Raw genomic sequence first — 57,671 nt, forward strand, 5'->3', positions numbered from 1 at the left:
TTTGATGCCAATTCAGCAATAATTGCAGCACCTGTTGGTGTCACTAATTCCGTATCAATATCTATTTGACGAGAAATAACATGACTTGCTGCAAAGATTTCACTCGTTGCTGGAACAGGTACAGCAATTGTTCCATGTGCACATTCGATAAAACCATAACCATCATTAACAATACTACTATAAATCACATCAGGTTTAATTTTTTCTATTAAGATCACAGTTCCTATAATATCAACAATTGAATCAATGGCTCCCACTTCATGAAAATGAACATTTTCTAATGGTTCATTATGGACTTTACTTTCAGCTAAAGCTACTCTTCTAAAGATTCTTTTTGCTAAGTCTTTTGCATTGACATCAATAGCACTCTTATCAATAATTTTCTCAATATCATACAGATTACGATGTTCATGATGGTGATGATGCTGGTGCTCATGATCATGATGATGTTCATGGTGATGATGTTCTTCTAAAACCACATTGACATGGGTTGCTGTTATGCCGTTCTTAACTTGGGTTGATACATCAATATGATAACCATCAACATGAAGTTTATTTAATTCATCAATCAATTCTTCTTTGTTATCTACTAATTCAAGTAATGCTCCTAAAGTCATATTTCCACTAATACCACTGTTGCAATCAAAATATAATGCTTTCATTTATCTTTTTCCTCCTAAACAATTTATTGAATGAGCCATATATCCAGCTCCAAATCCATTATCAATATTCACGACACTCACACCACTTGCACAGCTATTCAACATGGCAAGTAATGCTGATAGTCCTTTAAAATTGGCTCCATATCCTATGGATGTTGGAACAGCAATGACTGGTTTATCTGTTAATCCACCCACAACCGAAGCCAATGCTCCTTCCATTCCAGCACAGACAACAACAACATTCGCTGCCTGAATAGTCTCTAATTGCAAAAACAAACGATGAATACCTGCAACACCAACATCACTAATTAACTCGACTTCGTTTCCTAAAAACTGTGCTGTCACATAAGCTTCTTTAGCAACAGGTAAATCTGATGTTCCTGCACAGACAATCACAATCTTTCCTTTATTTTGAATTTGTGGATGTTGATTGTACAGAAATGTTTGAGCCATTTCATCATATTCAAAATTAGGATAGAGATGATGAAGATACTGATATTTATCAAAAGCAATTCTTGTAGCAAGGATCATATCTGTTTCATGATCTAACATATTTTGGATAATACCTGCAATCTGCTCCTTTGTTTTACCAGCACCATAAATCACTTCACCCACTCCAGTTCTTTTTTGTCTATCAAAATCAATGTTAGCATAATCTATAGGATGATCTATCAATTCACTTGCTTCTTCAATAGACATCTCATGATTTTTAACTGCTGTTAGTATTTCTTTAACTTTCACGATCAAATCCTCCACTCTTTATTCCCTCTAAATCTAAAGTCACATAACGAAATCCCAAATCCTTTATTTTCTGAATAATATTATGATGTTTAAGAATCACTTCATATTGAGATGGCTCCATCTCAATACGTGCCAGTTGATCTTGAACACGGACTCTCACATGTTTGATCCCTATTTCATGTAAAAGTTTTTCTGCCTGATCCACTTGATTTAATTTGTCTTCTATAAGAAGCGTATCATAATCAAATCGTGAGGCTAAGCAAGCATTGGCTGGTTTATCAAAGGTTGGCAACTGTAAATCCTGAGAATAATTTCTGATTTCTTGTTTTGTCATTTGACACATAGATAATGGTGATAAGATTCTTAATTCCTGACATGCCTGAATACCAGGACGATATACTTTTTGATCATCAGCATTTTGTCCATCTAAGACATATTGAAAGCCCTGAAGTTTTGCGGTTTCTATGACTTTTGACATAATCGTTTTTTTACAAAAATAACATCGTTTCTTATCATTTTCTCTAAACTCTTTGATACTCAATACATCGACTTCAATCTCTTTATAATGAACATCTTTTAATAATTGATGAGCTGATAGCCAATCTTCTTTTGACATCATGACTCCATGACATATAATAGCCAAAACATTGTTTTTACCTAATACACGCAAAGCCATTGATAATAGAAAATGAGAATCACAACCACCACTATATGCAATAGCAACCTTTTGATATCCTTTTAATATATCTTCTAATTGTTTTATTTTATTCATAGCTACCTCCCTAGAATAAATCCGGATAGAAACCTTTGGCTAATGTTTCTACAGCATAAGCCATACGATCTCCTGGTAGTACACTTTCTAATGCAATAGATACAATATGATTATTTTTCACACAGTCTAATTGAGATAAAGCTGGATCATTTTTAATTTCATTAATTTTTTCTTGTAAAGATGGACTATCATAATCATGGACAACAATCACATCAGGTTGTCTTGACAAGACTTCTTCACTGCTGACAGTTACCCATTGTGCATCTTTTAAGTCATCAAAGATATTTTGTCCACCTGACTGTTGAATTAATAATGATTCAAAATTCGTTCCACTACATGTAAAAACACCATTTCCTCCACTATCATAAACCAAAACTTTGACTGGTTTATGTTTTGAGACAATCTCTTGGACATTTTGAATACGTGTTTTTTGATTTTGGATGAATGTTTCGGCTTTTTCTTCAATATGAAATATTTTTCCAAGGTCTTTGATTTCCTGGTAGATTTCTTCTAATGTCGTTGCACTATTAATATATGTTTTGATACCAAACTGTTCTAATTCATCAAGACTTAAAGCCTCTTCTCCAAATTCCCAATCAATGCCATAAATAAAATCTGCCCCACTTGTCATAACCGCTTCTCTTGTAGCAGAAGAATAGTTTAATTCAGGAATCTTGTTATAAGCTTCCTTATATTCCTCTAAGGGACCTCGGCTATGATTATCTAATGAATTTCCAATGATATAATTTTCTAAACCTAAAGCACAAAATAGTTCACTGCAATTAGGTCCTAATGTTAAAACTTTTTGAGGTATATCATTGATTTCAACAGTTCTGCCATAGTTTTGTATAATTAATGCATCCTGTTTGGATTGATTGGCTTGTGACTGTTGACAACCTGTTAATGTAATCATTAACATTGTAACTAATAATAATTTTATTGTTTTCATAATCTTCTCCTTTATATGCTAGGTAAAAATATAATATGTGGTTTTTGTGTTATAGGATGAATGCTGACTTCCGCATTCACATGAAAGACCTCTTGAATCATTTTTGAAGTCATTAATTCTTTTGGTGTTCCATGATCATATATTTTCCCATTCTGTAATATATAAATATAATCACAATATTGACTGGCTATATTTAAATCATGGACTGCTGATAAAATAGTTAAATCTAAACTTTTGACAAGTTCAAATAACTGTAACTGATAATAGATATCTAAATGATTTGTTGGTTCATCGAGAATAAGAAATTCTGCTTCCTGACATAATGCTCTGGCTAATAAAACCCTCTGTTTTTCACCACCAGATAATTCTGTATAATTCTTTTGACGATAATCTTCAAGACCAACTTGTTTTAATGCATGTATGAGTGCCTCCTCATCTTTTTGATTATCTAATTCAAAAATTTTTTTATATGGTGTTCTTCCCATCTTGACAATATCTTCTACTTTAAAATCAAATGAGACTTCATTTTCCTGTCCAACAACTGACATCATCTGTGAAGATTTCTTATAGTTCATAGACAGTATGCTCTCTTCATTAAAAAGAATTGTTCCACTTTTTGGTTTTAAAGCACGATAAATATTCTTTAATAAGGTTGACTTACCACTACCATTAGGGCCAATGACTCCAACAAAACTTTTAGGATGAACTTGTAGAGTGACATGATCTAAAGCATGGTCTTGTTCATATTGAAAATATAAATCTTTAACATCTAGTTTCATCATATCACTCCTATCTTAATTGTTTCTTTCTTAATAATATAATAAAGATGGGTCCACCAATAATAGCTGTCAAAATACCAATAGGCAATTCTTCTGGTGCCAATATCATACGTGCAGCCACATCTGTCCAAATGACCAAGATAGCACCTAAAATAGCACTTAATGGTAAAACTTTTTTATGATCACTTCCAACTAATAATCTGGCAAAATGAGGACACATTAATCCAACAAACCCAATTGATCCACTGACTGCAATGGTGACACCTGCTAATAATGATGAAATCAAGATTAACAATTTCTGCATACGTTCTACATGCACACCTAAAGTACCTGCTGTTTGATCTCCTAACAGCAATACATTCAATGTACGGTAATTCGCGATTAATACACCCATACAAATGATCATTGTCACTAATGGAAGTGTCAAATAATCCCATTTTGCTCCTGCAAGACTTCCTGACATCCAAAACTCTGCATTATGCAACCCTAAAGCATTAGGTGCGCTTAATGTGATCATTTTGGTTATCCCATCCATAATCATTGATATGGCTACACCCGATAACAGTAACTGTGTCATGTTAATCTTTCCTTTTATTCTAGATAACATATAAACCAAAATAATAGTCATAGCCGCTCCAATAAAGGCACTCAATGATAAACGATAAGCTCCTAAAAAAGCAAATGTTCCAAACAACATATCCAAAGTCGCAAAAGCAGAAGCTCCTGATGACACTCCCAAAATAAATGGATCAGCCAATTGATTTCTCACCAGTGCTTGCATCGCAACACCGCAAATAGCCAGTGATGCTCCTACAATGGCTCCTAATAAAACTCTTGGCAAACGTAAAAGTAAGACTGTATTTTGTTCTATCAATGTCCAATCTGATGCCATCACAGATTCTCCAAACAGTTGCACTATGATAATTTTCAATGCTTTGATCATTGGAATCCTCACTGGTCCCAAAGTTGTTGCGATGACAATCGACAATAATAAAATCATTAATAAAAAGATAATCACCTTAGAAAACGATAATTTCTTTAACATTCTCTTCCTCCTTTCCCATAAAAAAACGTATACATCAATAACGATTACAGTTTCTACTGTTTCATCGTTACTTCATGTATACGATATTTTAAATATTTAACATGTTTATTAATTCATCAATATATTGAGGTATTGAAGATGTTTTGACTCCTACAATATGAGCACTACACTTACTAATAGGTATCAAGTATTTCTCTGCTTCACTCTCGCTAACAGCTTGTGCAATACGGGGTGATATTTCTCCATACATTGAATTGGCAAAAGCAATACCAATAGGTCCTATGACAATACTGGCATGTAAGACATTATAGACAACTGCATTCTCTCCAGTTGCGATAATATCCGCACCACCTTTTTTTAAATTCGTTGTCGCAATACTATTGGTTCCTACACCAATAATTGTAATATCTTTATTTTTTTCTTTTATAGCCGTGATGACACTTTTTCCAATACCGCCACCTTGACCATCTACAACAACAATTTCCATGTCTACCTCCATCTCTCATCATGTTATCTATAAACTTCATGTTTATAACGCCTTTGCTATAACAATCATAAGATATTTATAGTGTATCACCTAGAGTACACTCTAAGTCAATAGAAATTTCAACTTTTTTATTTCATTTTCATTAAATCGTACAAAACAATAAGAAAACAGAAGAATGACTTCTGTCTTCACCGATTATTTTTCAAAATGATTAGCTACATCCTGTAAGTATTCAATAATTGGTAAATGTTGTGGACAGACTCTCTCACATTGACCGCAACCAATACATTCACTTGCCTTTCCAAATGTCTTTGTTAAATTGGCATAATACTCACCTTGTGGTGTCCAGCCTTTTTCTTCAATTTCTTGTAAATCTGCATTATATAATGAAAAATATTTTGGAATCGCAATTCTCATTGGACAACCATCTACACAATACGCACAACCTGTACATGGAACAGTAATTGTAGAATTGATGATATCAACAGCTTTATAAATCAATTGATATTCTTTTTCATTTAATGGTTCAAAATTCATCATATAACCTGTATTATCCAATAACTGATCCATATCACTCATACCACTTAAAACCATCATGACATTATCTAAACTCGCAGCAAAACGAATCGCCCATGATGGAATAGACATCTCTAGTGCACATTCTTTAAACATCTTTTCAACATCTTCAGGAACTTTTGCAAGCGTTCCACCCTTGACTGGTTCCATCACAATAACTGGTTTTCCATGCTTTGTTGCCACTTCATAACATTGACGAGATTGAACACCTGCACTATCCCAATCTAGATAATTGATTTGTAATTGAACAAATTCAAATTCTGGATGTTCAGTTAAGACTTTATCTAATAATTCTGGTCCGTCATGATAAGAAAAACCAATTTTTTTCACTAATCCCTGATTCTTTTTTTCTTGAATCCAATGAAAACAATCTAACTTATTATAAACTTCAATACTATGTGTATTGATATCATGTAATAAATAATAATCAAAATATTCTACACCTGTTTTATTTAATTGTTCATTAAAAATAAGATCTCTATCTTCTTTTGTTTGAATAAAACCAGAATGAAGTTTTGTTGCTAAAGTATATTGATCTCTTGGATATCTTTTCACTAATACTTCTTTTGTCGCATTTTCACTATTGAAACCACAATACATCCATGCAGTATCAAAATAAGTAAATCCTCTTTCAATAAAAGTATCAACCATTTTCTTTGTTTCTTCTAAATCAATTTGAGATGGATCATTATCATCTAATGATGGTAACCTCATTAATCCAAAACCTAATTTTTTTGTATTCATTTTTTCTTCCTCCCTCTGCCATTATTATACTTCTTGGAGTTCACTCCATGTCAATGTTTTTCAAAATATTAAAAAAAGAACTGAATGTTCAGTCTTGAATACTACACTGAATTCAGTTCTCTCTTATTTTTCTTATTCGACTCCAACAATAAATGAATAAACTGGTTGTTTTCCATTGACACATTCTAATTCAGCATCAAAGTTTTCTTCTACATATTCTTCAATCTCAGAAACTTCATCATCAGTCACATCTTCACCATAAATCAATGTAATGATTTCAGCATCTTCATCAACTAATCCCTTTAATGTTTCCTTTAAAGCATCTAACTTATTTGGTACACATGCAGTAATACTCTTACCACATAATGCCATATACTGATTTGCTTTAATATCAACACCATCAATATTTGTATCTTTAATTGCAAATGTGACTTCACCAGTCTTAACATTAGCAATAGCTTCACTCATTTCTTCGATGTTCTCATCCAATGAAACTTCTGGATTATACATGATACAAGCAGATAATCCTTGTGGAATTGTCTTAGATGGAATAACTTTGACATCAACTTCATCTTCTAAAATAACAGCAGCCTGCTGTGCAGTCATCACAATGTTAGAGTTATTTGGCAAAATAATAACATGTTTAGCATTCACATCACGAATAGCCTGAACGATGTCTTCAGTAGAAGGATTCATTGTTTGTCCTCCACTGACAACATAATCACAATGAAGTTCTAAGAACATATCTTTAATACCTTCACCAGCAGCCACACTAATAATAGCAACTTCTTTTGCTTCTCTTTGAGGAATAACAGGCGTTGCTTGGGCAGTAGGTGTAGCATTCGCTTCTAAAATTGTATTATGCTGTTCTTGCATATTTTCAATCTTTAATTTAATAAATTCACCATATCTTTGTGCAACATTTAAAGCATTTCCTGGTTTTAATGTATGCACATGAACTTTCACAATATCTTCATCCTGTACAACAACAATACTATTTCCTGGAAGTCTTTCTAATTCATTTCTCAAACTTTCTTCTTTGAAGGCTTTGATTTTACCTGGATCTAATCTAAAGATAAACTCTGTACAATAACCATATCCTTCTTCACTATCAGTTTCTACATCAACTAAAGCTTCTTTTGTAGAATCACCTTTAATTTCTACTTTTTCAATTTCTTCACCTGCTAAAGCAGCCATAAAACCAGTAAACACTAAAAGTAATCCAGCACCACCACTATCAACAACACCAACTTCTTTTAATACTGGTAAAAGTTCTGGTGTTCTTTCTAATGATAATTCTGCTTCTTTAACAAAATATGAAAAGACATCTTCAATTTCCATATCATCTTTTGCATACTTAACAACAGCATCACTTGCTTCTCTGATAACAGTTAAAATCGTTCCTTCTACAGGACGCATAACTGCCTTATAAGCAACCTTAGCTCCATTTTTAAATGCAGCTGCTAATTCTACAGCATTGACTTCTTTTTTACCCTCAAATGCCATAGAAACACCTCTAAAAATCTGAGATAAGATAACACCTGAGTTTCCTCTTGCTCCCATCAATAAACCTTTAGATAATTTTTTAGCAACTTCATAAATATCTGCCGATTCAATTTTTTCAATTTCACTTGCTCCAGCATTGAATGTCAATGACATATTTGTTCCTGTATCTCCATCAGGTACTGGGAAAACATTTAATGCATCAATTTCCGGATGATTATTGTGAAGCACAATTGCTCCAGTAACAACCATCTCTCTAAACAGATTACCGTCTATAACCTTCATGTTCAACCTCCATTAATCCGTAACACGAATGCTTTGTACAAAGACATTCACAGCTTCAATATCTACATCCAAAGTTGTTTCCAATACATACTTTACTTTCTTTTGGACTTCATAAACAACTTCAGAAATCTTAACTCCATACCCTACAATAATATATACGTTAAGAATAATCCCAGTTTCTCCATCTTCCACAACAATCCCTTTAGAATAATTGTCTTTTCCTAACAAATCATAAAAACCATCTTTCATAATTTTTTGACTTGCCATTCCAACAACACCATAACATTCAGTGGCAGCACCACCAGTAATACTTGCGACAACATCTAATGAAAGATTAATATCACCTAAATCAGTTGTTTTTTTGATCATACCTATTCCTCCGATCTTATTAAACTTATATATAGTTATCTATATTATATCTTATTTTTAAATTATTGACAAACATTTCACACATAATGCATACGAATTATACCCCACTTAAAATCACTTGTAAATGAAAATTACAAAAAATGTTGAAATATTCACATATTTTATTTATCATACAAATATAAACTTAATCAATAGACATAAATATCATTTACAAAAAAATTAAAAAAAGGTTTGCAATTTTTAAATATTAATGATATTATACTAAAGTATGTGAAAGACAAGTTGCAAAGGATGGTGAAAATAATGGCTAGAAAATGTGAAGTTAGTGGTAAAGGACCAATGTCTGGTAATACTCGTTCTCACGCATTAAACTCTTCAAGAAGAAAATGGAATGTCAACTTACAAAAAGCTACTATTTTAGTCAATGGTAAACCAAAGAAAGTAAAAATTTCAGCGAGAGAATTAAGAAGTCTTAGAAAAAGCGCTTAATCATAAAGATTGCATCCGATGGATGCTTTTTTTATTATATTCACTCTTTTTTCTTTTATTCCATTTCGCATTTATATGAAGAAAAGCCATAGCGATTATGCTTTGACTTTTCTTCTTTTCTTAGGAACAGGGATAACCTGTTCCAATATTTCAACAACTTCTCTTACATGATCACGATTATCAATATCTAAAATATAGTGTTCTTTACTTCCTTCGTAGGGTATACCAATTGATGCATCATGCATCAATTCATGAAGACATTCTATTTTTTTTATATAAACTGTATTATCACAAACCAAAAGAACTGGTTTATCATTAACATAAACCATATACTCACCAAACATCTTACGATATCTTAATTCACCTATACCATTCAATTGTTCACAAACATACTCTATGTATTCTAATTCAGTCGCCATATTTGTCCTCCTCATTATTCATTATATTAAAGTAAAAGAAAAAGTACAATCATTGTACTTATTTTAATGAAAATTCATGTGCAGATTCATTATACTTTCTACCCATAATAATTTTTGCTGTTAAATCAGTATTATTATAAATAACTGACCATTGCGTTGCACTGTCTTCACCACGATCATTTTTATGCCAATCAGAAGAAGCGGCATTTAATATATCCATACCGTCTTTTTCATCTTCAACAATCCCTTGATTCTGATCTAAAATCGTTTTCATTTTCTCATAACGATCTTGCCCATGTCCAAAATCATAATCACCAGGTGTTAACAAGAAATTAGTAGCCATCTGATATGACTTCTCAGACTTTACAATGCTTATTTCATTATGGATATATTCAACAACTACACTCTTTCCACTTGCATCAGCAATTTGAAAATGGTAAGCACTCTTTGCTGAAGAATGCATATCATATTGTTTTAATAAAGATATAGCTTCTTCTACAGTTGCTGCTTTATCTAAAACAAGTCTAACAGCTGTTGTTGTTGTAATATCAACTTTATCTGTTTGCTGATTTGTTGCATCATCTGGTATCAGCAAAACACCAATTGATAATCCCTTTTCATTTAATCCATCTAATGGTGCATAAGGTGCAGCCAATGTTGTCATTTGTTTCATTAATGAATCAGGCTGTCTTTCTTTATTAAATCCTAAAAATCCTAAATTAACAATAGACATCGATGCATAACCATTATCTGGTTTTGTTTTTACAAATAATGCTGGTGAATAAGTTAAATCAAAATTTCTGCCAAATATTTTATCTCCATCTTTTGTTGAAGCATTAAACGTTGAACAACCCAAATTAGGAATTGAAAATTCAACTGGTAGTCCTTTCAATAACTTCTTCACAACAAAATCAACCAGTTCTCCATCACTGCTTGCCCCTGTTTTTAAAAAATCATCAAAACCATAATCTCCATCGTATTCCATTGTATAAAGTGTATAATCATCCACTTTCTTTAAAGACATCAAAGTCGATATCTCATGTCTAAACATTCCATAAAAAACGCCACCCACAACCAACACAAAAACAATAACACCAATGAATACTCTCTTTAATATTTTCTTCCAATTCATACTTTTCCTCCATTTACACAACGAACTGTATTATAACAGAGAAAACACCAATGTCAATATACTTCAATATATTTAATTAAAATTTTAAAAGTATATAGTAAAAAAAGATAGAAACACTATCGTTTCTATCTCTTAAATCCTTTTTTAAACTGATCAAAAATAGAATCCTTTTTACCAGCTTTTCTTAACTTATTAAATAAATCTTTCTCTTCACGTGATAATTTTGTTGAAATCTTCACATCAATTTTAACAAATTGATCACCATAATTATCACCACGTAAATCTTTCACACCTTTACCTTTTAAACGTAAAGTTGTTCCTGGTTGCGTTCCTTCAGGCACTTTTAATGTCACATCCCCATTAACAGTAGGAACATCAACCTCACATCCTAATGTTGCATCAACTGCTGAAATAGGAATTGTAATATAAATATTCTTTCCATCACGTTGGAAATGCTGATGTGGCTTCACATAGATTTCTACATATAAATCTCCATTAGGTCCACCATTAGCTCCACGATGTCCTTTTCCTTGAACACGTAATTGCTGATGTGTATTAATTCCAGCAGGTATATTTAATTCAACTGTAATATTTTTATTAACATATCCATTACCATGACAATGTGAACATTTTTCTTTAACAACTTTTCCTGTTCCATGACAATCTGGACATGTTGTTTGATTCACAAATGTTCCAAATGGTGAACGTTGTTGTGTACGAATTGTTCCTGTTCCACCACATTTTGAACATGTTTGGAAATCATTAGGCGTTTTCGCACCCGTTCCATGACAATGAGAACATTGTTCATCATAATTAATTTTAATTTCTGTTTTCTTCCCTTTGATAGCATCCATGAAGTCAATCTCTAATTGAACATAACGATCTTCTCCACGCATTGGCCCACTCTTTCTTTGACGCTGTGATCCACCACCAAAGAACGAACCAAAGATATCTCCTAAGTCAACATCCTCAAAACCACCAAAACCTCCAGAGAAGCCACCAGCACCACCAAAGCCACCAGTTTGATCAAAGGCCGCATGACCATAACGATCATATGCAGCTTTCTTATTGTCATCAGACAAAACATCATAAGCTTCTTGAACTTCTTTAAACTTTTCTTCTGCTCCAGGATCTTTATTGACATCAGGGTGATATTTTTTAGCCATCTTACGATATGCACGTTTTATTTCATCAGCGTTAGCACTTTTAGAAACACCAAGCACCTCATAATAATCTCTTTTTTCAGCCATATTCTCACCTCTTGACTAGATAAAACCAAGGCAAAGCCTTGGCTTTATTTTAATTTTTTTCTGTAAAGTCTGCATCAACAACATCGTCATCATTTGAAGCAGTGCTTCCAGCATCTCCTGTAGGATTAGTTCCTTGAGATTGTTGATATTGATATGCTGCCATTTGTTGAGCAACTTGTTCTAATTCTGACATTTTTGCTTCAAGTGTAGCCATATCATTGTTATCTAAAGCCTTTTTCAATTCATCTTTTAAAGCAGTTGCTTGTGTTTTTTGATTTTCATCAATCTTATCACCTTGTTCTGCTAATGCTTTATCAATTTCATTAATCATTTGTTCAGCTTTATTTCTTGTTTCAATATCTTTACGTTTTTGTTCATCATCAGCTTTATGTGCTTCTGCTTCCTTAACCATTCTATCAATTTCTTCATCACTTAAACCAGTTGAGTTTTGAATTGTGATAGATTGTTCTTTTTGAGTTTTCATATCTTTTGCTTTAACATTAACAATACCATTAACATCAATGCTGAATGTCACTTCAATTTGAGGAACTCCTCTAGGAGCTGGTTCAATACCATCTAATTTAAATAAACCTAATTGTTTATTATCTTTAGCCATAGATCTTTCACCTTGTAATACGTTGATATCAACAGCAGGTTGATTATCTGCAGCTGTAGAGAAGATTTGTGATTTTGTTGTTGGAATTGTTGTATTTCTTTCGATTAATACAGTCATAACTCCACCCATTGTTTCAATACCTAATGATAATGGTGTAACATCTAATAAAACGATATCTTTTACATCACCAGAGATAACTCCACCTTGGATAGAAGCTCCCATAGCTACAACTTCATCAGGATTTACAGATTTATTAGGTTCCTTTCCTAATAATCTTTTAACAGATTCTTGAACTGCAGGAATACGAGTAGATCCACCAACCAATAAAACTTGATCAATTTCACTTGCACTCATACCAGCATCACTTAATGCTTGTTTTACAGGTCCTTCAGTACGTAATACTAAATCATGAGTTAATTCATCAAATTTAGCTCTTGTTAATGTTAATTCTAAGTGTAATGGTCCAGCAGCACCAGCAGAGATAAATGGTAATGAAATCTGAGTTTGCATCATACCAGATAGATCCTTCTTAGCTTTTTCAGCAGCTTCTTTTACACGTTGCATTGCCATCTTATCAGCACTTAAATCAACACCTTGATCTTTTTTGAATTCAGCAACAATCCAGTTCATGATCTTTTCATCAAAGTCATCTCCACCTAAATGATTATCACCAGAAGTTGATAATACTTCAAACATACCATCAGCTAAATCCAAGATAGATACGTCAAATGTACCTCCACCTAAATCATAAACCAATACTTTTTGTTCTTTATCTAATTTATCAACACCAAATGCTAACGCTGCAGCAGTTGGTTCGTTAATAATACGTTCAACTTCTAATCCAGCAATTTTACCTGCATCTTTTGTTGCTTGACGTTGAGCATCATTGAAATATGCAGGAACAGTAATAACTGCTTTTGTAACTGTTTCACCTAAGTATGCTTCTGCAGTTGCTTTTAAATTTTGTAAAATCATCGCAGAAATTTCTTGTGGTGTATATTCTTTACCATTTACACTTTCTTTATGACTTGTTCCCATATGTCTTTTAACTGACATAACTGTATCTTTGTTAGTAACAGCTTGACGTTTTGCAGCTTCACCAACAACAATTTCTCCATTTTTGAAAGCAACAACTGAAGCAGTTGTTCTTAAACCTTCAGGATTAGCAATAACTTTTGCTTCACCATTTTCCATAACACTTACACATGAGTTTGTAGTACCTAAATCAATACCAATAATTTTATTTCCCATAATATAAATCCTCCTTATAACTATTCATTAACTTTTACTAAAGATGCACGAATAACGCGATCTTTCAATTTGTAACCTTTTTGAAGTTCTTCAACAACAATATTCGAACCATAGTTTTCATCATTTGCTGTCATAACTGCCTGATGGAAATTAGGATCAAATTCTTTTCCTTGTGCTTCAATCACTTCCACACCATTCTTTTTCAAAATAGCCATCAACTGATCAAAAATCATTTGATATCCCTTTAAGAATGTCTGAATCTCCTCACTTGGATTTTCAACGTTTAAAGAACGTTCAAAATTATCAACAACTGGGAGTAATTCCTCAATAAAAGATTGCATCATAAACTTTAATGAATTTTGATGTTCTTTTTCGAGTCTTCTCTTTAAGTTTTCCATGTCAGCAAAGACTTTATAATAATCTGTCTTCCATGTATTCACTTCTTCCTCTAGTTTAGCCAATTGACTATCAACTGATTCATCCTTTTCTTTTGTTTCTTCCTCTACTGTTTCTACTTCTTTTTCTTCAACAGTATCTTCAGTCACATCTTTTTTCTCTTTCTCTGCCATTCTTTCACCTCTATTCATCATCTTCGTCTTCATCGCTTAAAAGCACTTGTTCTAAGCTTTCTGAAATATACTCAACTAAAGAAACCACCTTTTCATAAGGCATACGCGTCGGCCCAATGACAGATATAGATCCTTTAGACTCAATGCCAGTTTTAAATGATGCAGATATCACCGAAACGTCATTTAAATCTTCAATTGGCGATTCACTTCCAATCCGCACACTGACTCCTTCTTCTAAAGCAATAGGTTGTAAACTTTTCCATGACTGGGAATTTTCAAAAGCACTCACCAGTCGTCTTAATTTATTCACGTCATTGTATTCAGGCTGATACAATAAGTTCTCTTTCCCTGAAAAATAGACGTTACTATTTGCGAATTTCATAAATGCTTCCAAAAAAGCATTAAATAAAATCTCATGTTCTTTAATTCTTGCACTTAAGATAGGTCTAACATCTCTTTCTAATCGGTATGCAACCTGATTAATAGGTGTCCCATCCAAAAGTTCATTCATTACATTCACACAGCTTTTTAAATCTTCCAAATAAGCATTGTTTTTAACATTGAAATTACGATTCTCTACATGTCCCTTATCTGTAACAATAATAGCTGTTACACTATGAGCAGTTAAAGGCACAAGCGTAATATTCTGTAAATGCTCATAACCAGAGTCTGGTCCTAAAGCAACAGTTGTGAGATGTGTTAATTCGCTTAACATCTGACAACTTTCCTGAATGATTTCATTTAATGAACGATGCCGATCACCCAATATTGTTGCAACTTGATTTTTAACTTCATCATCAACATTTGGCTGCATCAACGTATTGACATAAAACCGATATCCTTCAGTCGAAGGGATACGTCCAGAAGATGTATGTGTCTTCTCTAAATATCCATGTTCCTCAAGATAAGACATCTCATTACGAATCGTTGCACTTGAATAAGGCAACTGATACTTTGTCATCAATGCTTTCGATCCAACTGGTTCGGCTGTTTCTACAAACTCTTCAACAATACATTTTAATATAAGTAATTGTCTAGCTGTCAGCATACTCCAACCTCCTTTTAGCACTCTTTTTCCTTTTGTGCTAATTACATTATACTCATCATTTTAGCACTGTCAACCCTTTTGTGCTAAAAAACAAAAATAACTAAACATCGTTTAGTTATAATAATGAAAAATATAAAGATAATACAGCTTGTAATATAAGTACACCTAGAAATAAAGTATTTCTTAATAATCTTTTATACATGCCTTTCTTATGAAGTTCAGTATAGTATTGAACTGATTCATTGGTTAGCATATGAGCGTACATATTTCTTAAAATCAATCCCCCAAAAAACAAGTATACTTAAAGCAATTGAAAAAATCATATCAAATAAATCAATTTTCTCATTAAGTACGATACCTGCTATATTCCAAATGACAAAACCGACCAAAGCATAAATGACATTCATTTCTTCTATTCTCCTGCATTTCAGTTTATCAGCTAACTGCTCCGAGTAAATGACATAAAACACAATAGCATCAACAATTAACATTCCCAACCCAATAACAATAACCCCACATATTTTTTCCTCCAATAATATTTATAGTCTTCCCTGAATTGTCACATGAACAATATCACCAGGCTGCTTATGAATAAGTGACCTTATATCCTTTCTTAATCCAATAATATGATATGGCGTCTTCATTTTGACTAGACTGCCCAAATACTCTACTCCATCAAATGTTGCTTTGACTTTTACACGTCCCTTTTGAAACTCTTCTCTTACATCATAAGGGAAAATAACATATGCTCCATCAATGTCAGGCACCTTTTCAATTGTTGCATCAAATTCATATACTTTTAAATTCATTTTATCTTCCTTTCCATAAACCTACAACATACCAAATATCATATCAAAACACTCTTCAATTCTTCGGCGATGTTCTGGTGAAAACAAGTAAACAATAATGGTAATGAAAACAACATATACCCAACTGCACATTTCAATTATTTCTAGAGCATTATCAGAAATAATTTATGAAAAATTTACAACTCTTAATAACATCGCCATAAAAATAAAAACAAACTCTTTTTCTAGTATTCCTCTTTTTTTCTTAAAGTATTGAAAATTTAAAGATATAGAATTTTTTCATCCATAAGAAGATAAAATTATCTATTCTTTATTTCATCTAACTATCTATTTCATAAACTTATACTCATATTTGATAATGGTCCATCAAATTCATAAGCTTTATTCTGCTGAAAAATCATATCCGATTCTATTTCATCCATATTCTGCTTCTTTCCTTTTATAGAGTTATATAGATAAAAATATCTTAATATTTTCATTGTATCAGGTTTATAGTCATCTATCATATACATATTTACACTCAAATACTTCTTATAATCAGTTGGCCTAATATATTCTTTTTGATCTATAATACTATCTATAATTGCCTCGATAATTAAATCATGATGATAAAAGTATGAATAATGATCTGTAGAATAAATACCTAATGCTGTTTTATATAATTGTTCTTTATTAAAATTTTCTATTTGTGCATGTTTCAATGCAGTTCTCAATATACTCATATGAGAAGATACAGAAGGAGTGATATTGGAAATCCCCGTATATAGACAATCATCTTTTGACAGAATATATTCTGATGTCCCTAATCCTATAAGCGGTATGGCTAAGGCAAATTGATGATACCTAAATAAGATTAAAAATATGATCAATATAATGATAATAGAATACACTCTCACATTATTAAATGGAATTTCATATTTTTCTATATTATAGATGAACTCATCTTCTTTTCCTGTTTTCACATACTGAATATTCGTCAAATCAGAAATTGCCATATCAAACAAATGACCAATATGAATATGCCATGGAGATGTTTCAATAATAAATGGAAATAAAGCAATTGACTGTATTTTACAATGATGTCTTATGCAATATATAACTTTGCAAACAGTGATGATTATACCTATAAAATAATATGAAATAAATCCTATAACTATCAAATAAAAGATCATAAACATGAATTCTATAATCATATTCCCTTGATTCTTGAAAAAAATCAAATTGAACGATATAAGCGACAAGAGTTAATAATCCTGTAATGCTTTGTATAATAGAAGCAATCTTTTTCATCATCTACCGCTTTCTAGATATTTTATAACAATGATTATAGTTTGATTGATTACTTTAACACATTGAATTGTTGACTTACTAAAATTCGTTTTGTAGAAAACACATCAAAATAATAATAAAAATCATGTCTAAAATCTTTCAGCAAATGAACCTTTCCATCTTCTAGTTCATTAACATATCTCCAATACATATTCACAAACCATTTCAATATTGGTTCTTCTCCAAATTCAATTTCAATGACCTGATTTCTCATATCATCAATAATCTCCTGAAAAACTATACGATCACCTTTTAATTGATTGTATACTGCAAAATAGCGCAATACATCCATTGTATTCAGTTTTAAGCCTTGTACAACTGGAATATTGTTATGGCTTAGATAGAGCTTGTAATCATCTTTAGATATATAATCCTTATTATCTATAATACTATCAAATATCATTTCAATAATAACTTCACAATTATATTGCCAATATTTATTATCTTGAAAAAATGTCATATGACTTAATTCATGATATATCTTTTCTTTATCAGCATTATCTTCTGTTCTACAATATGTCAGCATCTGTCTATATAGATTGATCTGATAACCATCATCATTTTTAGAAATGATGGGATTCATAATATCATGATCAGTATCAATAGACATATACATAATCCGATATAATGCCAACCCTAATATCTCTATAAAAATATAATATAATCTATAATATAGAAATATCGTACCTACTAAAACAGTCGTTGCCATCGCTACTTTAACTAAATGAGAAAAGGGAATTAAAAATTGATCATAAACCTCAACAAATTCTTTTTCTTTACACAAATCCTCCAAATAGAAAGTTGTTAAGTTATTTGCAGTTAAGAAATTAGAACTGATCATCAACTTCACTCTAAGAGGTTTCAATTCAATGAATACAAAAGATAAATCAACACTTTTTAACTCAAGTCTATTTCTTTTGCAATAACAGATTTTTACAAATGTTATCAAAATATTTTGAACAATGTATATTAATATTAACATAATGAATAAATTGAATACAATATACATAGTTGCCAATATAAAATGATGAACTGCTACATCAAGTATATTTGTTCCAAACAAATATACTAGCATAGATAGCAATAAGAATATTCCTTGAATAAAATGTGCAATAACTTTCTTATTATTCAAGTATTTGAATAAATGCATATAATTTCCTTTCTGCCATGATGATATATGTACTATTTCATGGAAAATATTTTATACTATAACAAAGAAATATATCAAAACAATAAAAAGCATACAAATTCCCAAGCCCAAAAGACCAAATTTAAAAGCGTTTTGTTGTCCTTTGGTTTTTTGTGAATTCTCAGTTAGAAATATAGAAGTTATTTTTCTTTTATTTAACCAAAAAGCAATCAAAAATAATTCTATAAATTCAATAACAAGTGTGACAATTTCAATTGACTCATCATTTATAAACTCTTTCCCTAATGTTAAATCTGAAAACATAAATATTAAATTTAATATAAGCAAGTATAATATCTTTTTATCATTTTCAATTTTATCTTGATATAAAACATAAAAAATACAAATCATCCAAACTAAATTCGGTAACAATTATCATCCACATAACAACATTCCTCCTGAAACTGTATATATTTATAAAATTATTCTTTATGATAACTCTTTTTGATATTAGAAATTTTCACATCAGTCATTTCTCTGATTTTTTCTAGAAGCAAAATATCATCACATTCATCATTAATAAAACATAGAAGTTCATTTATTTTATCATTATATATTTTTTCAGCCTGATTGCTACTCCATTTATCAATTAATATTAATAAATATTTAGTTATTAACAATGATCCTAAAATAGAAATAAATATAGATATGACAATAAATACTATATTGTATTCTTTAAAAAGAAATGCATAATAAAAATAGAAATATAAATATCAAAACATTTAAAATCTTTTTCATAATAATATCAATCCTTACCCAATATGACTATAATAACTCTCCAATCTTACAATTTAACTTCTTTTTATGCTTTGAATATAATCATTCAACAAATGCCTTTTCTATCTTTATTCTATATTCAAAATCATATCTTATTTCATTAATTTTATGATGCTTAAATGAAATAACTCCATTACACATGTTTTGAAAAGTATCTTCATATTCATAGTAACCTTCCCTTATAATCTGTAATTCAAAAATATTATCAGAAACATCTTCTTCAAATATTTTCTTTAACATAAAATCAACATAATCAATAATTCTTTTTAAATTTTCATTATCATTATTTTTTTGAAACCAATATCCCATTATCATTAATAAATCAAAATTTTCATAAAACACTCTTTTTTCAATATCTCAAGTATTACGAAACTTCTTTTGATATAAATAGCTTTCATTATTATGTTGATTTATTATTTCATCTAATTTATATAGCATACATCTTTTCTTAAAATTTTAAATTTTCTTAATTCATTATGCATAAATCAAAGCCTCCTCATTCACATAATTCAAAATTCCTTGATAATTCTGAAAAGACAACATTTTTCTACTTAAAAAGAACTATTTTAATCTAGCTTATTGATTACTCAGTTTTCATATGATATCTCAGTAATATTTGATAACATCTTATACAATAAGGGAAGAAAAATACTACTGTCATCAATATAATAGGAAGACCTTGTAATATAGTATCAGCAAAATTAATATAAGTTAGCATTCCAATCAATGAAAGAAATGTTTCAACGAAAAACATAAATAATGTCATATTCATAACCCTGTATTTAAAATAACTGATTAATATATAAACCATATTTATTATGATCAATAAACCAATAAATACAGAATTCATTCCAATAAAACTAAGCAAACTTCTTATGACCAAAGGAATAAACATCATTAAAATAAAACTTATCATATTTGCAATAACAACTCCAATATATACATCACTTTGTTTTCTATATTCCCAATTCATTATTAATCTTTTGATATATTCTTCAACCTCTAACTTTGAATATTCTTGAATTCTTTCATATGGAGTTTCAACCCGTTCTTTTAAACATATAAAGTTTAATATACACATACCAATCAAACATATGCATAATATGTAAATTATGACTTCTTTTGAAATATCAAATAAATTTAATGAATAACACAATATATAGACATGAGTAATTATAATGAGTAAAAAATACTGACAAATTTTTAATATAACCCTGATATACCTATTCATAAATATATCAGTCAATAAAATTATGTTGATTATAAGATGTATCCAAATTGTCCAAGACCATAAAGTCATCCATGTATCTAAATTCATGAAGTTCTTGTTTTATTTATTATAATATAAAAGATACTGTTAAGTAAAAATATGACTTGTAAGTAATTGATTTTTTTCATAGTTCCTCCCATCACATAAATAAACAAAGACTTCTATTATTTAGATTCCAAATCACCACTTTAATAATATAATAACAAAATATTTATTTTAACTTTGCATTTTCAATTCTATACTTCCACCTTTCCCAACCTCTTCTGTCTTTAACTCTAGAAATTCTTTATCTTCAATAAAAATATACATATCAGATTTTCTTAAAAACAAAGCATGAAAATTGATACATCCTTCTTCATATTGAAAAAAACAAAATGCTTTTTTCTCCATTTTATCAGAATTTCTCAATAAAATATCTAGGGTGTTTAAAAATTTATCTATATCTGTTTTCTTAACTTCAGAAATACCCATAACTATCAATGGAATAAAGTGACTAGATATTTTTAAATAAATCTCTTTTCTGCATAAATCTTTTTTATAATCAACTTTGATAAAATAAATTAACATTCCCTGTACAAATAGTAAAATGATTAGTACGCCTAAATCCAAAACCTCATTTTCTTTAAAATACATGATTGTTTTCCATAAAATAATACCTTCTACAAAACAGAAATAGATTTTAAGTGCTGTAAAATGAATGACTTTAATGAATGTGTACATAAACAAAAAAGACAACATAACAATTGCACCCACAATAAACTCATTTTCCATCATAGCAAATCATCCTTTCTTTCTAATCAATATAACAAATATAGAACAAAATGCACCAGCCCAAAACGAACTAATCGTCCAAATTTATTATCATTTCTATAATTCTATATACATTAATAAATAACTTAATAATAAAGTAGATATTCAAATTGCATTAACATTTAATAGAATAATTAATCTGACAACCTTTTTTTTATGTTTTCAATTTTTAAATTCTCAGATTGAGAAATTTGACTAGCTATATCATCAAAAACGAAATTCTTCTTAAAAAGAATAATAGATATTTGTAATTCATCATTTTCCATTACTATATATCCAAAATTAGGTGTTCTTGTAGAAAGAACATGATTCAAAAAATTATTTAATTCATTATAAAATATATCTAATTTTTCATTCTGAATCTCTTGCAATCCACACAAGAAAATCGGATTCAAATGACTTCTTGATATCATCTTATAAAGACAAGCAACTCTTTGATCTTCTTTATATAGGTCTCTGATAAATGCTATCAAAAAAAATTCATAAAATAATAATAACACAATAAACATAACATCAATTTCTTCAGCGAGAACACATGATACTATTTCATAAATAAGTATCATTTGAGTAATAAAAATATAAAATTTTGTGAACCAAATATTTATATTTCTTATTAGAAAATATATAATAAAAAAAATTGTTATAATTAAGGCACCACTTATAAACGACTCTATCATATTTTATTTCTTAGCATAATACTTATATATTACACTTCTCCTCTCTTATAATAATAAAGTTGAGTCAAACAATATTATTCCAACATAATATTGTTTGACTACTTGGTTTTAAAATCTTAAAGTTATAGATGAATTTGTTGCATATACAACTCCTATGGCCAAACTACTAGCCAATACGACACCTGCAAATGCACTTGATAGAGTTATTGCCCAAAAGTTTTCTCTACATAAATCTCATTTATATAGCACATCAAAATTGTAGATATTAAATTGATCGATACTACTAACCAAATTTACTTGTGACTATTATCCGATGATTTATTTAAAATATTAAACAACATAATTTCAACAAAGAGAGAGATAATATTAAACATATTTAGATAAATACCATATGTAGATCCAGGAATACCATTAATGAATGATATAACGTTCACTACTAAAACAATACAAATAATTGTAAGAAAAAAAATTAAAAGTTTTATATTTTTCATCTAAAATTGTATTCTTCCATTCGTTCCTGTTCTATCATATCTATCCAATGCATATGCAATAGCACCTCCAGCACTAAAATTAAGTAATGTCATCGCAAAATTTGCTATAGAAGAAGCCATTCCAATATAAATTCCAACTCTAGTTATTGCTCTAGTAATATACTGTTTCATCGTTTTCTTCCCAAAGAAGTTCACTAAAGTTCTATATCCCATCCATAAACTAAAACCACATGTTATTGCACCGATTGCCACATCAATAAATCGAGCAGTTGTCTTTCTACTCCAATCTATACTATAGCCTCCATCTAAATACATCATCTCCTCTTCTTCAATTTCTACATAGTTTCTTGGTAAATTCATTGTCATTTCCATAACTTTTTCCTCCTTCTTTTTACCAAATTTATATAAAATAGAGTTATGTATACTCTACTTTATACCATATTAATTCCTAAAACTCAATAATTCTAATAGCCAATCTAGATATGTTTCTTTCTCATAAACAATCCTTGCAACAACTGGCATTGATTTTATAACATCTATCTTAGCTCCATCTGTTGAATGGAGTTGCTTATTGTCTAAGGAAACAAGACACTTATATAACACAATATTTCCTTGTTCTGTTTCTTGTGTTAGTGTTCCTGAATCTATGGAAACAAGTTTTCCATTCAATGTTCCATACTTTTGTATATTGACTCCATTAATCGCAACCTTCACATCATTGTTAAGTTGTACCTTAGAGATATCAGTTGCCTTTATGTATGCTTCTACAATCATTTGATCATCCTTATTGGTACTGATTTCAGCAACTGTCTGTCCTTTTTGAATAGTAACCCCTTCTTTAATTGTTGAAAGATAATGGACATAACCATTCTGAGATGCTTCTACTGTTGTAAGTGCATCTTGTGACTGATATGCTTTTAACTGTCCTTCTAGTTCAACTAAAGTTGATTGTAAGGTTGTACGGGTATTCCCTGCTTCACTAATTAACTGAATCTTTGTTTGTTCAGCTTGTGAAGAACTTGTTTGATTTAACTGATTGATTTCTTCTTGTAAAGATTCTAATTCAGATTGTTTTGTTTCTAAGGAAGAATTGAGTTCTTCTTTTTTGATTTTATCTTCTTCTGTATCTTTAAGTTTAGAAATCTGATCTTTTAAAGATTGGATTTCTTGTTCTTTCTTTGTTTTCTTTTCTTCTTTTTGTTTGAGTGAGTTTTGGTTATTTTCTTTTGTTTGATTTTCATCATCTAATGATGATAAATAATATCTGACTTTTTCATAATATTCTTGTTCTATGCCTGAATTATACATTTTGTTCTTCTGTTTATTTAATGAATCAATATATTTATTAATTGCAGTAATTTTATCTTTTATATTGGATATTTGTCTCTGCAAGGCACTATATTGGATGCCTTCACTACCCGTAGAAATTTCAAATAAAACATCTCCTTTTTTAACGAAAGTTCCTTCTTTTATTTTCAAATTTGTAAGAACGCCATCAGATAAAGAACTGATATAAATATTATCTGATGTTGTGATTGTTCCACTCGCTTCAACAATATAAGATTTACTCATCCAGGAACTCATCCAAATTGCAAATATAATCATGAAAAGAATAAACACAATAAAGATGGTCAGAAACATAGGTGGCTGTTTATCAAAGAAAATACGTGAATCATTGAGTTCTGATTTTTGATAAAGTTTCATAACTGCATCACCGGTCTAAAGAAATCTGTAATGACATATTCTTCACTATCGTGAATACAGACAGTATAGCTTTCACCAGTGCTTTCTAAATCATTTTCATAAAAATATAGATCTAATTTTGAATTAGCAAAATTGATTTCTAATGGATCACCCTCATAATGAATATAAACACAATGAGGGCATTCTAATTTATCAATAATTTGAAATTCATTTTTATATTGTTTATAATCATGAGCCTGAATAAGTAAGTCATAATCTGTTGTGATATTGCCATCTTCTAAAATATTTGTTCCACAAGATTTGATAACCAATGGACCAAAGACTTGAACTTTAAGTATATCTAGTTTATTTGCGAACTTATTAATTTGCTGATCTATATCTTCAAAAGAAATTCCCCTTAATTCTTTTTTGAGAACATTTTTTAAAACTAATTTTTTATTTTCTAATACTTCTAACTTAGCCATAATTGATTTCCTCCTCATCTACTACTGTTTTATTGACTTTTTGCATTGTCATGTTTTGTAAAGAAATCATCTTTGCATACTGACCATTCATTGCCATCAGTTCATCATGAGTTCCTTGTTCAATGATTTTCCCATTTTCAATAAAACAAATAAGATCACAGTTGATGATTGTTAATAAACGATGAGCAATAATAATTGTTGTTGTATTTCTAATCTTTTTAAACAATAAATCATGTATCTTTCTTTCACTAAATGAATCAAGATTGCTTGTTGCTTCATCAAAGATAAAGATTTGAGATTTAGAAAGAATAGCTCTAGCAATGGCTAATCTTTGTTTTTCACCACCAGATAAATTACTACCACCCTCTTCAATAAACGCTCCATAACGATTAGGTAATCTTTCTATGAAAGAACTCGCTCCTGCCATCTGACATGCTGTCATGATTTCTTCATATTTTGCTTCTGGATTTCCAATTTTTAAGTTATCTATGATTGTCCCTGTAAAGAGTTCTATATTTTGTGGAATATAAGCAATATTTTTTCTTAAATAAGTTTCATCTATATCATGAACATTATAACCATTGATTGTAATCTTTCCTTCATTAACATTCATAAATCTTAATAGAAGTTTTGCAATAGTACTTTTCCCAGCACCACTTTCTCCAACTAATGCGACTCTTTTTCCACTTGGAATTGTAAGATGAAAGTCCTTAATAACTGGTGGTCTTGATCCATAAGCAAAACATACATTTTCAAAACATATATCACCTGATAAATCAATATCCTTGATTAAATCTTCCTGATGTTCATCTTCCCTATCTAATGACATGAGTTCATTGAGTCTTGTCATTGCTATATCTGCTTCCTGAAATGTCAATTGTAAAGAGACTAAACTTTGAATAGGTTCAGTAAAATATTGACTTAATGTCTGAAATACCAATAAATCCCCAATACTCATTTTCCCATCTATAATAAACATTGCTCCAATTGCCATAAATACTAATCCACCTAATGAATCAATAAAATTGGAAATAACACCTTGTACATTTTGTAATGTTCCTTCTTTATATCCTAATTTTAATAATGAAACAAAACGATTTTCTAATTTATAAATCTGTTGTATTTCATCATTTTGTGATTTGACTGTTTCAATATTTTGCATTGATTCAATCAAATGACTATTCATCATAGCATTTGATTCCATTTGTTCATAATTTAATTTCTTATAGGGTTTCTTAAAAACATAAATAAGAATGATATCAACAATAACCATTACAATTAATATAAGAAACAAGCTTGCATTGAGACTAAATAATATAATGGCTGCAATTACTGACAAAACAATATCTAACACTAATGAAACAGATACAGTTGTAAAAATATCTTTAATAGTCAATGCATCTTGAAATCTTGTAATAATATCTCCTACTCTTCTAGACGCAAAAAACACATAAGGTAAATGGATAATATGGTTGTAATATCCCATCAATAATGGGATATCAACCTTTCTTGAGAGAAATAAGATAATCTGTTGTTTAAAAGCTGATAATAAGTTTTGAAATAATATAACAATTCCATAAGCTAGTAAAAATATATAAAGTTTATTTTTAAGTTGATAGGGAATAATTTCATCCATTAAAACCTTAGAAAAAGTACTTGATAATATGCCTATAATACTTAATACAAAGCTGGCAAGAATAATTGTCAATAGTAATTTCTTTTGTGGTAATATCAAAGCACAAAATAAATCCCACATTCCTTTATCTTTATATTTCATACGTTCAAACTCAGATGTTGGAATCATCATAATCAGAACACCTGTGTATAATTCTTGAAACTCATTTCTTTTCAATTTCAAATTTCCTTTTGCAGGATCAGAAATATAAAAAGTTTCATTCTTTACTTTTTGAATCACAACAAAATGATCCAGTCCTTCTTTTGTATGTATTTGTGCAATAGTTGGATATGTCATATCATCTGTTATACCTTTTATCTCTACACGTACTGCTTTCACCTGGAATTTCATTTTTTCTAACCCATCAACAATTCCCTTCACACTTGTTCCATAAAGATCTGTTCCAATAATTTCTCTTATTTTCATTAAAGACATTTCTTGTCTGTAAACAAGCATGACTGTTGATAATGCAGCAGCTGCACAATCTGACGCATCATGCTGCATAGTACATGGATATTTTCTAAACATATATCTTTTCTCCCCTCATTTTCATCCTTTTAATAGTTTCATAATAAGAACCCATAATCTATAATACATATTGATCCCTCCTTGAAAATAAACTTAATTTATATGAGAGATTTTTTGAATATATTTGTTCCGAAGGGTACTGTTTTTGTTCCGAATGACAAAAAAAGAGAAAATTTATTATAAATTTTCTCCACTACTTCATTCAATCATCATATATTATTATTTTACAACATCTTGTAAAATAATAACCATTGTCAATTGTCTTTTATTATATTCATATGTCATTCGACCATGATATTTATTTATGATATTTTGAATATTCTTAAGCCCAATACCATGATCTCTATAATTAGATTTTGTTGTTTTCATCTGTTCTATATTATCAATATTAAATTCTTTTGTAACATGATTTATTATTTCTATTTTTAAGTGATTTTCAAAATTCATAATAGTTATAGATATCTCTCTTGAAAAATCATTAACTTTCATTTCTTCTTCAATTGCATTACTCAGCAAATTATGAAAGAGCGAACAAATATCAATGGACTCAACTTCTATATTTCCATTAACAAAATATTGGATATTTAATTGAATTTGCTTATCTTCAATCGTTTTTTGAAACGAATTGAGTACAGCTGCAATATAAATGTTTGAACACTGAAATATACCATATTCTTGTATTGTATCTTGAAGTTCAATTAAATAATCATGTAATTCATTATAATTTTGTGTTTTTTCTAAATGTAAAAGAGTTCTTAAATGTCCTTTAATATCATGTTTAAATGAACGAATATATTCATAATTTTTAACAGTTTCATCATAGTATTCATTTTGCATCATTAATAGTTCATCTTTAAGTTGACTTTCATCAAAATATTTATTTTTTTCTTGAAAATTCTTTATAAAAAGAATAACAGTAATGGTAGTACATATTAATCCTAAATATGATACAAACATAATCAAATAATATAATCTTCCTAATAGTTCTTTCCCTAGATAATTGATAATCGTTAATGGAAATACACCAGCACATAATCCTAATATAATATTCATATACAAATATGAAGGTATATCATCAAAATGAAAGTCATTCATTTTTCTCATCTTTATAAATTTAATAATCCCCGCAACAATTAAAATGCTAATTCCCATATATGCATTAATAACACCAAATGAATTCATCTGAGAAGTTAAAAATATTTGAGGATTTATGATTAATGAAACAAATTGTTGAATCATTAAAATAAAACTGATTGTCGAAAAAGTAATCCATACTCTTTTTAACAATTTTGCTTGTGTTGCTAAAAACAATATGACAAAAGGCGCAAGTATTAAAATATCTATAGAAATCAATTTTCCAAAGAAACAAAACAATAAGAAAATAATTGCTAAGAATAAATAGTTTTTCACACCTTTTTTCATATCATTTTCAAAAATAGCGAAAGCTAAAATAATATATAGTGAAATATCAACAAACTGATAAAATCCCCACAATAAATATCTAATCATTTACTTCAATCTCCCTATATACTCAAAGAATGCATTTTCTAATAAGTCCTGATATCTTTTCGACACAGGTATAACCACGTTGTTTTTCAAAATCACTTTATTAGTTTCACATTTTTTAATATGTATAACATTGACTATATAAGAACGATGTACCCTTATAAATAAATCTTTATATAATAATTGTTCCATGTCTGACAAACAATTTCTAACAATCTTATTTGTTTGATTACATAGATATACAGTGCAATAAGAACGGCATCCTTTGATATACAATATATCATATTTATCAATTTTTTCTCCTGCTAAAGAAATCATTTGATGTGCATTATACTTTTTCATTATCTTATCTAAATAAGGGTAAATTCCTGTTATATTGTTTTTTTTCACAAAACCACAAACGCATATTCCAAATGCTTTTTCCATTAATTCATCATGATCAGTTAAGAAAATAATTTTTGATGGTACATTATTCCATTCTAAAACCTCACTAACTTCAAGCCCATCTTTTCTTTTCATTTCAATATCTAATATAATAATTTTATAGACCTCTGAATCTTTTAACAATTCTTCCCCATCATTAAATAATTCTATGTGTATTTTTATATGTTTGTTTGAAAAATATTTTTTGATCATATCTTTTACTTGTCTTTGTATCATTTGATCATCATCGCAAATCACAATCTTTAATTCATCCATCTTCCATCATCCCCTTGTGATAATTATAACATATATTTAATCATTGAGTAAGATATCAAAAAGAACAGTATTGAAACTGTTCTCATTAGTCTAAGAAATCCACTAAAATTGTATTTAAGTAATTCATACCTAAGGTTGTTACTCTTAAATGATTATCAACGATTTCTAACATATCAAGTTCTTGATATTTTTGAATAGGAGTTTGGTATTTCGATAAGAAATCAATATCAAATAATGTATTCATTTCAGAAATACTAATACCTTCAGTTAATCTTAATCCCATCATGATTTTTTCGAAGAGTTCATCTTTTTGACTTAATGGGATGATTTCTTTTAAATAGTGATGTTTAAGATATTGTGTTAAACTATTTGTATTTTCAATACGCTGATGATTGAGTAAAGAATGCGCAGATAATCCAATTCCCTGATAATCCTGATATTGCCAATAAGCTAAATTATGAAGCGAGGGTTTTGTACGATAGTAATTACTGACTTCATAATGTGTAAAACTAAGTTTTCCTAATGTATAATTGATTTCTCGATACCAATTAGCATCTTCTTCATCATTTAAAGGATGATAACCTTGAATCTCTAAAGCAGTGTGTTCTTCTAATATTAATGAATAAATAGAAACATGAGATATTGGTAGTTTCTCAAGAATATATAAATCCTTATTAATATCATCTAAGACTTGATTAGGCAGTCCATACATCAAATCAACATTAATATCATCAATGCCTTTTGAATGAATGAGTTTAATAAGTTCATATGCCTGAAGAGATGTATGATGTCTACCAATATATTTCAATAAATGATTACGAAATGTCTGGACGCCAACACTGATACGATTAATATGATATGACACCATTAAATCTAATTTCTCTTCATTCATTGATTCAGGGTTGACTTCAAAACTATATTCTTTTGTATTTTTAGAAAAAGGCTTTAAGATTTCAAATAATTTTGTTAATTGTTTTATTGATAAAGAACTGGGCGTTCCTCCACCAATATAAATTGTATCAAATGATCCTTCTATATGTTTATCTTGAATCTCATAAGCTAAAGCATCTAAATACTGATCAGACCAATCTTCCTTGTAAAAAACTTTACAAAAATCACAATAGAAACAAATATGGTCACAAAAAGGAATATGAACATACAAATATCTCATTATAAGCCAAATTCCTTTGCTAAACCACCAAGTGAAGTTTCTTTATAAGCACTTGATAAGTCTTTTCCTGTTTCTTTCATGACTTTCACAATAGTATCAAATGAAACTTTGTTTTTACGTAAGTAACCGAGCTGTTTTGCCATCATTGCTGCATCTAATGCACGTAATGAACCATATCCATTTCTTTCAATACAAGGTATTTGTACATATCCTCCTACTGGATCACATGTTAAACCTAAATTATGTTCTAGTCCCATTTCAGCCGCGTATTCTATCAATGAATTATTCAACTCATAAATCCAAGCCATAGTTGCAGCTGCCATTGCACATGCTGTTCCAACCTCAGCCTGACATCCTCCATCAGCTCCAGATATTGTTGCATTTGATTTGACAACATTTCCAAATAATCCACCAATAGCTAGAGCCTTAATCAAATCCTTCTTTTCAATATGTAATTGTTTATAACAATAATATAATATTGCTGGCATAATACCACTCGCTCCACATGTTGGTGCCGTGACAATCTGTCCACCATCAGCATTTTCTTCTGCCACTGCATAAGCATAACTGCTTATAAATAATCTTTCACGATCTGCTTCACGTCTCGTATTTTGAGCCTGTTGAAACATTGATTTCGCAACTCTTTTGAGTTTCAATCTGCCATGAATAATCCCTTCTTTTTGTAAACCATTCTCGACACTTAAAAACATGGCTTCTAAAATATCTGAAAGATAGTGATCAAAATTTTCACCTTCATTTAATAAAACATATTCATATAAGGATATACCATGGGTATCGACATACTCTAGTATTTCATCCATATTCTTTTGTAAATAAACTTGTTTTGGTAGTTCTTCCATATCACCTTTAAATAAAATCGAACCTCCACCTACAGAATAAACTTCAATCGCCTTGATTTCACAATCAGACTCATCAAAAACATGAATTATCATCCCATTAGGATGATAAGATAAAGCATCACTCTTAAATGAAAAAGTTACAGGAAGAGGTGCCAATGTTTTTTCAATAATATAATCAGTTAAATGTCCTTTTCCTGTCAACGCAAGTGATCCATGCAAGTCAACATGAAAGCGTGAAGCATTGGGATAAAGTTCTAAAACTCGTTTGGCTGCTCGTTGTGGTCCCATGGTATGTGATGATGATGGTCCAACTCCTATTTTATATAATTCTCTTAATGATTCCATTCATGATTTCCTCCTAAACGCATTAAAAACAACTCTAGACCCCGATATCTATCAATCTTACCAGTCTTGATATCAACATCTAATTGTGATAATTCTTCTATTTTAGTCAGTAATTCTTTAATTTCATAATCTTTCCCATCTTGTCTTATATATTTTAAACGATAGGGATTCAAAGCTAATATTTGTCCTATTTCTCGATCATTATAGCCTTTACGATCTAAAAGTTTCACTTGATATAATAAACGCATAGAATTGGCAATCAAAACAATCAATTTGATTGGTTCTTCATTATTCATAACCAAATCTTTATAGATTTGGACACTTTTCGCTAACTCTTTATTTAAGATAGCTTTTGTAAGTTCAAAAACATTCTCTTCTACTTGTTTAACAACCATCTTGTCAATAACTTCTCTTGTAATATGATGTGAATATAAGCAGAGCTTATTTACTTCCTGTGATATTTCTAATAAATCATTAGGCATCCGAGATAAAAACAATTCTAAAGCATCTTCTTCAATTTCACATCCTCTTTTTTTTATCGCAACTGATGTTGCTTTATATAATTGATGATAATCCATTTTTTCAACATCAATAAACTGGGTACTTTTCCTTAATGCTTTCACAACTTTCTTTCTTTCATCAAAATTTCTTTGATCATGATAAATAATGAAAATTGTTGTTGGATTCTCTCGAGATAAATATTCTAAAAGCATCTTGATATCATCTTCAGATACATCTTTTTGTTTTTGAGTTGTTAAAAAGAGTGGATTTCTCACAACAATCATCTTATATTCAGATAAAAAAGGTGGTGTTAAAGCATCCTCTATAATCGCAGCCATAGGTGTTTCCTGACACCAATATGTCATCATATTCATATTCTCTTCATAAATATCATACTTCTTTTTTAATGCGTTTAACTTCTGTTCCATCAAAAGTTTCTCATCACCATAAATCACACAATTCATCTTTAACACCTCACTTTCTTTATTATACATGAATCACCTCAAAATGTAACGTGATTTTCCATAAAATCGTATATGAAACATCCCATCTTCATCAGTTCTTAAAATTGTTATGTTTTTTCTATTTAATCTATCAATGACTTCATTGGAAGGATGATGATAAAGATTATTCTTTTTAACCCCTATCATAGCAATACTAGGCGAAATAGCATCTAAAAATTGAGGTGACGAAGCTGTTTTGCTGCCATGATGAGAGACTTTAAGAACATCTACATTAAGTTCTTTTAATTGATTTAACAAATCATTTTCAACTTCCGTCGATGCATCACCAGTCAATAAGATATACATGGCTGGTAATTGTACATACATGATTAATGATTGATCATTTGTATTTGTATAGACTTTTTGATTTTCAATCATATCAATTGTAGCACAACCTATTTCTCTATGTTTCTCATAATGCTCAATTATATGATTAATAGGAAAATTCTCTTTTAATGACTCTAATGCTCCACAATGATCATAATCATCATGTGAAATATAAACATAATCTAATTTTTTAATACCAACAGATTTTAAATAAGGAATAATCGTTTGAGTGGCTAAATCATAATCCTTGATACCACCTGTATCAATCAAAATATTCCCTTGATTCATTGGTAAACGAATGAGTGTACAATCACCCTGTCCTACATCTATCATTGTGACTTCACCATATATCTTATATTGACTATAAAATGAAAAAGAGATGAATAAAGCAATCATTATAGAAATATATTTTTGAATAGATTGTTTCAGTTCTAAATGATAAATGATTTGAAAAAACAGTATATAAAACAAAAATATAAAAAGAAGATTTGGTTTAGAAAACACTAAAAAAACATTTAAAACATCGAGAAATGCAATTATACTTTGAAACAATGTCACACATAGAGTCAATAATGGTGTTGTCCAAAGAAATAAAATAGATAAAGCTGACAAACAATAAAAGATTTCTACAAATGGAGTAAGAAATTGTGTAATCAGTAATGAAATAAGAGAAATCTGATAATTGAGATTTAAAATAATGGGAAGAGTAGAAAGATAAATAAGTGTTGCCTGATGAGGCAATCTTTGAGTCAATATCACAATAAAATAAACAAAGTATGAAAAAACAAATGAGATATTATAGATAATATAAGGATTATAGAATAATGAAATCATAACAAGAAAAGAAAGAGCATCTAACTCATGAAACCATTTTTTAAATAAATCATATAAAACTAATACAAAAAAAGCCCGATACAAAGAAATTTGCATAGGAATAGAAAAGATATAAATAGCCATACAGAGATAACTCATGATGCGAGAGAATCTTTGTTGTACAAACAGACCAAAAATTCTTTGTAATGCAATAAATAAAATATGAATATGCATACCAGATAATGCAAATAAATGAACAAGTGATAATTGTGATAATTGCTGATAATCTTCTTGAATGCTTTCACTTCTTTCTCCCAGCAAAAACAATCTTTGATAATCACTCACATTCTCCTGTTTTGAAAAACGACTCTCTACCCAATGATAAAACGTCTCATGACTTTGCCTAGAAATTAATTTTTGACAACGTCCTTTATAATAAATCCCTTGTCCATATAGATATAGTTTTTCATTAAAAGCATGATCATTCGTGTTTTCATTCATCTCTATGCTTTCCATTTCTACTTCAATATCATCATGATAACTTAATTCTTCCTCATGATATAACTTTATGACACCAAAATCCGTCTTGAAATAACAGTATTTCTCACTTACTTTAATAACTTGACCAGATACTATATCAGGTAAAGCATTGATTTCAATTTGATATAAAAACAAACCAATTGAGATAAATAATAAAATTATACAATATTTCCATCCCAGCCGCCATATCATCCATAACAAATAACCCCCATAAAACAAATAAAACAATGGATGAAAAACTTTTCCTAAAACAACCAGTAAGCATCCGACAGCATAATAAAAAAGATGATATCTTATAAGCATAAAGATTCCCTTAACCTTAAATAAGTCTTTTCTCCAATCCCGCTGATATTCATAATCTCTTCTAAACTCATAAAAGGCTGAATCTCACGATATTCAATAATCTTTTGAGCGGTCTTTTCTCCAACGCCTTTTAATGTCATCAGTTCTTCTTTACTGGCATGATTTAAGGAAATACTATTTTCATGAAGAGATGGTAAATAAATACGAGATTCATCAATAACGAGCCTATCTAAAGATAACGCTTCTAGATTGGCCTGTTTATTGACACCAACCTCTAAAACAATATCACTCACTTTCTTAGAACCTGTAAATTCATATTTTCCATTCATTAAGAATTCTCCTTCTAGCATGACATAGGATTGGGGAACTTCTTGTATGGTTTTCTTTTCTGGCTGTTGCCATTCATAAAGAATAGAACAGACAATCAGTATGATCATACCTATAACTTGATATTTTTTCTTCATAATCTCCTCCTTAAACAAAAAAAGAATCCTAAGATTCTTTTGTAATATGAAAATGCTCATAAGCCATTTCTGTAACAACACGTCCTCTGGGCGTCCTTTTAATTAAACCAGTTTGTAATAAGTAAGGTTCATAGACATCTTCTAATGTCATTGGTTCTTCACCAATACTAGCTGCAATGGCTTCTACCCCTACTGGTCCTCCTCTAAAACGATGAATAATTCCTAAAAGATATTTATGATCGACATCATCCAATCCTAATTCATCAACTTTTAATCTTTGCAAGGCTTCTACAGTTCTTTCTTTTGTAATTGTTTCATCACCATTATACTGTGCAAAATCTCTCACTCTTCTAAATAATCGATTCGCTATTCTTGGTGTTCCTCTTGATCTTTTGGCGAGTTCAGTTTTTGCAGAATCTTCCATAATCATATGATAGACTTGACTTGTACGATCAATAATCTTTGTTAATTCTGACTCATCATAGTACTCTAATTTGGAAACAATACCAAAACGATCTCTCAAAGGCGCTGATAAATCGCCTGCTCTTGTTGTTGCACCAACAAGAGTAAAAGGTGGTAAATCTATTCGTATCGATCTTGTTGATGCTTCTTTTCCAATCACAACATCAACACAGAAATCTTCCATGGCTGGATATAAGATTTCTTCAACAACCTTGTTTAAACGATGAATTTCATCAATAAATAAGACATCTCCAGGATCCAAAGATGTTAATATGGCAACCAGATCACCTGTTTTTTCAATACTTGGTCCTGTTGTCATTTTTAAATGTGTTCCCATCTCATTCGCAATAATCATTGACATCGTTGTCTTTCCTAATCCTGGTGGACCATATAGTAAAACATGATCTAAAGATTCATCTCTTAACTTAGCAGCCCCTACAAATACCTTCAAATTTTCTTTTAAATGAGACTGTCCTACATACTCATCAAATGATTGAGGACGCAATTGACTTTCATCATCTTCAATATGTTCCTCTATATCTAAAATATCACGATCCATATGACACCTCCTATAACTTCACTAATAAACCTAAAGCTTTCTTAACATAACCATTTGTATCCAATTGTTCATGCGATAAACGATTCATTACTCTATCCACATCAGCATGTTTATATCCTAAAGCCATTAAAACTTCAATCGCTTCATCATATTCAACAGAAGTCAGAATCATTTCACTCGCCACCGCCTGAAACTTGCCTTGTAAATCCAAGACAATCTGTTGAGCAGCTTTTGGCCCAATACCAGGAATCTTCTTTAAATATGTAATATTTTTTGATTCAATAGCCTGAATAATTGCATGAACATCACCAGTCGCTAAAATACCAATGGCTGTCTTACAGCCAATCCCTTTTACAAGAATTAATTTTAAAAACAATTCTTTTTCTTCTTTTGTTAAAAAACCAAATAATAAAATCCCATCTTCTTTCACTTGCTGATAAACATATACCAACGATTCTTTTCCTTTTGTAAACTGATAAGGATTTGAAACATAAATCAAATAACCAATCCCCTGATTATCCACAACAATATGATCTCTTGCCATATCTACAATAACACCTTTTATATAACTATACATATCATTACTCCTATTTCATAACATTGTATCCATTATAACATAGAAATACAGGAAATAAAAAAATGAGAATAAATTTTCTCACTTTTTTACATAAATAAACAAAGAATAATAGGTAAGAACATGGCTGGAATATAATTCATCAACTTAATTTTTGTTATACCAAGTAAATTAAAACCGGTTGCAATAATGACCAATGAACCGACACAAGTCATTTCATTAATGACCGATGCTGTTAAAAGGGGTGCAGCAAGAGTTGCTAGCATTGTTAAACCGCCTTGATAAACAAGTACAACGCCACCTGCTAACATGACCCCAACACCTAATGTTGATGCAAAAATCATGGATGAACAAAAATCAAGTGTTGCTTTTGTATAAAGCATTGTATTATCATTCAGCAATCCAGCATTTAAACAGCCAACAATAGTCATAGAACCAACACAAAATAATAAACTTGATGTAATCAAACCTTCAGAAAGAGAATGTTTTCCTGTTTGTTTTTTTACGAATTTTTTCTCTAAACGATTCACAATACCTGTGACTCTACGATCAATGTCAATTCCTTCACCAATGACAACACCAATCACCATTGAAATAATCATAATCAAAGTATTTTCACCCTTAAAAGCCCCTTGAACACCAATAAATATTGTACATAATCCAAGTGCTTTCATCATTTGATTTGCAATTCTTTCAGGTATTCCTTTATTAAGAAGCAACCCTATAAGACTTCCTAAAAGAACAGTTCCAGTATTGACAATTGTTCCTAACATCTTATTTCCCCCTACTATTCATAAAATTCAAATTCAAAGTCTAAAATAGCAACCGTATCTCCAGGTTGAACACCAGCAACACGTAAAGCATCATCTAAACCAATATTTCGCATTTTTTGTGCAAAACGTTTCACACCATCATCACTGCCAAGTGATGACATTTGAACAATCCTTTCAACTTTCGAACCTGTTACACGCCAATTTCCATTACCTTCATTTAAGATTTCAAATCCAATTTCATCATCACTTTCATAAGTATAAAGAACACTGTTTTCCATTTCTTCTTCAACTGTTGCAAATGATGGTGTTTTTTCTAATAAATCAGCGATTGCATATAAAGGCATATCTACGCCTTCCTGAATTAATGCTATGACTGGAAATACAGGAATATCCTCACTAATTTTTTCTTTAAAATTCTTCAAATTTTCTTCAGCCAGGGGTTCATCCATCTTATTTGCAATAATGATCTGTGGTCTTTCTAATAAACGATATTTGTATTCACCTAACTCTTTATTAATAGCTAAATAATCTTCATAAGGATCTCGACCTTCAGTTCCACCCATATCAATGACATGAACAATAACACGACATCTTTCAATATGTCTTAAAAACTGATGACCTAAGCCTTTTCCTTGGCTTGCACCTTCAATGAGTCCAGGTAAATCTGCCATAACAAATGAACGTCCATCTTTTGCCTGTACAACACCTAAATTAGGAACAATTGTTGTAAAATGATAATCAGCAATTTCTGGTTTCGCTCGTGTAACAACAGATAGAAATGTTGATTTTCCAACTGATGGGAAACCCACAAGACCTACATCAGCCAACAATTTTAACTCACAGACTAAATTATGCTTTTCCCCAGGTTCTCCACGTTCACAAATGGTTGGAGCAGGATTACGACTTGTTGCAAATCGTGCATTCCCACGACCACCACGGCCACCTTTTGCAATAATGGCACGTTGTTTATCTTGCGTTAAATCTGCTAAGATTTTACCAGTATCTTCATCATAAATCACCGTTCCTACAGGAACATGTAAAATCATATCATTTGCATCAGCACCATGCATTTTTTTAGCCATACCTTGACCACCATTTTGAGAACGATATTCACGACGATAACGGAAATCTAACAAAGTGGATAAAGAAGTTGTTGCTTCAAAAATAATACTACCACCTTTTCCACCATCACCACCAGCAGGTCCCCCTTTTGGTACATACGCTTCACGCCTAAAGGCGACAACTCCATCGCCACCTTTACCCGCCTCAACATAAATATTGACTTTATCTATAAATTTCATTCTTCCACCTTCTTTCCTTCTTTTTCAAAAAAAGAACCCCATTTAAGGGGTTCCCCATTAAGCTACTGGGTAAACAGAAACTTTCTTTCTTGTTCTTCCGTCTCTTTCGAATTTAACAACACCATCTACTTTAGCAAATAAAGTGTCATCTCCACCTTTTCCAACATTCACACCAGGATGAATCTTTGTTCCTCTTTGTCTGTAAATGATAGAACCAGCAGTACAGAATTGTCCATCAGACAACTTAGCTCCTAATCTTTTAGAATGAGAGTCACGACCATTCTTCGTTGATCCAACTCCTTTTTTAGAAGCGAATAATTGTAAATCTAATTTAAACATCATGGTTTCCTACCTCCATCTTCTTAATCTTCATGTATTTTGCATAAGACTCCTCAATTGTTTCAAGTATTGTTACAAATGTCTCTAGTACCACCTGTATAACACAATCACTATGATTCACCTTAATATAAACAAATCCCTCTCGAACTTCCAGTATCCCTTTATGCTCATCTAGAAAATGATTTTTAACCAATGCATTCGCAATTCCTACACAAGCAGTACTCACTCCTGCACAAACCAAATCTTTTCCATGTTCAGCACTATCAGCATGACCAGATACTCCGATTTCTACGATTTCCTGTTCTTTTTCTTTAACAATAACTTCAATCATTATTCTGCAGTTTCAGCAACTGTTTCTTCTTTTTTAGCAGCAGCTTTTCTTGCAGTTTTCTTAATATCTTCAATGACTAATTTTGTATAAGGTTGTCTATGACCTTGTTTCTTATGATAATGTTTTTTAGGATTATATTTGAAAATAACAACTTTCTTTTCTTTCCCTTGTTTTTCTACTTTAGCAGTAACAGTTGCACCCTTAATATATGGATTACCGATTTTACTTGTTTTATCACCAATAAATAAAACTTTATCTAAAACAACAGTTTCTCCTTCAGCAACATCTAATTTTTCTACAAAAATAGTATCTCCAACTTCTACTTTTAATTGTTTTCCACCAGTTTCAATAATTGCGTACATGATGTACCTCCTTCTTTCGTATTTATCTCAGACTCGCCAACCAAGGCAGCTGTGCTTTAATACCTTTTATGTGCGGTTGTAGCTAGAGGTCTACAACAGTAGTATATTAGCATTTTCAATTGAATTCGTCAATATTTTTTTCAAACTTATTTGTTACGAGGATGAGCATGATCATAAACTTCTTTCAAATGCTGATTCGTAATATGTGTATAAACTTGTGTTGTTGAGAGATGACTATGTCCTAATAATTCCTGAACAACACGGATATCTACACCCTGTTCTAATAAATGAGTAGCAAATGAATGTCGGAATGTATGGGGATGAATTTTTTTGGTTGCATCATATTTTTGAGTCACACGATTCACAATATCTTCAATACCACGATTTGTCATTTTTCCACCGAACTTATTTACAAATACATATTGATGATCCAAATGTTTTTTAGCCATTAATTCTAGGCGATCTGTTTCCATATAATCTTTGAGACATTGGGCTGCATAATCATGAAAAGGAACATAACGATCTTTTTGTCCTTTTCCATGAATGAGTAAGAGATGTCTGTAAAAATCGATTTGTGGGATTGTGAGTTCTACGACTTCACTGCAGCGTAAACCTGAAGCATACATTAATTCTAACATCGCCTGATTGCGACGACCCAATGGTGTGTTGGTTTCAATGCTATCTAATAAATCCGTCATTTCATCTATATAGAGAAAATCTGGGTTTCTTTGTGGTTCTTTTAAAGAATCAATCAGTAAAAAGGGATTATCATGAATCAGTTCCTGATTTAATAAATAACGATAAAATCCTCTTAAACTACTCATTTTATGATTGATTGTCTTGGCTGAAAGATTTTCCTGATATAGCTGGGTTAAATAGCCTCTTAAAAAAACATATTCAACAGCATCTAAACTTTCAATACCTTCCGTTCTTAAATAAAGAAGAAAATGTTCAATATCTCTTTGATAAGCAGTAATCGTTAAATCAGAATAGTTTTTCTGATATTTTAAAAAATCCAAATAATCTTTTAATTGCTTATGAAAATCATTCATGATTCATAAATCCCTTCATGGCTTCAATAGCACGATTTGCATAAGCTGCTTTTCTTTCCTTCTTTTTAATGCGTGTTTCAAAATCAGGCAATATACCAAAGTTTGCTTTCATAGGCTGAAAATCAGTTTCACTCCCATGAGTAATATAATAAGCCAGTGATCCCATGACTGTCTCACGAGGAAAAACAAGTAATTCTTTATCTTGTAACAAGCGTGCCATATTCATACCAGCAACCATTCCACTTTGAGCTGATTCAACATATCCCTCAACACCTGTCATTTGACCAGCAAAAAACAAATCATCTCGTCCAACAAACTGATAGGTTGGTAATAAGTACTTCGGTGAACAAATAAAGCAATTTCGATGCATCACTCCATAACGCACAATATGAGCATTTTCTAATCCGGGAATCATATGAATAATACGCTCCTGTTCACCCCATTTTAAATGTGTTTGAAATCCTACAATATTATAGAGTGTTCCAATCGCATTGTCTTGTCTTAACTGTACGACAGCATGTGATCTTTTCCCACCATCTTTTTCTAAGCCAACTGGTTTCATAGGACCAAATAATAATGTTTGTTTACCACGTCTTGCCATTTCTTCAAATGGCATACAGCCTTCAAAGAACTTTTCTTCATGTTCTTTAGGTTTCACCACTTCAGCGTGGATTAATGCATCATAGAATTGATCAAATTCTTCTTCATTCATTGGACAATTGATATATTCAGCATTTCCTTTATCATATCTTGATTTAAAATAAGCTTTTTCAAAATTAATGCTTTCTTTTGTGATAATTGGTGCTGCTGCATCATAAAAATAAAAATAATCTTCTTTTAATAATTCTTGAATAGCATGAGATAACGGCGTGCTTGTTAAAGGTCCAGAGGCAATAATTGTTGGTCCATCCAATATATGATTGACTTCCATATGTTTCACTTCAACCAAAGGATGAGATAAAATATATTCTGTAATGGCTTTAGAAAAGCCAATACGATCAACAGCTAAAGAACCACCAGCAGGAACCTGATGTTCTCTGGCAAATCTCATAATTAAACTATCATTCATACGCATTTCTTCTTTTAACACACCAACTGCATTATTTAACCCATCAGCTCTTAACGAATTAGAACAAACCAATTCCGCAAAATAATCTGTTTTATGAGCTTCTGTTGATTTAACTGGTCGCATTTCATATAAACATACTGATATGCCCTGACGAATTAACTGATATGTTGCTTCAACCCCTGCTAATCCAGCACCTATAACATTGACTTTTTTCATTACTTCATCCCTCTTTCATCTAAAAAGCCCATTAACGGGCTTTTTTACTTAAGTATTGTTTTACACTTTGGATAATTAGAACATGCTTTAAATTCACCAAAACGACCTTTTTTAATGACAATTGGACTCCCACAGTTTGGACAAACTTCATCAGTCATTACTGGTTCTGCTTTTTTCTTCTCATTTTTAATATACTTACACTCTGGATAATTAGAACATGCTTCAAATTTTCCAAAACGTCCTTTCTTAAAGATCATTGGACTCCCACATTTTGGACATGTCTCACCAGTATATTCAATTTCTTCAGGTTCTTTTTTCACATATTTACATGTTGGATAATTAGAACATGCTACAAAAGTACCATATCTTCCCTTACGGATAACCAAATCGCCACCACATTCAGGACATTGTTCTCCTGTTTTTTCTGGCTGAATCTGTTCCATTTTATCATATGCAACTTCTAGCAATGGTTCAAACTTTTCTTCAAAAGTTGTTAAAGCATGAACATAATCATCTTCACCTTCAGCTATTTCATCTAATTCTTTTTCCATTTGAGCAGTGTATTCAACATTAATAATACTATCAAAGAATTGGACTAACTTCTCATTTGTTAAAACACCAGAATCAGTAGGTTTGAATGCTTTATCAATCATTTCAACATATTGTCTTGTCACAATTGTATCAAGTATACTTGCATAAGTACTTGGACGTCCAATTCCTAATTCTTCTAATTCTCTAATTAATTTAGCTTCTGTATATCTTGCTGGTGGTTTTGTAAAGTGCTGAGATTTTTGAATATCCTGACTTAACAGTTTTTCATCAGTTTTGACTTCTGGTAAAAATTCATCTGTTTGTTTTTCATAAGCACTATAAACTCTTAAATACCCATCAAAAGCAATGACTGAACCACTTGCTTTAAATTCATAACCATTATTATCTAATGCTAATGTTGTTGCATTAAGCTTAGCAGGTGCCATTAATGAAGCAACAGCACGTGCATAAATCAATGAATACAGTTTAAACTCATCAGCAGTTAAATATTCTTTCATGCTTTCAGGAGTACGCATAACACTTGTTGGACGAATACCTTCATGAGCATCCTGAACATTTTCTTTTTTCTTAGAAACTTTGACACTTCCAACATAATCTTTTCCATATTTTTCTTGGATATAATGTTTCGCCTCATCTATAAATGTATCTGATAAACGAATAGAGTCCGTTCTCATATAAGTAATTAAACCAACAGTTTCATCTCCAATATCAATACCTTCATATAACTTTTGAGCAATCATCATTGTTCTTTTGGCTTTAAAATTTAATTTAGATGATGCTTCCTGCTGCAATGTCGATGTAATAAATGGTGGCTTAGATGCACGTTTCTTTTGTGTCTTTTTCACATCAGAGACAATAAATTCTTTATTTAATGATTCAAAGACTTGATTAGTTTCCTCGGCATTCTTTAATTCAATTTTCTTATTCTGATATTTGGCTAGTTCTGCTTCAAAAGAAATATCATCTTTTTCAAATAAAGCTTTAACTCGCCAGTATTCTTCTGGTATAAATGCTTCAATTTCTTTTTCTCTTTCACAGATTAATCTTAATGCAACAGATTGCACACGTCCAGCTGATTTAGATTTAATCTTCTTTTGTAAAAGTTTGGAAAGCTTAAATCCAATAATTCTATCTAATACACGTCTTGTTTCTTGTGATTTCACAAGATTCTGATCAATTGTACGTGGATGATTCAAAGCATCAATAACAGCATCCTTTGTTACCTCATTAAATACAACACGGTTTGTTAATGTCTGATCCAAACCTAAAACTTCTGCCAAATGCCATGAAATTGCTTCTCCTTCACGGTCAGGGTCAGTTGCCAGATAAACATAGTCAGCATCTTTAACACATTTCTTTAAATCCTTCACAACGTCTTTTTTCTCTTTATTAACGACATAGTTTGGTTTAAAACCATCTTCTATATCTACACCTAGCCCACCTTTTCCAGTTGTAGCTAAGTCTCTTATATGTCCTTTTGAAGAAGTCACTTCAAAATCAGCACCAAGATATTTTTCTATTGTTTTTGATTTTGAAGGTGATTCGACAATCACTAAATTCTTACCCATGATTTTACCTCCTACGTTTTTTCTATTATTAAGTCTTTTTTTGATTTTGTCAACCAAAATCTTCATCTTCTATAATATCCTGCACATTTGTTATTAATTTTGCTCCTTGTTTAATTAACTCATTACAGCCATCAAAATCATCAAAACGTCCAGGAACACAATAAATATCTTTGCCTTGTTCTAAAGCATATCCTGCTGTTATCATTGTCCCACTTTTCACTCTGGCTTCACTAATCATAATTTTCTGTGAAAGTCCCGCAATAATACGATTACGAAACGGAAAGAGCTTCTTTTGAGGCGCTGTCATATCTGGATACTCACTTAAAACAAGATGATGAGCCTTTAACTCCTCATACAATACCTTATTCTCCCTAGGATAACAATATTCTATACCTGTTCCTAAAACAGCAATTGTTTTTCCTTTGTTTTCGATAGCACTCTTATGTGCCACTGTATCAACACCGCGAGCCATTCCACTTACAATGACATAATCAGACTTCACTAATTCAGATGTAAAATGCTGTGTTGCTTTCTTACCATAGTCACTCATATCTCGCATTCCAACAATACCGATTAATTTCTTTTTGACCAAAGATAAATCACCATAATAATACAACACAAATGGTGGACAATTAATCAGTTTTAATGCTTCTGGATAATCATCGCTAAAAATTGTCGTATATGAACATTTCAACTTCTTTTTCAATTCACATCTCAAATTTTCATCAACTGTCTCCTTTCTTAATAATGCATTGTAAATGCTTTGAAAATTCCCTTCATACTTTAATGAAAAATACAATACTAATTCTTCCATATAATAATCCTCCTACTTCTTATATACGCAAAAAAATCGCATTTTTCTTTTTTTATTTGAAAAAAAATAAAAAAATTATACTTTTTTGTATAATTTTTAGAGTTTTAAGGATAATTGTTCATTTAAGACATCAATAACAGGTTGAAATGAACGTCTATGAATAGGTGTCACTCCATGGTTTTTTAATGCTTCTTTATGCTGTTTTGTCGGATAACCTTTGTGCTTAGCAAAGCCATATTCTGGATAAATCAAATCATATGTTTTCATAATCCGATCACGTGTGACTTTCGCAAGAATACTAGCAGCTGCGATGCTAATGGATAGACTATCCCCTTTAATAATAGCTTGATGTTCTATAGCATTCCCTAAAGGCATTGCATCACTTAAAGCATAATCAGGATGAATAGAAATATGCTTTATAGCATCAAGCATCCCTTTTTTACTTGCCTGATAAACATTCAAACGATCAACTTCATCAACTTCAATAATTTCAATCTGATAAGCCAAAGCATCTTGAGTAATGACATCATATAAATATTCACGTCGAGCTTCAGTAAGCTGCTTAGAATCGTTAATCAAATCATTTGTATAACCTTTTTCAAAAATCACTGCCCCAACGACCAAAGGCCCTGCCATAGGGCCACGTCCAGCTTCATCTAAACCAATAATATAATTCTTTCCTAATGCATAAGCTGCCTGTTCGTATTCTACTCTTTGATGCATGATGGATCCTCCCAAGTGATTCTTCCTATACTGCCATCATTGACTTCACTAAAAAAGAGTTCAATCACACGATCGTAATCTGTTTCACCTTTTAATGGCTTAATTTTACGTAATTTGGCAATATGATCAAATGTATCTAATACCCAATCAGGATCTTCTAAATCAATTTCTAATTGATAACGCTGTTGAAGCAATTCTGGATAATGTAATGTAATAAACTTAATGGCATCTATAAATAAATCATCTAAAGGTAATATACTTTGTTTAATTGATCCTAATAAAGCAATATTTTTCGCAACATGTTCATCATCAAATTTAGGCCATAGGACACCCGGTGTATCAAATAATTCAAAATCCTTATCTACGCGAATAATTTGTTGAGCTTTTGTAACCCCTGGTTTATTACCAGTTACTGTTGCTTTACGATTCGCTAATTTATTGATAAATGTTGATTTACCAACATTTGGTATTCCTAAAACCATAGCACGTATGGCTCTTGGTTTTAACCCCCTTGATAATTCTTTATCCATCTTTGGTTTTAAGACAGTTCGACATTTTTCAATAATCTTCTGATATTCATTAAAATTCTTTAAATTAACACTCATGGCCTGATATCCTAATGACTCATAGTAATGAACCCATTTGGCAGTCATAGATTCATTAGCCATATCTTTCTTTGTTAAAACGATTAACCTCGGTTTACTTTTTATAATTTCATTAATCATTGGATTCTTTGATGAATAAGGCGCTCTCGCATCCACCAATTCAATCACAATATCAATAACTTTCATTCTTTCACTAATTTCTCTTCTTGCCTTAGCCATGTGACCTGGAAACCATTGAATCTGTGCCATCTTTACCTCCTATGACTCTCTATCTTGACTATACTTGTTAACATATTTACATTATTTTTTAGGATGAATCATACTATAGAACGATTTCTATTGAATCCATTGAATCTCATCAAATGGAAAAATAACCAATCCTTTTACCCCAATAATATCATTGATTCTAAAAGTACCTAAATCCCTAGAATCCGTAGATCGTAAACGATTATCACCCATTACAAAATACTCTTCATCACTAACCGTCACCTTAAAATCATCAGTAAAATTCTGAGCATTATATGTTATTTTTGATTCATCTACAAAATCCTGATCTAAAAAATCCTGATTCATCTGCTGATTATTAATATATAAGATATCATCTTTAAACTCTACTGTATCTCCAGGCATTCCAATGACTCTTTTAATAATCTTTTCTTTTAATGCTTCACTATAAATCACCACAACATCAAAACGATGGATATTCTCTTCACTCACTCCAATTGCATTAATCATTGCTATACTTTGATCATGTAATGTGTTTTCCATAGAAATTCCATCAATTCTTACTGGAATAACAACAAATTTAAAAATACCTATTGTAATGGCTATAACGGCAATCATTTCTAACAATGGGTATAACCATTTCTTATTCTTTTCACTCATATTATCACCTTTTCCTATTATACCTTTATTCATCTCAAAAAACTAGAAAAAAAGCATGGAATTTCTCCATGCTTTTTATTTACGAATTTCTTTAATTCTTGCTGCTTTACCAGATAATCCACGTAAGTAATGTAATTTTGCTCTACGTACTTTACCAATTTTTACAACTTCAATTCTATCAATAATTGGTGAATGAATTGGGAAAGTTCTTTCAACACCAACTTGGTAAGAAATCTTTCTTACTGTAAAAGTTTCAGAAATTCCTCCACCCTTTTTAGCAATACAAACACCTTCAAATAACTGAGTACGTGTTTTGTCACCTTCTTGAATTTTTACATAAACTTTAACTGTATCCCCAGCTTTAAAATTAGGAATATCTTTTCTTAATTGTTTCTTAGTAATTTCTTGTACTAATTGCATATTCATAATATGACTTCCTCCTTCACAAAAATTAGTCTACGAAGTTCATACGTTTGATAACCAGCGGAGCTTCTGCGTCCAAAGACTGAATTAGTTTATCATCTTTTTTATTTAAAATCAATCATTTTTTTGAATTTCCTGTAATATTTTCAATTCTTCTTCACTCATTGTTCTCTTTTGAAGTAAGTCAGGTCTTTTTCGATATGTTTTTAATAGTGATTGCTTTAATCTCCAGCGTCTAATATTTTCATGGTGCCCACTCATCAAAACTTCTGGAACAACATTTCCATCATACTCATAAGGACGTGTATATTGTGGATATTCCAAAAGTCCATCACTAAAAGAATCATCTGTATGTGATGCTTCTCGAATAGTTCCTTCCAATAAACGAATCACTGAATCACAAACAACCATACTTGCAAGTTCTCCACCTGTTAAAACATAATCGCCAACAGATAATTCCATATCAACATAATCCCTAATCCGTTCATCAAACCCCTCATAATGTCCACATATAAAAACCAAATGAGAATACTGTGATAAATCATGACTCAAGGATTGATGTAACGTCTGTCCCTGTGGTGACATTAAAATAACTAATGAATCTTTTGTCACAATTGTTTTCAAACAATCAATAATAGGCTGGCACATTAAAACCATACCTTGCCCTCCACCATAGGGATAATCATCAACTTTTTTATGCTTATTATCAGCAAATTCACGAAAATCATGAATTTTCACTTCAACAATATTTGTTTCAATAGCACGTTTAATGATCGATGTCTTTAAAAATCCATCAAACATTTCAGGAAATAATGATAAAATATCAATCTTCATTGTAAAAACCTTCAATCAAATGAACATCAATACGTTTATTTTCAATATCTTCTGTTTCAACAAATGCATCAACATAAGGAATTAAAACTCTTTGTTTCCCTTCCACAACCAAAACATCATGATGATCATATAACTGAACATCACTTACTTTTCCAATCAATTGTCCTAAATTATAAACTTCACAGCCAATTAAATCACCAATATAATATTCACCTTCATCTAATAATTCAGAGTTTTTTAAAGCATAAAGCATACATCCTTTATACTTTTCTACTTTATTAATATCCTGATAACCATCAAACGTTACCAAAACATGCCCTTTATGAAAACGATGCTTTAAAACAACCATATCAACCATTTGCCCATCATCATCAATCAAAATATGTTGTCCTTTCTGAAAACGTTCCTCTATAAAATCAGTTGATGCTTTGACTTTTAATTCACCTTTTATCCCATGTGTATTAACAATTTTACCAATAATGACCTGTTCCATGTTTTCTCCTTTCAAGAAAAGGAATGATTTCATCATTCCACTGGTCTATTATCTCAATAGTCCAGATCCAGTCAGTTTCTTGCCCGCTGGATTATGTTATAGCTTATGCAGATCTGTTTATCAGATAATATCCATTATCTGTAAGTCGGCTCATCTGCTTCTTCTACAACACTGATTTCTCTTTTCATGATGATTATTTCATTCACTATGACCATAGCAATAATCATCATGAGTTCTTTTATTTATATATTGCTTATTAACTGATGATACTTCCGCGCCCATATCATATCACAATAAGCAAATATATATCATAAATATTTGATGCATCCAAATTCTTTATAGAAAAAAATAGATGTGATATCACATCTATTCTCCATAAGATTCAAATTTGATATCTAATTTCTTATCATGTAAACGTCCGCTAATAGACATTAATTGACGAATAGAATTAGCCATCATACCTTTTCTTCCAATTAGCTTAGCAATATCATCATGTGCAGCATAAACATATAATACAATTGTATCTTCTTCCAAAGAAGGCATTTGTCTTACTTCTAATTTATTTTTATCACTGACTAATTCACTAGCAATATCATGCAAAGTTTTTACATAATCCACTGTTATCACCAGCTTTATTTCTTAGCTTTGGCAGCATCTTTAGCTTCAGCGAATTTTTTCATAATTCCTTTTTGGCTTAAAATGTTTTTCACAGTATCAGAAGGTTGTGCCCCTTTGTTTAACCATGCTAAAACTTCTTCTTCCTTGATTGTTACTACTGCAGGATTTTGTCTAGGATCATAAGTTCCTAATTGTTCAATAAAACGTCCATCTCTAGGCATTCTTGAATCTGCAGCTACAATTCTATAAAATGGTGACTTCTTAGCACCCATTCTTTTTAATCTAATCTTTACAGCCATAATATTACCTCCATTTTTTTGTTTGCCTACATATCATATCATAAAAATAACATCTGTCAAGTATTTTTACTTAACACTCTTATTTTTATAAGTTTTATTTCAACAATTATAACTCATATCTTGTTTCATGTGAAAATAACATGCTCTCTGTTCATTTCACACATAAAATGATAGTATTCTCATCATTGACATCATTATGCCCAATATCTATCCATTCAGAAAATCCATTTTTAACTTCTCAGCAATACTATGATTTTCTTTTCTTCCAAAATAGCCTAAATTGATACCTTCTCCATAGACAATAAACCATTCTCTCACTATTACAATAATAGAATCATTGCTCTTATGTTTCATTTTCTATCGATGCTAATGCAATAAAAATATCTTTTCCAAAACGTTCTAACACCATATTTTTAACTTTTTATATAGATTTTTCACAAGACTATCTTCTTAAAACAGGATAATAACTTTCATCAGCAATAACCCATTTTATTATTTTTTGATATCTTTCTATATGACTCTATTTAAGCACAAGAATATAAAAAGTGATTCATATTTTTGAGATTACAATCTGTCAAAGAGTCTTTGTTATTCATAAATCAAACTTTCTATATTTATGATACTATAACATCTTTCAATATTTCCCCTATTAATGTTGTTACTTTTATAGCACCATTATTATTTAAATGGATACCTCCATCTCTTGAATCAGTCAACCAATGTATATTGACATCTGAAGATAGATTCAAATCAATATATGTTAAACTGTATTGATTCGCTAAATAACTGACTTGATTATGTTTAGGCATAGACCAATCAATAGCAGAAGGAACAGATAAGAGGATAAGCTGAACTTGATAGGTTTGACATAATTTTACAATTTCTTCAAAGTATTGTTGTGCTGTTTGACTCATTGGTTGTATTGTTTTTGTAGGCTTCATATAATTTCCTAGCAGATAAGGAATACATTTTTGGCTTTCATAAAAGCCATAACCATCAAGATAGTCTTTACGTTGCTCAATAGATTGCATATATTCGACAGGCTCAAATGAAAGATGCTGGAGATGTTCCTTATTATGAGAACAATATAATGGATTCACTTCAAATAAAACCATATGTGGCTTTGTATGTTCTAAAAATTCTTTTAAATAAAGATATGTTTCAGAAATAGTTTGATTAGGATTAGCCATAACATAACTTTCTGACTCATATAATTGATAATATAGGCGTGGTGAAAAAGCACTATAAAGATTACTATCACCAACAGCTAACAAATCTAATTGTGTATATTGAAATGATTCTCCATCAATACGCTTGACTATATGCAAATAACAATAACATGCTGAAGTAAATATAAACATAAATAAACCAATTATTGATAAAAATTTCTTCATACTTTCCACCTCCTTATCTCTATTGTACAAGATATAAACAAAGATTGATGAGAGATGTTTATAAAGACTTTCTAAAGAAAAGAGAAAGATAACTAGGTATCTTTCTCTTTTCTTTTACATCAGTACTTATATAATTTCTTATTTTAACAAGGGTTATTGTTAAATCTAAAACACTATGAAATTAAGATTCAACACAAAATTATCTTTTCTTTTTCTTCTTATGTCTTTCTTTTTTACGATTAGGATTAAATGACATATTCTGTTTAGGCTTTTGTGTAGGCATACCTGTCACAGGATCAAGATTTCCCATTTGCTTCATCATTAAACGTGATTGCTCAAATTGTTTTAATAAACGATTAATATCTGCTACACTACGTCCACAGCCCTTAGCAATTCTTTCTTTACGTTTGGCATTTAATATCTCTGGATGACTGCGTTCTTGTTTTGTCATTGAATAAATAATAGATTCTGTCATCTTTAATTTCTTATCAGTATCTTCATCATTGATTTCAGGCATTTTTGGCATTCCTGGAATCATTTTCAAGATTCCTGATAAAGGTCCTAGTTTACGCATTTGATGCATCTGATCAAGCATATCATCTAAACCGAATGTACCTTGCTGCATCTTTTGAAAAGTTTTCATTGTTTCTTTTTCATCATAAACATCTTGAACTTTCTCTACTAAAGAAACAACATCCCCCATTCCTAAGATTCTATCAGCCATACGATCAGGATAGAACAAATCAATAGCATCTAATTTTTCACCAGTCCCAATAAACTTAATTGGCACATGTGTTATATGACGTACAGATAAAGCTCCACCACCACGTGAATCACCATCTAACTTCGTTAATACCGCTCCTGTAATCCCTAAATGATCATTAAATGATTGTGCCACATTGACAATATCTTGTCCTGTTAAAGCATCTACAACCAATAATATTTCACTTGGTCGAACAATATCCTTTATATTTTGTAATTCTTGCATTAAAGGTTCATCAATATGTAAACGTCCAGCTGTATCGACAATGACAACATCATGACGATTGTTAATAGCATACTCCATTGCCTCACTGACAATTTGTTCAGCTTTGATATCTGTTCCCTTTTCAAAAACAGGTATATCCAATTGTTGTCCTAATGTTTTTAACTGATCAACAGCTGCTGGACGATAAATATCAGCAGCAACTAACAGTGGTTTTTTTCCATATTTATTTGTAATTAATTTTGCAATTTTCCCTGATGTTGTTGTTTTCCCTGAACCTTGTAAACCAACCATCATAATCACTGTTGGTGTTTTTGATAAATCTAATTCACTTACTGTTGTTCCTAATAAATCAACCAATTCATCATGGACAATCTTCACAACAACCTGTCCTGGTTTTAAAGAACCAAGAACATCCTGTCCTAATGCTTTTTCCTTTGTATTTGCAATAAATTCTTTGACAACCTGAAAGTTAACATCAGCTTCAAGTAATGCTAATCTTATCCCACGAAGCATCTCATCCATATTGTCTTCAGTTAACGTTGCTTGTCCCCTGATTTTCTTTAAACTCTCTTGTAATCTTTCTGAAAGAGATTCAAAAGCCATAAATGCACCCTCCTATATATTCTTTAACATTTCTAAATAATCATTTAATTGTTCATTCGTTGTTGCTTGTTCAGATTCAATTCTTGAAATCAAATCTAATCTTTGCATATGTTTCTCTAGTAAATGTAATTTCTTTTCATAATCTTCCAAAGATGCCACTGCTCTTTTTAAATTATCATAAACAGCATTTCTAGAAACATTTAGATCTTCAGCAATTTCCGATAAAGAAAGATCTTCCTGATAATACAAAGATAAATAATCTCTTTGTTTATCAGTTAATAAATCAACATAACAATCCATTAAAAGATTAACACGCTGTTTCTTTTCTAAACTTGACTCCATCTTATTCCTCCATCAAGTTCTTACATAAACCATAAATATATTGTTCTAGATCAAACTCCTGTAAATCATCCATACTTTCACCTAAACCAATAAATTTTACTGGTATATTTAACGTATCTTTAATTGATAAAACAATGCCACCTTTAGCAGTCCCATCCATCTTTGTTAAAACAATACCAGTAATATCAGTAATCTTAGAAAATTCCTGAGCTTGAGATACACCATTTTGACCTGTCGTTGCATCAATAACTAACAAAGTTTCCTGTGGCCCATCAGGCACAACACGTTTAATAATACGATTCATCTTCTCTAATTCATTCATCAGATTAACCTTATTTTGTAAACGACCTGCTGTATCACAAATTAAGACATCAACGCCTTTTTCCTTAGCTTGATTCAATGCATCAAAGACAACAGATGAAGGATCTCCACCTTCTTTTCCCTTAATACATTCAATCCCTAAACGATCTGCCCAAACAGCTAACTGATCAATCGCCCCAGCTCTAAATGTATCTCCTGCTGCAACCATCACTGATTTTCCTTCAGTTTGCATCATATGCGCTAATTTAGCTATTGTTGTGGTTTTTCCTGCGCCATTCACACCAACCATTAAAATAACAGTTAAATCATTATCATCATAATTAATCTTTGTTGTCATATAAGAATCATTAGCATAAATAACAAACATCTTATCAACAATAATATCATTAATAGCTTGTGGATCTTTAATATTCTGCAGGCGAACTTCCTTTTTGATTTCATCAATGATTGTCATAACCATTGATACACCAACATCACTCATAATTAAAATATTCTCTAATTCTTCAAAATAATCATCATCCAATTCACGATATCTTGCTGCTAATTCATTAATCTTTGAAGATAATGATGAACCTGACTTATCTAAACCTGCAACATATTTATCATTCTGTTTGGCAGAATTACCAACCAACGCTTCTTTAATCTTATTAAAAAATCCCATTGTTTTCCTCCTATGCAGTCTGTGCTAAATCAATCGCATCTTTTAATTTAACACTGACAAGTTTTGTAACACCCTTTTGTTGCATTGTCGCACCATAAAGCAAATCGCATTCTTCCATTGTCCCTTCTCTATGTGTCACGACAATAAATTGTGTTTCACTTGAAAATTCTCTTAAATACTTTGCAAATCTTTCAACATTTGCAACATCCAATGCAGCTTCAACTTCATCTAAGATACACATTGGTACGGGTCTTACACGTAAAATGGCAAATAAACATGAAATAGCAATCAAAGCTTTTTCTCCACCAGAGAATAATGTGATGTTCTGCACTGATTTACCTGGTGGCTGAACATCGATATCAATACCTGTTTCTAGAATATTATCTGGATCTGTATACTTTAATTCAGCACGTCCACCACCAAATAAATTTCTAAAAACAATATTAAACTCTTTATTGATTTTCTCAAAAGTTTCACTAAATCGTGCCACCATAATTTCATCCATTTCATCTATTGCTTTGAGTATACTATCCTGTGCACTAATCAAATCTAATCTTTGATTATTTAATGTTTCATAACGTGTAGAAACTTCTTCATAATCTTCTATTGCCTGTAAATTGACATTTCCTAAAGAATCAATCTTATGGCGAAGTAAGCGTACTGTTTCTTTAGCTTCTCCCATGTTGATATTAGCAACATATTCTTCTTTAGCAAACTCGTAAGTCATCTTATACTCATCATTTAAACGTAATAAATAATTTGATAATTCAGTTTCCTGTTTTGCTTTATTAACTTGTTTTTGGGTCATATCTGATTGAATTTCACGTAAATGAGAACGCGCAGCTCTTAATGTTTCTTCTAATTGATCATTCTGATTAACAAAACTCATACGTAATTCACGTTTTGCCTGAATACTTTCAGTCAAACGATCACGACGTTTTTTTGCTTCATTTAATTCATTAATCAATTGATTATCTTCACTACCACTTTCAATTTCTGATAATTCAATGCTTCTATTGGTTAAACTTTCATACTCACTTTTAGCGACTTGTAACTCGCTTTTTTTATTTGTGACAACAACTTCTAATTTTGCAAATGACATTTGCTTTTGTAAGAGATTGTGCGAAATCTCTCTTGCCATGTTATCTAGCTCATTTAATTTTGCTTTCTTTAATGAAATTTCCTTTTCCTGTGAATTGATTACATCTTTAATCATCTCTAATTCACGTTTACTTGCAAAATTAGATGACTGCTGTTTATAACTTCCACCTGTTAAAGAACCACCAACATTTACAACTTCACCATCTAATGTAACAATCTTATATCTAGCAAAAGTTGCTCTTGAAAGAGACGAAGCATGTTCAAGAGTATCTACCAAAATAATATTTCCTAACTGGTTGGATACAACCGATGCAATAGTTGGATCATAACGTACAAAATCACTCATCGTACCCAAATAGCCATCAAAGTTCTGACAAACAATCATATGTTCTTCACGCACTGTTCTTGGTTTCATAATTTCAACTGGTAAAAAAGTTGCACGTCCTGATTTATTATCCTTTAAAAAGCGAATAGCACCTCTCGCATCAACATCAGTTTTTGTAACAATGAACTGAACAGCATTTCCTAATGCTGTAGCAAGTGCTGTTTCATATTCAGAATCACTTTCTAATAAATCGCCTAGGACTCCTATCACACCACTCAGTGATTCTTTAGCTTTCATAACAGAACGAACACCATAACTATAACCTGATTTATTTTCAACAATATCAATCAGCTGCTCTTTACGATTACGATTATTATGTAGCTGTAAATTTAAATTCTCAATATTCTGCCTTAAATTGACCATTTCAGCACGATTTCTTTCTTGGGAAGCTTCTAAATCTAATTTTTCTTCTTTTGTTTCATGATAACGTTTCACACGGTCATTATATTCATTAACTGCATCTTGCAAAATTGCTTTTAATTGTGCAATACGTGCTTCTAAGTCCTCTTTATCAGTATTTTCTAAGATATGTTTACGATTGGTATCAATCTCTACTTTTTGTGTTTCCAACTCATTGACATTGTTCATTGCAGTCAAGAGTTGTCCTTGTAACCCATTGACTTCCTGATCTAAATCATACATTTTCTTTTTCAATGTTTCATTTTGTTGTTCATTTAATAAGATTTGCCCTTCTATTGTGACTTTTTCTTGATCTAATGAATCTAAAGATGTATTGAGTTCTTTTAATGATGTAGAAAGATTCTCTATTTCTTTCACCAATACACTCACTTCAATGGATTGTAATTGATCTTTAAGATCTAAATAAACTTCTGCCTTTTCTTTTTGTCTTTTTAATGGTGATATTTGTTTCTCTAATTCTAAACAAATATCCTCAACACGATCTAAATTATCCTGAGTTCTTTCTAATTTACGAATTGACTCCAATTTACGTTTTTTATACTTCGCAACCCCTGCAGCTTCTTCAAACATACCTCGTCTTTCTTCTGGTTTACTATCAGCAAACGACGAAATATTTCCTTGTGATATAATAGATAAAGAATCTCTTCCCAAACCAGTATCCATAATTAAATCTACAATATCTTTTAAACGACATGGTTCCTTATTAATTAAATATTCAGCTTCATTATTTTGACGATATAGACGCCTAGTAATTTCAACTTCATTATAATCAAAATTCATAAATCGATCTTCATTATCAAATACTAATGTCACTTCAGCAACGCTCTGTGGTTTCCGATCCTCACTTCCATTAAAAATGACATCAGACATATTAGATCCACGTAACGATTTAACTGACTGTTCACCTAAAACCCATCTAACAGCATCACTAATATTAGATTTTCCACAGCCATTAGGTCCAACTATCCCTGTAATACCTGGTTGAAACTCAATTACCGATTTATCAGCAAATGACTTAAAACCATGTAATTCTATCCTCTTTAAATACATAGATTCAAATCCTTTCTTAAGAATGATTATCTTTCTTAATTAATCTTTCACCAATATGGAAAGACCTCACTTGAGGAAGTCTAACAATAAACTGGCTTCCCCCATCTTCTCTT

Annotated in this window: 62 protein-coding genes and 1 other annotated feature (1 of these 63 running past the window's edge); of the genes, 1 reads left to right on the forward strand and 61 read right to left on the reverse strand. The window is 30.8% G+C overall.

What is annotated here, in order from left to right:
- The 10 genes from larC to BN350_RS03390 form a co-directional block, all read right to left on the reverse strand.
- Nucleotides 1–662: nickel pincer cofactor biosynthesis protein LarC (larC, locus tag BN350_RS18430; protein WP_044600092.1), on the reverse strand; the 662-nt coding region annotated here is incomplete at its 3' end.
- A complete protein-coding gene (larB, locus tag BN350_RS03350) occupies nucleotides 663–1,403 on the reverse strand; it encodes a nickel pincer cofactor biosynthesis protein LarB (RefSeq protein WP_028042311.1) in 741 nt (246 codons plus the stop codon).
- Nucleotides 1,393–2,175: an ATP-dependent sacrificial sulfur transferase LarE gene (gene larE / locus BN350_RS03355; protein WP_147573515.1), complete on the reverse strand. Its 783-nt coding sequence runs from the start codon at nucleotides 2,173–2,175 to the stop codon at nucleotides 1,393–1,395. The genes larB and larE overlap by 11 nt, the downstream gene beginning before the upstream one ends.
- Before the next feature lie 10 nt (nucleotides 2,176–2,185).
- The gene (locus BN350_RS03360) at nucleotides 2,186–3,124 is read right to left on the reverse strand and encodes an ABC transporter substrate-binding protein (RefSeq protein WP_044600093.1); all 939 of its coding nucleotides are present in this window, start codon (nucleotides 3,122–3,124) and stop codon (nucleotides 2,186–2,188) included.
- 11 nt (nucleotides 3,125–3,135) lie between these two features.
- On the reverse strand, nucleotides 3,136–3,903 hold the full coding sequence (locus BN350_RS03365) for an ABC transporter ATP-binding protein (RefSeq protein ID WP_028042314.1): 768 nt from the start codon (nucleotides 3,901–3,903) through the stop codon (nucleotides 3,136–3,138).
- Nucleotides 3,904–3,913: 10 nt separating this feature from the next.
- Nucleotides 3,914–4,948: a FecCD family ABC transporter permease gene (locus BN350_RS03370; protein ID WP_028042315.1), complete on the reverse strand. Its 1,035-nt coding sequence runs from the start codon at nucleotides 4,946–4,948 to the stop codon at nucleotides 3,914–3,916.
- Nucleotides 4,949–5,036: 88 nt separating this feature from the next.
- Nucleotides 5,037–5,435: a DUF3842 family protein gene (locus BN350_RS03375; RefSeq protein WP_028042316.1), complete on the reverse strand. Its 399-nt coding sequence runs from the start codon at nucleotides 5,433–5,435 to the stop codon at nucleotides 5,037–5,039.
- Nucleotides 5,436–5,630: 195 nt separating this feature from the next.
- Nucleotides 5,631–6,755, reverse strand: coding sequence for an aldo/keto reductase (locus BN350_RS03380; protein ID WP_028042317.1), 1,125 nt, complete (start codon nucleotides 6,753–6,755; stop codon nucleotides 5,631–5,633).
- 132 nt (nucleotides 6,756–6,887) lie between these two features.
- Entirely contained in the window at nucleotides 6,888–8,543 is a 1,656-nt protein-coding gene (locus tag BN350_RS03385) for a DAK2 domain-containing protein (RefSeq protein ID WP_028042318.1), read from the reverse strand.
- A 12-nt stretch (nucleotides 8,544–8,555) separates the two neighbouring features.
- On the reverse strand, nucleotides 8,556–8,912 hold the full coding sequence (locus BN350_RS03390) for an Asp23/Gls24 family envelope stress response protein (RefSeq protein ID WP_028042319.1): 357 nt from the start codon (nucleotides 8,910–8,912) through the stop codon (nucleotides 8,556–8,558).
- A gap of 303 nt (nucleotides 8,913–9,215) precedes the next feature.
- On the opposite strand from BN350_RS03390, the gene rpmB reads away from it, so the two are divergent.
- Complete coding sequence (gene rpmB, locus BN350_RS03395; protein WP_028042320.1) at nucleotides 9,216–9,401, forward strand: 50S ribosomal protein L28; 186 nt, start codon at nucleotides 9,216–9,218, stop codon at nucleotides 9,399–9,401.
- A gap of 95 nt (nucleotides 9,402–9,496) precedes the next feature.
- Here the strand turns inward: rpmB and BN350_RS03400 are convergent, their stop codons facing one another.
- From BN350_RS03400 to BN350_RS03655, 51 genes are all read right to left on the reverse strand, one after another.
- Nucleotides 9,497–9,820, reverse strand: coding sequence for a TfoX/Sxy family protein (locus BN350_RS03400; RefSeq protein WP_028042321.1), 324 nt, complete (start codon nucleotides 9,818–9,820; stop codon nucleotides 9,497–9,499).
- A 58-nt stretch (nucleotides 9,821–9,878) separates the two neighbouring features.
- Nucleotides 9,879–10,952, reverse strand: a complete 1,074-nt coding sequence (locus tag BN350_RS03405) for a C45 family autoproteolytic acyltransferase/hydrolase (RefSeq protein WP_028042322.1) — start codon at nucleotides 10,950–10,952, stop codon at nucleotides 9,879–9,881.
- 125 nt (nucleotides 10,953–11,077) lie between these two features.
- Entirely contained in the window at nucleotides 11,078–12,202 is a 1,125-nt protein-coding gene (dnaJ, locus tag BN350_RS03410; protein ID WP_028042323.1) for a molecular chaperone DnaJ, read from the reverse strand.
- 49 nt (nucleotides 12,203–12,251) lie between these two features.
- Entirely contained in the window at nucleotides 12,252–14,069 is a 1,818-nt protein-coding gene (dnaK, locus tag BN350_RS03415; protein WP_028042324.1) for a molecular chaperone DnaK, read from the reverse strand.
- A gap of 20 nt (nucleotides 14,070–14,089) precedes the next feature.
- A complete protein-coding gene (grpE, locus tag BN350_RS03420; protein ID WP_231385226.1) occupies nucleotides 14,090–14,638 on the reverse strand; it encodes a nucleotide exchange factor GrpE in 549 nt (182 codons plus the stop codon).
- A 10-nt stretch (nucleotides 14,639–14,648) separates the two neighbouring features.
- Nucleotides 14,649–15,686, reverse strand: a complete 1,038-nt coding sequence (gene hrcA, locus BN350_RS03425; RefSeq protein WP_028042326.1) for a heat-inducible transcriptional repressor HrcA — start codon at nucleotides 15,684–15,686, stop codon at nucleotides 14,649–14,651.
- A gap of 239 nt (nucleotides 15,687–15,925) precedes the next feature.
- Nucleotides 15,926–16,219 (reverse strand): hypothetical protein, encoded by a 294-nt coding sequence (locus BN350_RS20540; RefSeq protein WP_147573516.1) that lies wholly within the window; start codon nucleotides 16,217–16,219, stop codon nucleotides 15,926–15,928.
- A gap of 6 nt (nucleotides 16,220–16,225) precedes the next feature.
- Nucleotides 16,226–16,495 (reverse strand): DUF1905 domain-containing protein, encoded by a 270-nt coding sequence (locus tag BN350_RS03435; protein WP_028042327.1) that lies wholly within the window; start codon nucleotides 16,493–16,495, stop codon nucleotides 16,226–16,228.
- A gap of 332 nt (nucleotides 16,496–16,827) precedes the next feature.
- On the reverse strand, nucleotides 16,828–17,688 hold the full coding sequence (locus BN350_RS03440) for a hypothetical protein (protein ID WP_028042328.1): 861 nt from the start codon (nucleotides 17,686–17,688) through the stop codon (nucleotides 16,828–16,830).
- Between the two features lie 146 nt (nucleotides 17,689–17,834).
- On the reverse strand, nucleotides 17,835–18,974 hold the full coding sequence (locus tag BN350_RS03445; protein WP_028042329.1) for a hypothetical protein: 1,140 nt from the start codon (nucleotides 18,972–18,974) through the stop codon (nucleotides 17,835–17,837).
- Nucleotides 18,975–19,025: 51 nt separating this feature from the next.
- Nucleotides 19,026–19,385 carry a hypothetical protein gene (locus BN350_RS03450; protein WP_028042330.1) on the reverse strand — a complete coding sequence of 120 codons (360 nt, stop codon included), beginning with the start codon at nucleotides 19,383–19,385 and terminating at the stop codon, nucleotides 19,026–19,028.
- A 447-nt stretch (nucleotides 19,386–19,832) separates the two neighbouring features.
- Nucleotides 19,833–20,132: a hypothetical protein gene (locus BN350_RS03455; RefSeq protein ID WP_028042331.1), complete on the reverse strand. Its 300-nt coding sequence runs from the start codon at nucleotides 20,130–20,132 to the stop codon at nucleotides 19,833–19,835.
- A 1,144-nt stretch (nucleotides 20,133–21,276) separates the two neighbouring features.
- A complete protein-coding gene (locus tag BN350_RS03465; RefSeq protein WP_028042333.1) occupies nucleotides 21,277–21,834 on the reverse strand; it encodes a hypothetical protein in 558 nt (185 codons plus the stop codon).
- Between the two features lie 170 nt (nucleotides 21,835–22,004).
- A complete protein-coding gene (locus tag BN350_RS03470) occupies nucleotides 22,005–22,379 on the reverse strand; it encodes a hypothetical protein (protein ID WP_147573517.1) in 375 nt (124 codons plus the stop codon).
- A 659-nt stretch (nucleotides 22,380–23,038) separates the two neighbouring features.
- Nucleotides 23,039–23,410 (reverse strand): hypothetical protein, encoded by a 372-nt coding sequence (locus BN350_RS03475; protein WP_028042335.1) that lies wholly within the window; start codon nucleotides 23,408–23,410, stop codon nucleotides 23,039–23,041.
- Between the two features lie 69 nt (nucleotides 23,411–23,479).
- Nucleotides 23,480–24,742: a beta-barrel domain-containing protein gene (locus tag BN350_RS03480; RefSeq protein ID WP_028042336.1), complete on the reverse strand. Its 1,263-nt coding sequence runs from the start codon at nucleotides 24,740–24,742 to the stop codon at nucleotides 23,480–23,482.
- Nucleotides 24,739–25,206: a hypothetical protein gene (locus BN350_RS03485; protein ID WP_028042337.1), complete on the reverse strand. Its 468-nt coding sequence runs from the start codon at nucleotides 25,204–25,206 to the stop codon at nucleotides 24,739–24,741. The genes BN350_RS03480 and BN350_RS03485 overlap by 4 nt, the downstream gene beginning before the upstream one ends.
- The gene (locus tag BN350_RS03490) at nucleotides 25,199–27,409 is read right to left on the reverse strand and encodes a peptidase domain-containing ABC transporter (protein ID WP_028042338.1); all 2,211 of its coding nucleotides are present in this window, start codon (nucleotides 27,407–27,409) and stop codon (nucleotides 25,199–25,201) included. Before BN350_RS03490 ends, BN350_RS03485 begins: the two co-directional genes overlap by 8 nt.
- 219 nt (nucleotides 27,410–27,628) lie before the next feature.
- A complete protein-coding gene (locus BN350_RS03495) occupies nucleotides 27,629–28,918 on the reverse strand; it encodes a sensor histidine kinase (protein WP_049945499.1) in 1,290 nt (429 codons plus the stop codon).
- On the reverse strand, nucleotides 28,919–29,614 hold the full coding sequence (locus BN350_RS03500) for a LytR/AlgR family response regulator transcription factor (protein WP_028042340.1): 696 nt from the start codon (nucleotides 29,612–29,614) through the stop codon (nucleotides 28,919–28,921).
- 85 nt (nucleotides 29,615–29,699) lie between these two features.
- Nucleotides 29,700–30,785, reverse strand: coding sequence for a radical SAM family heme chaperone HemW (gene hemW, locus BN350_RS03505; RefSeq protein ID WP_028042341.1), 1,086 nt, complete (start codon nucleotides 30,783–30,785; stop codon nucleotides 29,700–29,702).
- Complete coding sequence (locus tag BN350_RS03510; RefSeq protein ID WP_028042342.1) at nucleotides 30,785–31,990, reverse strand: L-serine ammonia-lyase, iron-sulfur-dependent, subunit alpha; 1,206 nt, start codon at nucleotides 31,988–31,990, stop codon at nucleotides 30,785–30,787. Before BN350_RS03510 ends, hemW begins: the two co-directional genes overlap by 1 nt.
- Nucleotides 31,978–32,985: a DNA polymerase III subunit delta gene (gene holA, locus BN350_RS03515; RefSeq protein WP_231385227.1), complete on the reverse strand. Its 1,008-nt coding sequence runs from the start codon at nucleotides 32,983–32,985 to the stop codon at nucleotides 31,978–31,980. The genes BN350_RS03510 and holA overlap by 13 nt, the downstream gene beginning before the upstream one ends.
- A 3-nt stretch (nucleotides 32,986–32,988) precedes the next feature.
- Nucleotides 32,989–34,977, reverse strand: a complete 1,989-nt coding sequence (locus BN350_RS03520; protein WP_028042344.1) for a DNA internalization-related competence protein ComEC/Rec2 — start codon at nucleotides 34,975–34,977, stop codon at nucleotides 32,989–32,991.
- Entirely contained in the window at nucleotides 34,968–35,441 is a 474-nt protein-coding gene (locus BN350_RS03525) for a ComEA family DNA-binding protein (RefSeq protein ID WP_044600095.1), read from the reverse strand. The genes BN350_RS03520 and BN350_RS03525 overlap by 10 nt, the downstream gene beginning before the upstream one ends.
- A 28-nt stretch (nucleotides 35,442–35,469) precedes the next feature.
- Nucleotides 35,470–36,462 carry a Holliday junction branch migration DNA helicase RuvB gene (ruvB, locus tag BN350_RS03530; protein WP_028042346.1) on the reverse strand — a complete coding sequence of 331 codons (993 nt, stop codon included), beginning with the start codon at nucleotides 36,460–36,462 and terminating at the stop codon, nucleotides 35,470–35,472.
- 10 nt (nucleotides 36,463–36,472) lie between these two features.
- A complete protein-coding gene (ruvA, locus tag BN350_RS03535) occupies nucleotides 36,473–37,039 on the reverse strand; it encodes a Holliday junction branch migration protein RuvA (RefSeq protein ID WP_028042347.1) in 567 nt (188 codons plus the stop codon).
- A gap of 86 nt (nucleotides 37,040–37,125) precedes the next feature.
- The gene (locus BN350_RS03540; RefSeq protein ID WP_028042348.1) at nucleotides 37,126–37,809 is read right to left on the reverse strand and encodes a DUF554 domain-containing protein; all 684 of its coding nucleotides are present in this window, start codon (nucleotides 37,807–37,809) and stop codon (nucleotides 37,126–37,128) included.
- Between the two features lie 14 nt (nucleotides 37,810–37,823).
- On the reverse strand, nucleotides 37,824–39,110 hold the full coding sequence (gene obgE / locus BN350_RS03545) for a GTPase ObgE (protein WP_028042349.1): 1,287 nt from the start codon (nucleotides 39,108–39,110) through the stop codon (nucleotides 37,824–37,826).
- 57 nt (nucleotides 39,111–39,167) lie between these two features.
- Entirely contained in the window at nucleotides 39,168–39,452 is a 285-nt protein-coding gene (gene rpmA, locus BN350_RS03550; RefSeq protein WP_028042350.1) for a 50S ribosomal protein L27, read from the reverse strand.
- On the reverse strand, nucleotides 39,442–39,780 hold the full coding sequence (locus BN350_RS03555) for a ribosomal-processing cysteine protease Prp (RefSeq protein ID WP_028042351.1): 339 nt from the start codon (nucleotides 39,778–39,780) through the stop codon (nucleotides 39,442–39,444). The genes rpmA and BN350_RS03555 overlap by 11 nt, the downstream gene beginning before the upstream one ends.
- Nucleotides 39,780–40,142 carry a 50S ribosomal protein L21 gene (gene rplU, locus BN350_RS03560; RefSeq protein WP_028042352.1) on the reverse strand — a complete coding sequence of 121 codons (363 nt, stop codon included), beginning with the start codon at nucleotides 40,140–40,142 and terminating at the stop codon, nucleotides 39,780–39,782. Before rplU ends, BN350_RS03555 begins: the two co-directional genes overlap by 1 nt.
- A gap of 19 nt (nucleotides 40,143–40,161) precedes the next feature.
- Nucleotides 40,162–40,230, reverse strand: a sequence feature (ribosomal protein L21 leader region).
- 58 nt (nucleotides 40,231–40,288) lie between these two features.
- Complete coding sequence (xerC, locus tag BN350_RS03565) at nucleotides 40,289–41,194, reverse strand: tyrosine recombinase XerC (protein ID WP_028042353.1); 906 nt, start codon at nucleotides 41,192–41,194, stop codon at nucleotides 40,289–40,291.
- The gene (gene trmFO, locus BN350_RS03570) at nucleotides 41,187–42,479 is read right to left on the reverse strand and encodes a methylenetetrahydrofolate--tRNA-(uracil(54)-C(5))-methyltransferase (FADH(2)-oxidizing) TrmFO (protein ID WP_028042354.1); all 1,293 of its coding nucleotides are present in this window, start codon (nucleotides 42,477–42,479) and stop codon (nucleotides 41,187–41,189) included. Before trmFO ends, xerC begins: the two co-directional genes overlap by 8 nt.
- A gap of 44 nt (nucleotides 42,480–42,523) precedes the next feature.
- Nucleotides 42,524–44,599, reverse strand: coding sequence for a type I DNA topoisomerase (gene topA / locus BN350_RS03575; protein WP_028042355.1), 2,076 nt, complete (start codon nucleotides 44,597–44,599; stop codon nucleotides 42,524–42,526).
- A 49-nt stretch (nucleotides 44,600–44,648) separates the two neighbouring features.
- Nucleotides 44,649–45,413, reverse strand: a complete 765-nt coding sequence (dprA, locus tag BN350_RS03580) for a DNA-processing protein DprA (protein ID WP_028042356.1) — start codon at nucleotides 45,411–45,413, stop codon at nucleotides 44,649–44,651.
- Nucleotides 45,414–45,509: 96 nt separating this feature from the next.
- Nucleotides 45,510–46,136, reverse strand: coding sequence for a ribonuclease HII (locus tag BN350_RS03585; protein ID WP_044600096.1), 627 nt, complete (start codon nucleotides 46,134–46,136; stop codon nucleotides 45,510–45,512).
- The gene (ylqF, locus tag BN350_RS03590; RefSeq protein WP_028042358.1) at nucleotides 46,121–46,990 is read right to left on the reverse strand and encodes a ribosome biogenesis GTPase YlqF; all 870 of its coding nucleotides are present in this window, start codon (nucleotides 46,988–46,990) and stop codon (nucleotides 46,121–46,123) included. Before ylqF ends, BN350_RS03585 begins: the two co-directional genes overlap by 16 nt.
- An 87-nt stretch (nucleotides 46,991–47,077) precedes the next feature.
- Nucleotides 47,078–47,626 carry a signal peptidase I gene (gene lepB, locus BN350_RS03595; protein WP_049945505.1) on the reverse strand — a complete coding sequence of 183 codons (549 nt, stop codon included), beginning with the start codon at nucleotides 47,624–47,626 and terminating at the stop codon, nucleotides 47,078–47,080.
- Between the two features lie 75 nt (nucleotides 47,627–47,701).
- On the reverse strand, nucleotides 47,702–48,052 hold the full coding sequence (rplS, locus tag BN350_RS03600) for a 50S ribosomal protein L19 (RefSeq protein WP_028042360.1): 351 nt from the start codon (nucleotides 48,050–48,052) through the stop codon (nucleotides 47,702–47,704).
- A gap of 111 nt (nucleotides 48,053–48,163) precedes the next feature.
- On the reverse strand, nucleotides 48,164–48,883 hold the full coding sequence (gene trmD, locus BN350_RS03605) for a tRNA (guanosine(37)-N1)-methyltransferase TrmD (protein ID WP_028042361.1): 720 nt from the start codon (nucleotides 48,881–48,883) through the stop codon (nucleotides 48,164–48,166).
- The gene (gene rimM, locus BN350_RS03610; RefSeq protein ID WP_028042362.1) at nucleotides 48,873–49,376 is read right to left on the reverse strand and encodes a ribosome maturation factor RimM; all 504 of its coding nucleotides are present in this window, start codon (nucleotides 49,374–49,376) and stop codon (nucleotides 48,873–48,875) included. Before rimM ends, trmD begins: the two co-directional genes overlap by 11 nt.
- A gap of 366 nt (nucleotides 49,377–49,742) precedes the next feature.
- Complete coding sequence (locus BN350_RS03615; RefSeq protein ID WP_028042363.1) at nucleotides 49,743–49,994, reverse strand: KH domain-containing protein; 252 nt, start codon at nucleotides 49,992–49,994, stop codon at nucleotides 49,743–49,745.
- Between the two features lie 14 nt (nucleotides 49,995–50,008).
- Nucleotides 50,009–50,293: a 30S ribosomal protein S16 gene (rpsP, locus tag BN350_RS03620; protein ID WP_028042364.1), complete on the reverse strand. Its 285-nt coding sequence runs from the start codon at nucleotides 50,291–50,293 to the stop codon at nucleotides 50,009–50,011.
- A gap of 207 nt (nucleotides 50,294–50,500) precedes the next feature.
- Nucleotides 50,501–50,647 carry a hypothetical protein gene (locus BN350_RS21240; protein ID WP_231385228.1) on the reverse strand — a complete coding sequence of 49 codons (147 nt, stop codon included), beginning with the start codon at nucleotides 50,645–50,647 and terminating at the stop codon, nucleotides 50,501–50,503.
- A 260-nt stretch (nucleotides 50,648–50,907) separates the two neighbouring features.
- Nucleotides 50,908–51,687, reverse strand: a complete 780-nt coding sequence (locus BN350_RS03630) for a hypothetical protein (RefSeq protein ID WP_028042365.1) — start codon at nucleotides 51,685–51,687, stop codon at nucleotides 50,908–50,910.
- Between the two features lie 199 nt (nucleotides 51,688–51,886).
- A complete protein-coding gene (gene ffh / locus BN350_RS03635) occupies nucleotides 51,887–53,278 on the reverse strand; it encodes a signal recognition particle protein (RefSeq protein WP_028042366.1) in 1,392 nt (463 codons plus the stop codon).
- Nucleotides 53,279–53,290: 12 nt separating this feature from the next.
- Complete coding sequence (gene ylxM, locus BN350_RS03640) at nucleotides 53,291–53,620, reverse strand: YlxM family DNA-binding protein (RefSeq protein ID WP_028042367.1); 330 nt, start codon at nucleotides 53,618–53,620, stop codon at nucleotides 53,291–53,293.
- Nucleotide 53,621: 1 nt separating this feature from the next.
- Entirely contained in the window at nucleotides 53,622–54,602 is a 981-nt protein-coding gene (gene ftsY / locus BN350_RS03645; protein ID WP_028042368.1) for a signal recognition particle-docking protein FtsY, read from the reverse strand.
- A 10-nt stretch (nucleotides 54,603–54,612) separates the two neighbouring features.
- The gene (locus tag BN350_RS03650) at nucleotides 54,613–57,558 is read right to left on the reverse strand and encodes a chromosome segregation protein SMC (protein ID WP_028042369.1); all 2,946 of its coding nucleotides are present in this window, start codon (nucleotides 57,556–57,558) and stop codon (nucleotides 54,613–54,615) included.
- 16 nt (nucleotides 57,559–57,574) lie between these two features.
- On the reverse strand, nucleotides 57,575–57,671 hold the 3' end of the coding sequence (locus tag BN350_RS03655) for a sensor histidine kinase (RefSeq protein WP_028042370.1). It continues 1,292 nt past the right edge of the window; the window shows 97 of its 1,389 coding nt (coding positions 1,293–1,389); the start codon falls outside the window, past its right edge; it ends in the stop codon at nucleotides 57,575–57,577.

This window comes from Candidatus Stoquefichus massiliensis AP9, from assembly GCF_000455285.1.
Taxonomy (GTDB): Bacteria; Bacillota_I; Bacilli_A; order Erysipelotrichales; family Coprobacillaceae; genus Stoquefichus; species Stoquefichus massiliensis.

What these genes read in the sequence shown, in the direction of transcription:
- larE (WP_147573515.1), bottom strand. Translation starts at nt 2,175, where the DNA reads ATGAATAAAATAAAACAATTAGAAGATATATTAAAAGGATATCAAAAG.
- BN350_RS03360 (WP_044600093.1), bottom strand. Translation starts at nt 3,124, where the DNA reads ATGAAAACAATAAAATTATTATTAGTTACAATGTTAATGATTACATTA.
- BN350_RS03365 (WP_028042314.1), bottom strand. Translation starts at nt 3,903, where the DNA reads ATGAAACTAGATGTTAAAGATTTATATTTTCAATATGAACAAGACCAT.
- BN350_RS03370 (WP_028042315.1), bottom strand. Translation starts at nt 4,948, where the DNA reads ATGTTAAAGAAATTATCGTTTTCTAAGGTGATTATCTTTTTATTAATG.
- BN350_RS03375 (WP_028042316.1), bottom strand. Translation starts at nt 5,435, where the DNA reads ATGGAAATTGTTGTTGTAGATGGTCAAGGTGGCGGTATTGGAAAAAGT.
- BN350_RS03380 (WP_028042317.1), bottom strand. Translation starts at nt 6,755, where the DNA reads ATGAATACAAAAAAATTAGGTTTTGGATTAATGAGGTTACCATCATTA.
- BN350_RS03385 (WP_028042318.1), bottom strand. Translation starts at nt 8,543, where the DNA reads ATGAAGGTTATAGACGGTAATCTGTTTAGAGAGATGGTTGTTACTGGA.
- BN350_RS03390 (WP_028042319.1), bottom strand. Translation starts at nt 8,912, where the DNA reads ATGATCAAAAAAACAACTGATTTAGGTGATATTAATCTTTCATTAGAT.
- rpmB (WP_028042320.1), top strand. Translation starts at nt 9,216, where the DNA reads ATGGCTAGAAAATGTGAAGTTAGTGGTAAAGGACCAATGTCTGGTAAT.
- BN350_RS03400 (WP_028042321.1), bottom strand. Translation starts at nt 9,820, where the DNA reads ATGGCGACTGAATTAGAATACATAGAGTATGTTTGTGAACAATTGAAT.
- BN350_RS03405 (WP_028042322.1), bottom strand. Translation starts at nt 10,952, where the DNA reads ATGAATTGGAAGAAAATATTAAAGAGAGTATTCATTGGTGTTATTGTT.
- dnaJ (WP_028042323.1), bottom strand. Translation starts at nt 12,202, where the DNA reads ATGGCTGAAAAAAGAGATTATTATGAGGTGCTTGGTGTTTCTAAAAGT.
- dnaK (WP_028042324.1), bottom strand. Translation starts at nt 14,069, where the DNA reads ATGGGAAATAAAATTATTGGTATTGATTTAGGTACTACAAACTCATGT.
- grpE (WP_231385226.1), bottom strand. Translation starts at nt 14,638, where the DNA reads ATGGCAGAGAAAGAGAAAAAAGATGTGACTGAAGATACTGTTGAAGAA.
- hrcA (WP_028042326.1), bottom strand. Translation starts at nt 15,686, where the DNA reads ATGCTGACAGCTAGACAATTACTTATATTAAAATGTATTGTTGAAGAG.
- BN350_RS03435 (WP_028042327.1), bottom strand. Translation starts at nt 16,495, where the DNA reads ATGAATTTAAAAGTATATGAATTTGATGCAACAATTGAAAAGGTGCCT.
- BN350_RS03440 (WP_028042328.1), bottom strand. Translation starts at nt 17,688, where the DNA reads ATGATTATAGAATTCATGTTTATGATCTTTTATTTGATAGTTATAGGA.
- BN350_RS03445 (WP_028042329.1), bottom strand. Translation starts at nt 18,974, where the DNA reads ATGCATTTATTCAAATACTTGAATAATAAGAAAGTTATTGCACATTTT.
- BN350_RS03465 (WP_028042333.1), bottom strand. Translation starts at nt 21,834, where the DNA reads ATGATGGAAAATGAGTTTATTGTGGGTGCAATTGTTATGTTGTCTTTT.
- BN350_RS03470 (WP_147573517.1), bottom strand. Translation starts at nt 22,379, where the DNA reads ATGTTTATTGTGTTATTATTATTTTATGAATTTTTTTTGATAGCATTT.
- BN350_RS03475 (WP_028042335.1), bottom strand. Translation starts at nt 23,410, where the DNA reads ATGGAAATGACAATGAATTTACCAAGAAACTATGTAGAAATTGAAGAA.
- BN350_RS03480 (WP_028042336.1), bottom strand. Translation starts at nt 24,742, where the DNA reads ATGAAACTTTATCAAAAATCAGAACTCAATGATTCACGTATTTTCTTT.
- BN350_RS03485 (WP_028042337.1), bottom strand. Translation starts at nt 25,206, where the DNA reads ATGGCTAAGTTAGAAGTATTAGAAAATAAAAAATTAGTTTTAAAAAAT.
- BN350_RS03490 (WP_028042338.1), bottom strand. Translation starts at nt 27,409, where the DNA reads ATGTTTAGAAAATATCCATGTACTATGCAGCATGATGCGTCAGATTGT.
- BN350_RS03495 (WP_049945499.1), bottom strand. Translation starts at nt 28,918, where the DNA reads ATGATTAGATATTTATTGTGGGGATTTTATCAGTTTGTTGATATTTCA.
- BN350_RS03500 (WP_028042340.1), bottom strand. Translation starts at nt 29,614, where the DNA reads ATGGATGAATTAAAGATTGTGATTTGCGATGATGATCAAATGATACAA.
- hemW (WP_028042341.1), bottom strand. Translation starts at nt 30,785, where the DNA reads ATGAGATATTTGTATGTTCATATTCCTTTTTGTGACCATATTTGTTTC.
- BN350_RS03510 (WP_028042342.1), bottom strand. Translation starts at nt 31,990, where the DNA reads ATGGAATCATTAAGAGAATTATATAAAATAGGAGTTGGACCATCATCA.
- holA (WP_231385227.1), bottom strand. Translation starts at nt 32,985, where the DNA reads ATGTATAATAAAGAAAGTGAGGTGTTAAAGATGAATTGTGTGATTTAT.
- BN350_RS03520 (WP_028042344.1), bottom strand. Translation starts at nt 34,977, where the DNA reads ATGCTTATAAGATATCATCTTTTTTATTATGCTGTCGGATGCTTACTG.
- BN350_RS03525 (WP_044600095.1), bottom strand. Translation starts at nt 35,441, where the DNA reads ATGAAGAAAAAATATCAAGTTATAGGTATGATCATACTGATTGTCTGT.
- ruvB (WP_028042346.1), bottom strand. Translation starts at nt 36,462, where the DNA reads ATGGATCGTGATATTTTAGATATAGAGGAACATATTGAAGATGATGAA.
- ruvA (WP_028042347.1), bottom strand. Translation starts at nt 37,039, where the DNA reads ATGTATAGTTATATAAAAGGTGTTATTGTAGATATGGCAAGAGATCAT.
- BN350_RS03540 (WP_028042348.1), bottom strand. Translation starts at nt 37,809, where the DNA reads ATGTTAGGAACAATTGTCAATACTGGAACTGTTCTTTTAGGAAGTCTT.
- obgE (WP_028042349.1), bottom strand. Translation starts at nt 39,110, where the DNA reads ATGAAATTTATAGATAAAGTCAATATTTATGTTGAGGCGGGTAAAGGT.
- rpmA (WP_028042350.1), bottom strand. Translation starts at nt 39,452, where the DNA reads ATGATGTTTAAATTAGATTTACAATTATTCGCTTCTAAAAAAGGAGTT.
- BN350_RS03555 (WP_028042351.1), bottom strand. Translation starts at nt 39,780, where the DNA reads ATGATTGAAGTTATTGTTAAAGAAAAAGAACAGGAAATCGTAGAAATC.
- rplU (WP_028042352.1), bottom strand. Translation starts at nt 40,142, where the DNA reads ATGTACGCAATTATTGAAACTGGTGGAAAACAATTAAAAGTAGAAGTT.
- xerC (WP_028042353.1), bottom strand. Translation starts at nt 41,194, where the DNA reads ATGAATGATTTTCATAAGCAATTAAAAGATTATTTGGATTTTTTAAAA.
- trmFO (WP_028042354.1), bottom strand. Translation starts at nt 42,479, where the DNA reads ATGAAAAAAGTCAATGTTATAGGTGCTGGATTAGCAGGGGTTGAAGCA.
- topA (WP_028042355.1), bottom strand. Translation starts at nt 44,599, where the DNA reads ATGGGTAAGAATTTAGTGATTGTCGAATCACCTTCAAAATCAAAAACA.
- dprA (WP_028042356.1), bottom strand. Translation starts at nt 45,413, where the DNA reads ATGGAAGAATTAGTATTGTATTTTTCATTAAAGTATGAAGGGAATTTT.
- BN350_RS03585 (WP_044600096.1), bottom strand. Translation starts at nt 46,136, where the DNA reads ATGCATCAAAGAGTAGAATACGAACAGGCAGCTTATGCATTAGGAAAG.
- ylqF (WP_028042358.1), bottom strand. Translation starts at nt 46,990, where the DNA reads ATGGCACAGATTCAATGGTTTCCAGGTCACATGGCTAAGGCAAGAAGA.
- lepB (WP_049945505.1), bottom strand. Translation starts at nt 47,626, where the DNA reads ATGAGTGAAAAGAATAAGAAATGGTTATACCCATTGTTAGAAATGATT.
- rplS (WP_028042360.1), bottom strand. Translation starts at nt 48,052, where the DNA reads ATGAATATGCAATTAGTACAAGAAATTACTAAGAAACAATTAAGAAAA.
- trmD (WP_028042361.1), bottom strand. Translation starts at nt 48,883, where the DNA reads ATGAAGATTGATATTTTATCATTATTTCCTGAAATGTTTGATGGATTT.
- rimM (WP_028042362.1), bottom strand. Translation starts at nt 49,376, where the DNA reads ATGGAACAGGTCATTATTGGTAAAATTGTTAATACACATGGGATAAAA.
- rpsP (WP_028042364.1), bottom strand. Translation starts at nt 50,293, where the DNA reads ATGGCTGTAAAGATTAGATTAAAAAGAATGGGTGCTAAGAAGTCACCA.
- BN350_RS21240 (WP_231385228.1), bottom strand. Translation starts at nt 50,647, where the DNA reads ATGAAACATAAGAGCAATGATTCTATTATTGTAATAGTGAGAGAATGG.
- BN350_RS03630 (WP_028042365.1), bottom strand. Translation starts at nt 51,687, where the DNA reads ATGAAGAAATTTTTATCAATAATTGGTTTATTTATGTTTATATTTACT.
- ffh (WP_028042366.1), bottom strand. Translation starts at nt 53,278, where the DNA reads ATGGCTTTTGAATCTCTTTCAGAAAGATTACAAGAGAGTTTAAAGAAA.
- ylxM (WP_028042367.1), bottom strand. Translation starts at nt 53,620, where the DNA reads ATGGAGTCAAGTTTAGAAAAGAAACAGCGTGTTAATCTTTTAATGGAT.
- ftsY (WP_028042368.1), bottom strand. Translation starts at nt 54,602, where the DNA reads ATGGGATTTTTTAATAAGATTAAAGAAGCGTTGGTTGGTAATTCTGCC.
- BN350_RS03650 (WP_028042369.1), bottom strand. Translation starts at nt 57,558, where the DNA reads ATGTATTTAAAGAGGATAGAATTACATGGTTTTAAGTCATTTGCTGAT.